At 65.1% G+C, this 54385-nt stretch carries 58 protein-coding genes, 2 tRNA genes and 1 riboswitch (1 of these 61 cut by a window edge); of the genes, 34 read left to right on the forward strand and 26 right to left on the reverse strand.

Annotation, left to right across the window (positions count from 1 at the left end):
- The 3 genes from ACIQ09_RS04400 to ACIQ09_RS04410 form a co-directional block, all read left to right on the forward strand.
- The coding region (locus ACIQ09_RS04400; RefSeq protein WP_398306595.1) for a hypothetical protein at window positions 1-214 on the forward strand (214 nt) is incomplete at its 5' end.
- Window positions 215-776: 562 nt separating this feature from the next.
- Window positions 777-1043, forward strand: a complete 267-nt coding sequence (locus ACIQ09_RS04405; protein WP_398306597.1) for a type II toxin-antitoxin system ParD family antitoxin — start codon at window positions 777-779, stop codon at window positions 1041-1043.
- Window positions 1044-1334, forward strand: coding sequence for a type II toxin-antitoxin system RelE/ParE family toxin (locus ACIQ09_RS04410; protein ID WP_398306599.1), 291 nt, complete (start codon window positions 1044-1046; stop codon window positions 1332-1334). It begins immediately after the preceding gene.
- A 111-nt stretch (window positions 1335-1445) separates the two neighbouring features.
- Here ACIQ09_RS04410 and ACIQ09_RS04415 read toward each other — a convergent pair whose 3' ends face one another.
- Together ACIQ09_RS04415 and ACIQ09_RS04420 are read right to left on the reverse strand one after the other, a co-directional pair.
- The gene (locus ACIQ09_RS04415) at window positions 1446-2543 is read right to left on the reverse strand and encodes an ABC transporter substrate-binding protein (protein WP_398306601.1); all 1098 of its coding nucleotides are present in this window, start codon (window positions 2541-2543) and stop codon (window positions 1446-1448) included.
- 592 nt (window positions 2544-3135) lie between these two features.
- Entirely contained in the window at window positions 3136-3606 is a 471-nt protein-coding gene (locus tag ACIQ09_RS04420) for a copper chaperone PCu(A)C (protein ID WP_398306603.1), read from the reverse strand.
- Between the two features lie 191 nt (window positions 3607-3797).
- On the opposite strand from ACIQ09_RS04420, the gene ACIQ09_RS04425 reads away from it, so the two are divergent.
- Complete coding sequence (locus ACIQ09_RS04425) at window positions 3798-4100, forward strand: YkvA family protein (RefSeq protein ID WP_398306605.1); 303 nt, start codon at window positions 3798-3800, stop codon at window positions 4098-4100.
- On the opposite strand, the gene ACIQ09_RS04430 is transcribed toward ACIQ09_RS04425, so the two are convergent.
- Window positions 4087-4806, reverse strand: a complete 720-nt coding sequence (locus ACIQ09_RS04430; protein WP_398306607.1) for a response regulator transcription factor — start codon at window positions 4804-4806, stop codon at window positions 4087-4089. The two genes, ACIQ09_RS04425 and ACIQ09_RS04430, sit on opposite strands and share 14 nt — an antisense overlap.
- A 16-nt stretch (window positions 4807-4822) precedes the next feature.
- Window positions 4823-6886, reverse strand: a complete 2064-nt coding sequence (locus tag ACIQ09_RS04435) for a PAS-domain containing protein (RefSeq protein WP_398306609.1) — start codon at window positions 6884-6886, stop codon at window positions 4823-4825.
- A 221-nt stretch (window positions 6887-7107) separates the two neighbouring features.
- On the opposite strand from ACIQ09_RS04435, the gene ACIQ09_RS04440 reads away from it, so the two are divergent.
- The 7 genes from ACIQ09_RS04440 to ACIQ09_RS04470 all read left to right on the forward strand — a co-directional run bounded on the left by ACIQ09_RS04440 (window position 7108) and on the right by ACIQ09_RS04470 (window position 16450).
- On the forward strand, window positions 7108-8748 hold the full coding sequence (locus ACIQ09_RS04440; protein ID WP_398306611.1) for an acyl-CoA synthetase: 1641 nt from the start codon (window positions 7108-7110) through the stop codon (window positions 8746-8748).
- An 18-nt stretch (window positions 8749-8766) separates the two neighbouring features.
- A complete protein-coding gene (locus ACIQ09_RS04445) occupies window positions 8767-9516 on the forward strand; it encodes an electron transfer flavoprotein subunit beta/FixA family protein (RefSeq protein WP_398306613.1) in 750 nt (249 codons plus the stop codon).
- Window positions 9517-9641: 125 nt separating this feature from the next.
- On the forward strand, window positions 9642-10577 hold the full coding sequence (locus ACIQ09_RS04450; protein ID WP_398306615.1) for an electron transfer flavoprotein subunit alpha/FixB family protein: 936 nt from the start codon (window positions 9642-9644) through the stop codon (window positions 10575-10577).
- Between the two features lie 191 nt (window positions 10578-10768).
- Window positions 10769-12559 (forward strand): acyl-CoA dehydrogenase, encoded by a 1791-nt coding sequence (locus ACIQ09_RS04455; protein ID WP_398306617.1) that lies wholly within the window; start codon window positions 10769-10771, stop codon window positions 12557-12559.
- 189 nt (window positions 12560-12748) lie between these two features.
- Entirely contained in the window at window positions 12749-14380 is a 1632-nt protein-coding gene (locus ACIQ09_RS04460) for an electron transfer flavoprotein-ubiquinone oxidoreductase (RefSeq protein ID WP_398306619.1), read from the forward strand.
- A 91-nt stretch (window positions 14381-14471) separates the two neighbouring features.
- Entirely contained in the window at window positions 14472-14783 is a 312-nt protein-coding gene (locus ACIQ09_RS04465; RefSeq protein WP_398306621.1) for a DUF485 domain-containing protein, read from the forward strand.
- Entirely contained in the window at window positions 14780-16450 is a 1671-nt protein-coding gene (locus ACIQ09_RS04470) for a cation acetate symporter (RefSeq protein WP_398306623.1), read from the forward strand. The genes ACIQ09_RS04465 and ACIQ09_RS04470 overlap by 4 nt, the downstream gene beginning before the upstream one ends.
- A 259-nt stretch (window positions 16451-16709) precedes the next feature.
- Here the strand turns inward: ACIQ09_RS04470 and ACIQ09_RS04475 are convergent, their stop codons facing one another.
- The 3 genes from ACIQ09_RS04475 to ACIQ09_RS04485 all read right to left on the reverse strand — a co-directional run bounded on the left by ACIQ09_RS04475 (window position 16710) and on the right by ACIQ09_RS04485 (window position 17986).
- Entirely contained in the window at window positions 16710-17366 is a 657-nt protein-coding gene (locus ACIQ09_RS04475) for a class I SAM-dependent methyltransferase (protein ID WP_398306625.1), read from the reverse strand.
- Between the two features lie 8 nt (window positions 17367-17374).
- Window positions 17375-17632, reverse strand: a complete 258-nt coding sequence (infA, locus tag ACIQ09_RS04480) for a translation initiation factor IF-1 (RefSeq protein WP_347250696.1) — start codon at window positions 17630-17632, stop codon at window positions 17375-17377.
- Between the two features lie 147 nt (window positions 17633-17779).
- On the reverse strand, window positions 17780-17986 hold the full coding sequence (locus ACIQ09_RS04485) for a cold-shock protein (protein WP_148578314.1): 207 nt from the start codon (window positions 17984-17986) through the stop codon (window positions 17780-17782).
- Between the two features lie 443 nt (window positions 17987-18429).
- Between ACIQ09_RS04485 and ACIQ09_RS04490 the strand changes: the two genes are divergently transcribed.
- Genes ACIQ09_RS04490 through ACIQ09_RS04500 form a run of 3 tightly spaced genes read left to right on the forward strand, consistent with a single transcriptional unit; the run spans window position 18430 to window position 20632 of the window.
- On the forward strand, window positions 18430-19692 hold the full coding sequence (locus ACIQ09_RS04490; protein WP_398306628.1) for an ATP-binding protein: 1263 nt from the start codon (window positions 18430-18432) through the stop codon (window positions 19690-19692).
- On the forward strand, window positions 19689-20234 hold the full coding sequence (locus ACIQ09_RS04495; protein ID WP_398306630.1) for a response regulator transcription factor: 546 nt from the start codon (window positions 19689-19691) through the stop codon (window positions 20232-20234). Before ACIQ09_RS04490 ends, ACIQ09_RS04495 begins: the two co-directional genes overlap by 4 nt.
- A complete protein-coding gene (locus ACIQ09_RS04500; protein WP_398306632.1) occupies window positions 20231-20632 on the forward strand; it encodes an RNA-binding S4 domain-containing protein in 402 nt (133 codons plus the stop codon). The genes ACIQ09_RS04495 and ACIQ09_RS04500 overlap by 4 nt, the downstream gene beginning before the upstream one ends.
- Before the next feature lie 18 nt (window positions 20633-20650).
- On the opposite strand, the gene ACIQ09_RS04505 is transcribed toward ACIQ09_RS04500, so the two are convergent.
- The 11 genes from ACIQ09_RS04505 to dksA form a co-directional block, all read right to left on the reverse strand.
- Entirely contained in the window at window positions 20651-21523 is an 873-nt protein-coding gene (locus ACIQ09_RS04505) for an AEC family transporter (RefSeq protein WP_398306634.1), read from the reverse strand.
- 93 nt (window positions 21524-21616) lie between these two features.
- Window positions 21617-22954, reverse strand: coding sequence for an ATP-dependent protease ATPase subunit HslU (hslU, locus tag ACIQ09_RS04510; protein ID WP_398306636.1), 1338 nt, complete (start codon window positions 22952-22954; stop codon window positions 21617-21619).
- Between the two features lie 72 nt (window positions 22955-23026).
- Window positions 23027-23566 carry an ATP-dependent protease subunit HslV gene (hslV, locus tag ACIQ09_RS04515; protein ID WP_296409027.1) on the reverse strand — a complete coding sequence of 180 codons (540 nt, stop codon included), beginning with the start codon at window positions 23564-23566 and terminating at the stop codon, window positions 23027-23029.
- Window positions 23567-23640: 74 nt separating this feature from the next.
- Window positions 23641-24882 carry an STAS domain-containing protein gene (locus ACIQ09_RS04520; RefSeq protein ID WP_398306639.1) on the reverse strand — a complete coding sequence of 414 codons (1242 nt, stop codon included), beginning with the start codon at window positions 24880-24882 and terminating at the stop codon, window positions 23641-23643.
- A gap of 69 nt (window positions 24883-24951) precedes the next feature.
- Window positions 24952-25743 (reverse strand): metal ABC transporter permease, encoded by a 792-nt coding sequence (locus tag ACIQ09_RS04525; protein ID WP_398306641.1) that lies wholly within the window; start codon window positions 25741-25743, stop codon window positions 24952-24954.
- A complete protein-coding gene (locus ACIQ09_RS04530; protein ID WP_398306643.1) occupies window positions 25740-26327 on the reverse strand; it encodes an ATP-binding cassette domain-containing protein in 588 nt (195 codons plus the stop codon). The genes ACIQ09_RS04525 and ACIQ09_RS04530 overlap by 4 nt, the downstream gene beginning before the upstream one ends.
- A gap of 9 nt (window positions 26328-26336) precedes the next feature.
- Entirely contained in the window at window positions 26337-27245 is a 909-nt protein-coding gene (locus ACIQ09_RS04535; protein WP_398306645.1) for a metal ABC transporter substrate-binding protein, read from the reverse strand.
- Between the two features lie 11 nt (window positions 27246-27256).
- Window positions 27257-28714 (reverse strand): TonB-dependent receptor, encoded by a 1458-nt coding sequence (locus ACIQ09_RS04540; RefSeq protein ID WP_398306647.1) that lies wholly within the window; start codon window positions 28712-28714, stop codon window positions 27257-27259.
- A gap of 84 nt (window positions 28715-28798) precedes the next feature.
- Window positions 28799-29158 (reverse strand): hypothetical protein, encoded by a 360-nt coding sequence (locus tag ACIQ09_RS04545; RefSeq protein ID WP_398306649.1) that lies wholly within the window; start codon window positions 29156-29158, stop codon window positions 28799-28801.
- Window positions 29155-30222: a CobW family GTP-binding protein gene (locus tag ACIQ09_RS04550; protein ID WP_398306651.1), complete on the reverse strand. Its 1068-nt coding sequence runs from the start codon at window positions 30220-30222 to the stop codon at window positions 29155-29157. Before ACIQ09_RS04550 ends, ACIQ09_RS04545 begins: the two co-directional genes overlap by 4 nt.
- A 37-nt stretch (window positions 30223-30259) precedes the next feature.
- Window positions 30260-30694, reverse strand: coding sequence for an RNA polymerase-binding protein DksA (gene dksA, locus ACIQ09_RS04555; protein WP_398306653.1), 435 nt, complete (start codon window positions 30692-30694; stop codon window positions 30260-30262).
- Between the two features lie 309 nt (window positions 30695-31003).
- Between dksA and ybgC the strand changes: the two genes are divergently transcribed.
- The 13 genes from ybgC to infA (ACIQ09_RS04620) all read left to right on the forward strand — a co-directional run bounded on the left by ybgC (window position 31004) and on the right by infA (ACIQ09_RS04620) (window position 39470).
- Window positions 31004-31444: a tol-pal system-associated acyl-CoA thioesterase gene (gene ybgC / locus ACIQ09_RS04560; RefSeq protein WP_398306655.1), complete on the forward strand. Its 441-nt coding sequence runs from the start codon at window positions 31004-31006 to the stop codon at window positions 31442-31444.
- A 4-nt stretch (window positions 31445-31448) separates the two neighbouring features.
- Window positions 31449-32123: a protein TolQ gene (gene tolQ, locus ACIQ09_RS04565; protein ID WP_398306657.1), complete on the forward strand. Its 675-nt coding sequence runs from the start codon at window positions 31449-31451 to the stop codon at window positions 32121-32123.
- Between the two features lie 16 nt (window positions 32124-32139).
- Complete coding sequence (gene tolR, locus ACIQ09_RS04570; protein WP_398306659.1) at window positions 32140-32553, forward strand: protein TolR; 414 nt, start codon at window positions 32140-32142, stop codon at window positions 32551-32553.
- Window positions 32554-32561: 8 nt separating this feature from the next.
- Entirely contained in the window at window positions 32562-33446 is an 885-nt protein-coding gene (locus tag ACIQ09_RS04575; RefSeq protein ID WP_398306661.1) for a TonB family protein, read from the forward strand.
- Between the two features lie 21 nt (window positions 33447-33467).
- Window positions 33468-34754: a Tol-Pal system beta propeller repeat protein TolB gene (gene tolB, locus ACIQ09_RS04580; protein ID WP_398306663.1), complete on the forward strand. Its 1287-nt coding sequence runs from the start codon at window positions 33468-33470 to the stop codon at window positions 34752-34754.
- 60 nt (window positions 34755-34814) lie between these two features.
- Window positions 34815-35372, forward strand: coding sequence for a peptidoglycan-associated lipoprotein Pal (pal, locus tag ACIQ09_RS04585; protein ID WP_398306665.1), 558 nt, complete (start codon window positions 34815-34817; stop codon window positions 35370-35372).
- Window positions 35372-36118 carry a tol-pal system protein YbgF gene (gene ybgF / locus ACIQ09_RS04590; RefSeq protein ID WP_398306667.1) on the forward strand — a complete coding sequence of 249 codons (747 nt, stop codon included), beginning with the start codon at window positions 35372-35374 and terminating at the stop codon, window positions 36116-36118. Before pal ends, ybgF begins: the two co-directional genes overlap by 1 nt.
- A gap of 53 nt (window positions 36119-36171) precedes the next feature.
- The gene (gene queE, locus ACIQ09_RS04595; protein WP_398306669.1) at window positions 36172-36831 is read left to right on the forward strand and encodes a 7-carboxy-7-deazaguanine synthase QueE; all 660 of its coding nucleotides are present in this window, start codon (window positions 36172-36174) and stop codon (window positions 36829-36831) included.
- A 69-nt stretch (window positions 36832-36900) separates the two neighbouring features.
- Complete coding sequence (gene queC, locus ACIQ09_RS04600; protein WP_398306671.1) at window positions 36901-37584, forward strand: 7-cyano-7-deazaguanine synthase QueC; 684 nt, start codon at window positions 36901-36903, stop codon at window positions 37582-37584.
- Window positions 37585-37599: 15 nt separating this feature from the next.
- Window positions 37600-38706, forward strand: coding sequence for a YeeE/YedE family protein (locus ACIQ09_RS04605; RefSeq protein ID WP_398306673.1), 1107 nt, complete (start codon window positions 37600-37602; stop codon window positions 38704-38706).
- 40 nt (window positions 38707-38746) lie between these two features.
- Window positions 38747-38822: transfer RNA gene (locus ACIQ09_RS04610), tRNA-Lys, on the forward strand.
- 39 nt (window positions 38823-38861) lie between these two features.
- Window positions 38862-38937: transfer RNA gene (locus tag ACIQ09_RS04615), tRNA-Lys, on the forward strand.
- Between the two features lie 269 nt (window positions 38938-39206).
- Window positions 39207-39470 carry a translation initiation factor IF-1 gene (gene infA, locus ACIQ09_RS04620; RefSeq protein WP_296409047.1) on the forward strand — a complete coding sequence of 88 codons (264 nt, stop codon included), beginning with the start codon at window positions 39207-39209 and terminating at the stop codon, window positions 39468-39470.
- A gap of 61 nt (window positions 39471-39531) precedes the next feature.
- On the opposite strand, the gene ACIQ09_RS04625 is transcribed toward infA (ACIQ09_RS04620), so the two are convergent.
- Window positions 39532-39894 carry a sensor histidine kinase gene (locus ACIQ09_RS04625; RefSeq protein ID WP_398306676.1) on the reverse strand — a complete coding sequence of 121 codons (363 nt, stop codon included), beginning with the start codon at window positions 39892-39894 and terminating at the stop codon, window positions 39532-39534.
- A 372-nt stretch (window positions 39895-40266) separates the two neighbouring features.
- On the opposite strand from ACIQ09_RS04625, the gene ACIQ09_RS04630 reads away from it, so the two are divergent.
- Window positions 40267-40764, forward strand: a complete 498-nt coding sequence (locus ACIQ09_RS04630; RefSeq protein ID WP_398306678.1) for a phasin family protein — start codon at window positions 40267-40269, stop codon at window positions 40762-40764.
- 23 nt (window positions 40765-40787) lie between these two features.
- Here ACIQ09_RS04630 and ACIQ09_RS04635 read toward each other — a convergent pair whose 3' ends face one another.
- From ACIQ09_RS04635 to ACIQ09_RS04645, 3 genes are all read right to left on the reverse strand, one after another.
- On the reverse strand, window positions 40788-41885 hold the full coding sequence (locus ACIQ09_RS04635) for a GGDEF domain-containing protein (RefSeq protein WP_398306680.1): 1098 nt from the start codon (window positions 41883-41885) through the stop codon (window positions 40788-40790).
- Window positions 41886-41982: 97 nt separating this feature from the next.
- Window positions 41983-42690 (reverse strand): uracil-DNA glycosylase family protein, encoded by a 708-nt coding sequence (locus tag ACIQ09_RS04640; protein WP_398306682.1) that lies wholly within the window; start codon window positions 42688-42690, stop codon window positions 41983-41985.
- A gap of 41 nt (window positions 42691-42731) precedes the next feature.
- Window positions 42732-43994 carry an AmpG family muropeptide MFS transporter gene (locus ACIQ09_RS04645; RefSeq protein ID WP_398306684.1) on the reverse strand — a complete coding sequence of 421 codons (1263 nt, stop codon included), beginning with the start codon at window positions 43992-43994 and terminating at the stop codon, window positions 42732-42734.
- A gap of 113 nt (window positions 43995-44107) precedes the next feature.
- Between ACIQ09_RS04645 and ACIQ09_RS04650 the strand changes: the two genes are divergently transcribed.
- Window positions 44108-44422 (forward strand): hypothetical protein, encoded by a 315-nt coding sequence (locus ACIQ09_RS04650; RefSeq protein ID WP_398306686.1) that lies wholly within the window; start codon window positions 44108-44110, stop codon window positions 44420-44422.
- Between the two features lie 21 nt (window positions 44423-44443).
- Window positions 44444-44932, forward strand: a complete 489-nt coding sequence (locus ACIQ09_RS04655; protein WP_398306688.1) for a methyltransferase family protein — start codon at window positions 44444-44446, stop codon at window positions 44930-44932.
- Window positions 44933-44941: 9 nt separating this feature from the next.
- Here ACIQ09_RS04655 and ACIQ09_RS04660 read toward each other — a convergent pair whose 3' ends face one another.
- Window positions 44942-45880: a diguanylate cyclase domain-containing protein gene (locus ACIQ09_RS04660; protein WP_398306690.1), complete on the reverse strand. Its 939-nt coding sequence runs from the start codon at window positions 45878-45880 to the stop codon at window positions 44942-44944.
- Between the two features lie 147 nt (window positions 45881-46027).
- Between ACIQ09_RS04660 and ACIQ09_RS04665 the strand changes: the two genes are divergently transcribed.
- From ACIQ09_RS04665 to ACIQ09_RS04675, 3 genes are read left to right on the forward strand one after another with little or no spacing between them, the layout of a single operon-like run.
- Complete coding sequence (locus tag ACIQ09_RS04665; RefSeq protein ID WP_398306724.1) at window positions 46028-46624, forward strand: cytochrome c oxidase subunit 3 family protein; 597 nt, start codon at window positions 46028-46030, stop codon at window positions 46622-46624.
- Entirely contained in the window at window positions 46621-46893 is a 273-nt protein-coding gene (locus tag ACIQ09_RS04670) for a cytochrome C oxidase subunit IV family protein (RefSeq protein ID WP_398306693.1), read from the forward strand. Before ACIQ09_RS04665 ends, ACIQ09_RS04670 begins: the two co-directional genes overlap by 4 nt.
- A complete protein-coding gene (locus ACIQ09_RS04675) occupies window positions 46890-47687 on the forward strand; it encodes a CbbQ/NirQ/NorQ/GpvN family protein (RefSeq protein WP_398306695.1) in 798 nt (265 codons plus the stop codon). The genes ACIQ09_RS04670 and ACIQ09_RS04675 overlap by 4 nt, the downstream gene beginning before the upstream one ends.
- Window positions 47688-47783: 96 nt before the next feature.
- On the opposite strand, the gene ACIQ09_RS04680 is transcribed toward ACIQ09_RS04675, so the two are convergent.
- The 3 genes from ACIQ09_RS04680 to ACIQ09_RS04690 form a co-directional block, all read right to left on the reverse strand.
- Window positions 47784-48446 carry a PEP-CTERM sorting domain-containing protein gene (locus ACIQ09_RS04680; protein WP_398306697.1) on the reverse strand — a complete coding sequence of 221 codons (663 nt, stop codon included), beginning with the start codon at window positions 48444-48446 and terminating at the stop codon, window positions 47784-47786.
- 513 nt (window positions 48447-48959) lie between these two features.
- Window positions 48960-52661 carry a methionine synthase gene (metH, locus tag ACIQ09_RS04685; protein WP_398306699.1) on the reverse strand — a complete coding sequence of 1234 codons (3702 nt, stop codon included), beginning with the start codon at window positions 52659-52661 and terminating at the stop codon, window positions 48960-48962.
- A 78-nt stretch (window positions 52662-52739) separates the two neighbouring features.
- A riboswitch (S-adenosyl-L-homocysteine riboswitch) is annotated at window positions 52740-52811 on the reverse strand.
- A 38-nt stretch (window positions 52812-52849) separates the two neighbouring features.
- On the reverse strand, window positions 52850-53098 hold the full coding sequence (locus ACIQ09_RS04690) for an oxidoreductase-like domain-containing protein (protein ID WP_398306701.1): 249 nt from the start codon (window positions 53096-53098) through the stop codon (window positions 52850-52852).
- 146 nt (window positions 53099-53244) lie between these two features.
- On the opposite strand from ACIQ09_RS04690, the gene ACIQ09_RS04695 reads away from it, so the two are divergent.
- Window positions 53245-54385: the 5' portion of a DUF805 domain-containing protein gene (locus ACIQ09_RS04695; protein ID WP_398306703.1), read on the forward strand. It continues 131 nt past the right edge of the window; 1141 of the gene's 1272 nt are visible here — the first part of the coding sequence; it begins with the start codon at window positions 53245-53247; its stop codon lies beyond the right edge, outside the window.

Raw genomic sequence — 54385 nt, forward strand, 5'->3', positions numbered from 1 at the left:
GTTCCGCGTATGCCACCTTGCAGCCTCTTTCCATGTATTAATATCTGTTGTCGCTATATGTTTAAACTATAGGCAAAAAAACACCGATGTCAATTTATATGTAGCGAAATTCAACGCCCGCTCTATTAGCCACAATCCAGTGACAAGCGTGTTGATGACCAACCATGTCCACCTGCTGCTCTCCGCCGACAGCACCGCGGCGCCGGGACATTGATGAAGTCGCCCGGCCAGCGCTACGTGCAGTATGCGAATCTCACCTATCAGCACAGCGGCACCTTATGGGACAGGCACTATCGCTCTTGCCCGGTCAATCAGGAGGCCTACCTGCTGGCCGGTCAGAGCTACATCGAGTTCAACCCAGTCCGAGCCGACATGGTGATGCATCCGGCGGACTACCCATGGTCTCAAGCCACCGTGCAAATGCCGAGGGTGAGGCCAGCCCGCTCATCCAAGTGCTCGGGCTCTATTCGGCATAGGTGCAGGATGCGGCACGGCGGCAAGCGGCGTATCGGGCGCTGTTCCGGCACGAAGTGGAGCCCGCACTGGTGGATCAGATTCGGCGAGCGACGAATGGCAACTTTGTGCTGGGTGACGAGCGCTTTGCCAGGGAGATTGAGGCGTTCATTGGCCGCAGGGCAGTGCCGGGAAAGTCGGGACGACCGCGCAAGCGCGCTGAACCAGAGCCCTGAGCCTTACCTGATGGGTGACACCAGGGTGAATGTCAATCTTTGACATAGCCTGATAGGATGGCAGCTCTTGATCAGGAGGCGCGAATCATGGGCATGAACGTCAACCTCACCCCTCAGCTTGAGGAGATGGTTCGAGCAAAAGTCAGCTCCGGCCTGTACACATCCGCGAGCGAGGTCGTTCGGGAGGCACTCCGCCTGATGGAGGAGCAGGACCGTATGCGGGAGGCAAAACTGGAGGAGCTGCGTCGCGAAGTCCGCAAGGGACTGGAGAGTGGGCCGAGTGAAGCCTGGGACGCCGCGGCACTGAAAAAGAAGGCGCGCGCTCAAAAAGCAGCCAAGTCGGACGCTGCGTGAATGGCGCGCGTCACGCGTCGCCCCCAGGCAGAAGCCGACATTCTCGATATCTGGAGCTACATCGCAGAGGACAGCGTTGTCGAAGCAGATCGCTGGGTCGATCACCTGGACGAGAGCCTGACCCTGTGGGCGACGCAACCCGAGATGGGACGGGCTCGTGATGAGCTGTCACCCGGGATCCACAGCCTTGCTTTCGGCCGGTACGTCGTTTTCTTCATGCCCCTGCCCGACGGGATTGATGTTGTTCGGGTTCTGCATGGTTCCAGGGATCTCGACGAGCAGTTTCGGTAATTGACAGGGAAAACTGCAGGCGGCCCCCAGTTTTGCCCCGAGTATCCCCTCGTCTGGCGCTGAAACCAGCCTGGCGCTCCTTGATCGGGGCACCTGAATCCGTTTGCCGCCTCAGACCGCCCAGCTTCCGTCCGCGCGCAGCATCGACAGATCAACGTACTTCGACCCGGCATGGTTGCCGGGTGAGAACTTCACCCGATAGCCGCCGACATCGACATTGGTGTTGTTGAGCGCTGTCAGCAGCCCGTCCGGACCGTTGGCGCGCTTGAGCACGTCCGTCATGACCTTGGCTGCGATGAAGCCCTCCAGCGCGACCGGAGTCACCGCGGTGCCGGCCGGGAGCATTCTGGCGAATTCGCTGAAGATGCCCACGCCCTTGAGCGGTACCACCTGGCTGACCATTACCCCGGTTTTGTCCTTGCCCAGCGCATTGGCCAACGAAGTCGGGCCGACAAAGCTGATGCTGGCAAAGCTGGCCGGGCTGCCCATGGCGCGCGCCTGTTTGATGAAGGCTGCAGCTGTGCCATAGGTGGAAACAATCACAACGAGATCCGGGCTGGCCGGCAGGATGGCCTTGAGCGCAGCCTCGACATTGGCCGAGTTGCGTTCGACCGTACCGGTCGCCACGACCTTCGCCCCCCGACTGCCGAGCGCCTTGACCACCCCGTTGAGACCCGCCTGGCCATAGGCGTCGTTCTGATAGACCACGGCAAACTTGCGTTGAAAGAGGTCCCAGAAATGCTGAACCAGATGCTCCGTCTCCTCGAAATACGAGGCGCGAATATTGAAGATCAGCGGATGATTCGGATTTCTCAGCGCTTCAGCCCCGGTGAAAGGGGCGATAAACGGCAGATTGGCCTGCTCGAAAATGGGTTTGGCTGCCAGCGAAGTCGGCGTGCCAACGTAGCCGAACAGCGCCGCGACGTTCTTCTTGACGAAGGCATCGGTATTGACCTTCGTCCGCTCAGGCTCATAGCCATCGTCGAGGGTCTCGAGGCGAATGTTGCGTCCGGCAATACCGCCCCGGGCGTTGACGTAGTTGAACCAGAGCAAGGCACCATCCCGCATTTCGACCCCGAGATCCTTGGCCGGCCCGGAGAGGGGCGCCGACTGACCGAGGACGATATCGCCCGGAACGGAAAAAGCCCTGCCGCTGGCCAGCGCGAGGGGAAACAATGCACCCGCATTCAGAAATTGACGACGATTCATGATTTACCCCGCGACCTGCAACAAAAACGATTTTCACGACAAAACCCGGATACTCCAGAGCAAAATTTGACAAGGGCAGCCAGAGGCTGCGCCCTGGCTCATGCCAGAAAGCTACCCAAGCGAGCAGCTACTGGCAGCTTAAAGCATGCCTCAAGGTCATGCTGATCCGATCGACTCTTGCTGAACCGGCAGCTCGCAGGCGGTTGATTTTGAATGACCCGATGGGTGAGGCTGAAGGGGTTCATGGGACGCGCAGAGGGCGGCTGGAGGGACAGTGGGGGCGACTTCAGTCGCCCGCGGACTTTGATAAACGGCATGCCGGTGATCGACGCGGGGGTGGGCGACTGAAGTCGCCCCTACGGAGAGACCGCATGACGGTCAGACGACGCGTCCAACGGAGAGAATTAGGTTCATTCGACCGCGGACGCCGATCAAAGGCAGGCCGATGATTGAGCGCGCGGAGATCACGTGAACTCGACCCCACGGGAGAGAGCCAGACGCCTTGAATGAAAAATCCCCCCGTTGAGCCACAGACAGAAAAAAGCGCCCTGAACGGGCGCCATCGGGAATAAGCACAGGCGGAACCGGGGCATCAATGGTGGTGCTTGTGGTCCATCGGCGCGGCGGCGGTCAGGTCGCGGACTTCGGCTTTCACCTCCACGTTCTCGACCTTCTTGTCCTTGCCTTCCACCTTGAGGGTGATGGGCACCACTTCGCCCTTGCTCAGGGGCTTGTTCAGGTCGATGAGCATGACGTGATAGCTGCCGGGCTTGAGTTCCAGGGTCTTGCCGGCCTGCACCTCGAGGCGCGGCAGGGCGCGCATCTTCATCACGTTGTTGTCCATGACCATCTCGTGCAGTTCAACAACCTTGGCGGCCGGGCTGGCGACGCCGACCAGGGTGACGCCGCTCTTGCTGTTGAGCTGCATGAAGGCGCCGGTGGCCTTCTGGGCGGGAACGGTGCCGCGCACCCATGGGTCCTTGATTTCCAGATCGGCAGCAGAGACGCCGACAGACAGCAGGCTGGTCAGCGCCAGGGCGGCGATTTTGTAGGCAATGCTCACGGCAGACTCCTTGAATTGAACGGACAGCAGCTTAACGCGGAGCGGGCATCGGATGGGCCCTGGCACGGCCGGCTGCGACCTTTTGCCGCGGCGACCGCCGTGCAACGCATGCTTACAAAGCCCGGGGGCACTTTTGGCGGGCATGGGCCCTCTGAGTCGCTGTCCTTTACCCACCCCGGGAGACCTGCGCCATGTTCAAGAAGATTGCCGCCCTCTATGCCCTGATCCGCAAGGATGCCGCCATCCTGTGGTTCGCCCTGCGTCACCCGGCCCGGCCGGCATGGCTGCGGCCGTCGGTGGCCATGCTTGCCCTGTACCTGCTGTCGCCCATCGACCTGATTCCCGACGTACTACCGGTGATCGGCCTGGTGGATGATCTGGTGCTGATTCCGCTGCTGGTGTCCTGGTTGGTGCGCATGCTGCCCGAGGCCCTGCGCCGCGGTTATGCCGACGCCGCCCGCACCGTGGATGTGGTGCCGGTCAGGACCAGGTGACCGTGGCCGCCAGCAGGTAACCGGCGCCGTACACCGTCTTGATGAGCTTGGCGTGCTGAGGGTTTTCCTCGAAGCGCCGGCGCAGGCGGGAGATGCGCAGGTCGATGCTGCGGTCCAGGGCGGAGACATCGCGCCCGCCGAGGAGTTGCTCGCGGGTGAGGATGTGGTTGGGATGGGCCAGCAGCACCGACAGCAGCTGGGCCTCGGCGGTGCTGAGGGTTTCCTGCTGGCCGGCGGGATTGATGAGGGTGTTGCTGCCCGGTTCGAAACGCCAGCCGGCAAATTCGGCCACCCGCTGGGCCGGGTCGGCGGGCAGCACCACCTGGCCCGGATAGCGGCGCAGGATGCTGCGCACCCGGGCGATCAGCTCGCGGGGCTCGAAGGGCTTGACCACGTAGTCGTCGGCTCCCAGCTCGAGGCCCATCACCCGGTCGTAGATGTCGCCGCGGCCGGTGACCACCAGCAGGCCGCAGGTGTGCTTGCCGCGCATCTGCTGCAGCACGGCCATGCCGTCCATGTCGGGCAGGCCCAGATCAAGGACGACGAGATCCGGCGCGCGCTGGCGCAGGCCATGGAAGAAGGCCTCGGCGGTGCGGAACAGCTCGGTGCGGTAGCCGAATTTTTCCAGGGTGTCGGCGATGAGGCGGGCAATGGCCGCCTCGTCTTCGACCACGTAGATGAGCTCGGGGCTGCGGGTGGTAGGCATGACGGGGGAGCTTGGCTCAAGCGCCCAGCGGACGCAAGGCCGCCAGCAGCTTGTCCCGGGAGAAAGGCTTGGCCAGCAGGGGCAGGTCGGGGTCCTGGTCGAGCCCGCCGGCGTGGGATTCGGCAAAACCGCTCATCAGCACCATCGGCAGATCGGGCCTGAAGCGCCGCACGAAGCGCGCCAGGGCACGGCCGTCCATCACGCCGGGCATCACCACGTCGGAGATGACCAGGGCGATGGCCGGGATGTTCTCGACCATGTCGGCGGCCTCGGCGCCGTTCTCCGCCTCGACCACGGCGCAGCCCAGCTCAGCCAGCTGCATGCGCACCACGCTACGCACGTCGGCGTCGTCCTCGGCCAGCAGCACCAGCTTGCCGGCCAGGTCGGCGGCATCCACATCCCGCCCCGCCGGCAGCAGGGCTTCGGGCGCGTCCTCCTCGACCCGCGGCAGCAGCAATGCCACTGTAGTGCCCCGGGCCTGGCGGCTGCGGATGCGCACCCCACCCCCCGACTGCTTGGTGAAGCCATACACCATGGACATGCCCAGGCCGCTGCCCAGGCCGAACTGCTTGGTGGTGAAGAAGGGCTCGAAGACTCGCGCCAGGGTGCTGCCGTCCATGCCCATACCGTTATCGGTGACAGCGATCTGAACGTAGTCGCCCGGGGGCACCTCCAGGTCGGCGGCGGCGTGGACGCCCAAGTGCTCGAGGGATGATTCTATGCGCAGCTCGCCGCCGTTGGGCATGGCATCGCGGGCGTTGAGGGCCAGGTTGAGCAGGGCGTTCTCGAGCTGGTGGGCATCCACCATGGCCACCAGGCAGGGCTCGCGGCTGGCCGTGCTGACGGCGATGGTGCTGGGCAGGGAGCGGCGGATGAGCTTGGACATACCGAGGATCAGCTCATTGACCTCCACCGGCTTGGGCTCGAGAGGCTGGCGCCGCGCAAAGCCGAGCAGACGGCGGATCAGCTCGGCGCCCCGGTTGGCGGCGTGCATGGCCGGCTCGACGAAGTTCTCGGTGAGGGGGTCGTCGGGGTGATTTTCCTTGAGGGCCACCAGATTGCCGATCACCACCGTGAGCATGTTGTTGAAGTCGTGGGCGAGGCCGCCGGTGAGCTGGCCGATGGCTTCCATCTTCTGGGCCTGGGCCAGGGCGGCCTGGGTGCGGCGCTGCTCGGTGACATCCACCGAATGCACGTAACCGCCCAGCACGGTGCCATCGGGGGCGATGTCGGGTACGAGGGTGCTGCGGGCGCGGGCGGGATTGCCGTCTCGTCCGGTGAGCTGGTATTCGTAAGTGACCCGCTCGCCCGCCAGGGCCCGGGCCACATAGGGCTGCACCACGTCGAAGACCTCCTGCCCGACCACGTCCTGGATCTTGCGCCCTTCCACCTGATCGGCCGACCAGCCGAACCACTCGGCATAGCCCTTGTTGGCGTAACGGTAGGCCCATTCCCGGTCGAAGTAAGCGACGGCGGCGGGGATGGCATCGGTGATCTCGCGCAGGCGCTGCTCGCTTCGGCGCAGGGCCTGGGTGATGGCCTTGTTGCTTTCGATGGCGGCCGTCAGCTCCTCGTTGGCCCGGGTCAGGGCCTCGGTGCGGGATTCGATGTGCTCCTCAAGCTCCGCCTGGTGGCGCGCGATCTGCTCGGCGGCGTGGCGCTGGTCGGTGATGTCGGTGTAAACGGTGATGAAGCCCTGGTGGGGCAGCGGAAAGCCACGGATGGACAGGATGCGACCGTTGGGGCGGACACGCTCGGTGACATGAGGCTGAAAGCTCCGGGCGCGGGCCACACGTTCGGCCACCTGTGCGGCCGGATCACCGGGGCCGTAGTCGCCCCGTTCGGCGTTGTAGCGGATGAAATCCTCAAAGGACACCCCCGGCCGGGCCAGGCTCTCGGGAAAGTCGAGCAGACGCAGGAAAGTGGTGTTCCAGGCCACCATGCGCAGGTCGGCATCGAACACGGTGACACCCTGATCCAGCAGGTCCAGCCCGGCCCCCAGCATCTCCTGGTAACGCCGTTCGAAGGACAGCTGAGCATCGTCGCCCATCCCGCTTGCCGTTTCCTGGTACCCGTTCATTGCCGCTCCGCAGACGCATTCTTGTGCATTGATTCTAGCCACAGGCCGGCCGCCCAAAGGGGGCCGACAACATTCAGTACATTTTCACGAAAGTTCCGACAACTTTCTTTGCGATTCTTCGCCCCGATCCCCGGCAGTCCGTCACGGACGCCACAAAGGGGAAGGCCCCAGAGCCACCGCCTCAACAAAGTAGTGGCGTCAAAAGTCAGGAGGAGAAGAAGGTGTCGAACAACCCGTATGACCGCGGGCTGGATAAGTGTGCAGCCAACCACGTCCCGCTCTCACCGCTGTCCTTTCTTGAGCGCACGGCACAGATCTACCCTGATCGCCCGTCGGTGATCCATGGCGCCCGCCGCTTCACCTGGCGCGAGACCTATGCCCGCTGCCGCCGTCTGGCCAGCGCCCTGACCAGCCGTGGGATCGGCCGCGGCGACACCGTGGCGGTGATGCTGCCCAACGTGCCGGCCATGGTCGAAGCCCACTTCGGCGTGCCCATGACCGGCGCCGTGCTGAACACCCTCAATACCCGCCTCGACCCGGAAGCCATCGCCTTCATGCTCAGCCATGGCGAGGCCAAAGTGCTGATCACCGACCCCGAGTTCGCTGCCATCATCGCCCCGGCGCTGGAACTGCTGGAAGGGCCCAAGCCTCTGGTCATCGACGCCCTGGACGCGGAGTACCCCGTCACCACCCGCCTCGGCGAAATCGAATACGAGGACTTCCTGGCCAAGGCCGACCCGGAGTTCAAGTGGTCCCTGCCCGCCGACGAGTGGGACGCGATCGCCCTCAATTACACCTCTGGCACCACCGGCAACCCCAAGGGCGTGGTCTTCCACCACCGCGGCGCCTACCTCAACTCGGCCTCCAACATCATCAGTTGGGGCATGCCGCAGCACGCGGTGTACCTCTGGACCCTGCCCCTCTTCCACTGCAACGGCTGGTGCTTTGCCTGGACCTTGGCCGCCAACGCCGGCGTCAATGTGTGCCTGCGCAAGGTGGACGTAGCCCTGATCTACGAGCTGATCCGCACCCACAAGGTGAGCCACTTCTGCGGCGCTCCCATCGTGCACGGCATGCTCATCAACGCTGCCGAGGGCCTGCGCGCCGGCATCGAACACAAGGTGTCGGCCCTGATCGCGGGCGCTGCGCCCCCCGCCGCCATCATCGAAGGCATGGAGCGCATCGGCTTCGACATCACCCACGTGTACGGCCTGACCGAGACCTACGGCCCGGCGTCCGTGTGCGCCAAGCACCCGGAATGGGATGACCTGCCCATCGCCCAGCGCGCCGAGCGCAACGGCCGCCAGGGCGTGCGTTACCACATGCAGGAAGCCATCACCGTGCTCGACCCGCAAACCATGGAGCCCGTACCCGCCGATGGCGAGACCATGGGCGAGATCATGTTCCGCGGCAATCTGGTGATGAAGGGCTACCTGAAGAACGAGAAGGCCACTGAGGAAGCCTTTGCCGGCGGCTGGTTCCACACGGGCGATCTGGCCGTGCTGCACCCGGACGGCTACGTGAAGATCAAGGACCGCTCCAAGGACGTGATCATTTCCGGCGGCGAAAACATCTCGTCCCTCGAAGTGGAAGACGTGCTCTACCGCCACCCCGCCGTGATGACTGCCGCCGTGGTCGCCAGGCCCGACGAGAAATGGGGCGAGGTGCCGGCCGCCTACATTGAGGTCAAGGAAGACGCCAAGGTCACAGTGGAGGACATCATCGCCCACTGCCGCGAACACCTGGCCCGCTACAAGGTGCCCAAGCACGTGGAGTTCTGCGTCCTGCCCAAGACGTCCACCGGAAAAATCCAGAAGTTCGTACTGCGCCAGCAGGCCAAGTCCAGCTCGGCCATTGAATAAGCCCACGGAGACAACAACATGAAGATTCTCGTACCGATCAAGCGGGTCGTTGATTACAACGTCAAGATCCGCGTCAAGGCCGACCAGAGCGGCGTCGAGCTGGCCAACGTGAAGATGGCCATGAACCCCTTCGACGAAATCGCCGTCGAGGAGGCCGTGCGCCTGAAGGAAGCCGGCAAGGCCACCGAGGTGGTGGCCGTCTCCGCCGGCACCACCCAGTGCCAGGAAACCCTGCGCACCGCCATGGCCATCGGCGCCGACCGGGGCATCCTGGTCGAGTCCGACGCCGACCTGCAGCCCCTGGCCGTGGCCAAGCTGCTCAAGGCCATCGTGGACAAGGAGCAGCCGAAGTTGGTGATCCTGGGCAAGCAGGCCATCGACGACGACTCCAACCAGACCGGCCAGATGCTCGCCGCCCTGCTCGGCTGGCCCCAGGCCACCTTCGCCTCCAAGGTCGAAGTGGGCGCTGAAAGCGTCCAGGTCACCCGCGAGATCGACGGCGGGCTTGAAACCCTCTCCCTCCCCCTGCCCGCCGTCGTGACCACCGACCTGCGCCTCAACGAGCCGCGCTACGCCACCCTGCCCAACATCATGAAGGCCAAGAAGAAGCCCCTCGATACGGTGCAGCCCATCGATCTGGGCGTGGACGTGAGCCCGCGCCTGACCACCCTAAAGGTGGTCGAGCCGGCCGCCCGCGGCGCCGGCATCAAGGTGGCCGACGTGGCCCAACTGGTTGAGAAGCTGAAGAACGAAGCCAAGGTGATCTGAGCGCTTGGCGTTACGACGCAAGCCGAGACTGCAAGCCCTGTAGGGGCGAATTCATTCGCCCGCGGACTTCGATCCGCCGACTGAGGGCGACTGAAGTCACCCCTACAAAACCGGAGACAAAGAACATGCCTATCCTCGTCATTGCCGAACATGACAACGCCGGCCTGAAGGCCGCCACCCTCAACACCGTCACCGCCGCCGCCAGGCTGGGCGCCGACATCCACGTGCTGGTGGCCGGCGCCGCCTGTGGCGGAGCTGCTGACGCCGCCGCCAAGCTGGCCGGCGTGGCCAAGGTGAAAGTGGCCGACGCCGCCGCCTACGCCAACCAGGGCGCCGAGAACATCGCCGCCCTGCTGGTGGGCGTCATCCAGGCCGGCGGCTACAGCCACGTGCTGGCCCCCGCCACCACCTTCGGCAAGAACATCCTGCCCCGCGTCGCCGCCCTGCTGGACGTGGCCCAGATCTCCGAGATCGTGGCCATCGAATCCGCCGACACCTTTGTGCGCCCCATCTACGCCGGCAACGCCCTGGCCACGGTCAAGTCGTCCGATGCCATCAAGGTGATCACCGTGCGCACCACCGCCTTCGACGCCGCCGCCGAGGGTGGCAGCGCCGCGGTGGAAGCCATCGCCGCCGGTACCGACCTGGGCCAGAGCACGCTGGTCGGCCGTGAGCTGACCGTCTCCGCCCGCCCCGAGCTGGGCGCCGCCAAGATCATCGTCTCCGGTGGCCGCGGCCTGGGCAGCGGTGACAACTACCGGGCCGTGCTGGAACCCCTGGCCGACAAGCTGTCGGCAGCCATGGGCGCCTCCCGCGCCGCGGTGGATGCGGGCTTCGTGCCCAACGACTACCAGGTGGGCCAGACCGGCAAGGTCGTGGCACCCCAGCTCTACATCGCCGTGGGCATCTCGGGTGCCATCCAGCACCTGGCCGGCATGAAGGACTCCAAGGTGATCGTGGCCATCAACAAGGACCCCGAAGCCCCGATCTTCCAGGTGGCCGACTACGGCCTGGTGGCGGATCTGTTCGAAGCCGTGCCCCAGCTGGTGTCCGCTCTCTGAACCCATAAGGGCATTGGAAGGGGAAACCCCTGTAGGGGCGACTTCAGTCGCCCTCGGACTCCGGTCAACGATCCGCGCTCGCTTTGCGCGCCGATGGGCGACTGAAGCAGCCCCTGCAGATCAGCCCCTGACTCTCCCCCGCAGTACCTGATAGCCCAACCCAATTCCACCGAATTCGCAAGGAGCATTCCATGAGCACCTACGTCGCCCCCGTAAAAGACATGCTGTTCAACATGAACGAGCTGGCCGGCCTGCAGGAGATCACCACCCTGCCCGGCAATGAAGACGTCTCGCTGGATCTGGTCGAGGCCATTCTCGACGAGGCCGGCAAGTTCGCCACCGAAGTCGTGGACCCGCTCAACCCGGTGGGCGACAAGCAGGGCAACAAGTGGGACAACGGCGTGGTGACCACTGCCGACGGCTTCAAGCAAGCCTATGCAACCTTCTGCGAGACCGGCTGGAACGGCATGCCCGCTTCCACCGAGTTCGGCGGCCAGGGCCTGCCGGTGACCGTGTCCACCGCTGTGCTGGAAATGTGGAAGTCGGCCAGCATCTCCTTCTCCCTGTGCCAGATGCTGACCCTCGGCGCCGTGGAAGCCATTGCCCACCACGCCACCGACGAGCTCAAGGCCACCTACCTGCCCAACATGGTCTCCGGCAAGTGGACCGGCACCATGAACCTCACCGAGCCCCAGGCCGGCTCCGACCTGGCCGCCATCCGCAGCAAGGCCGAACCCCGCGGCGACGGCAGCTATGCCATCACCGGCACCAAGATCTTCATCACCTGGGGTGAGCACGACATGGCGGAGAACATCATCCACCTCGTGCTGGCCCGCCTGCCGGACGCGCCCCCGGGCGTGAAGGGCATCTCCCTGTTCATCGCGCCGAAGTTCCTGGTCAATGCCGACGGCAGCCTGGGCGAGCGCAATGACCTGATCTGTGCCTCCATCGAACACAAGATGGGCATCCACGGCAGCGCCACCGCCGTCATGTCCTTCGGCGACAAGGGCGGCGCCATCGGCTACCTGGTGGGCGAGGCCAACCGCGGCCTCGAGTACATGTTCACCATGATGAACCACGCCCGCCTCAACGTCGGTCTGGAAGGCGTCGGCGTGTCCGAGCGCAGCTACCAGCATGCCCTGGCCTACGCCCGCGACCGCATCCAGGGCCGCATCGTGGGCGACAAGAGCGGCGAGAAGAAGCCCATCCTGCACCACCCGGATGTGCGCCGCATGCTGATGGACATGAAGACCCGCACCGAGGCCGGCCGTGCCATCGCCTACTACGTGGCCGGGTGCATGGACCGGGCCAAGAGCCATCCGGACGCCGATGTGCGCGCCGCCAACCAGCGCCGCCTGGAGCTGCTGACCCCGGTGGTCAAGGGCTGGTGTACCGAGAACGCCCAGGGCATCACCTGGAACGGCGTGCAGGTGCACGGCGGCATGGGCTTCATCGAGGAAACCGGCGCAGCCCTCTACATGCGCGACGCCCGCATCATCACCATCTACGAAGGCACCACGGCCATTCAGGCCAATGACCTGATCGGCCGCAAGACCGCCAAGGAAGGCGGCAAGAGCATGCAGCAACTGCTCGCCGACATCGCCGAGACCGGCGCGGCCCTGCGTGCCTCGAATGATCCGGCCCTGAAGTCCCTGGCCGACGCCCTGGGTGACGGCATTGCAGCCCTGGACGAAGCCACCAACTGGCTGCTCGCCAACTACGAAGCTACCCCCCAGGCCGCCCACGCCGGCTCGGTGCCCTTCCTCAAGCTCACCGGCATTGTTGTCGGCGGCTGGCTGATGGCCCGCTCCGCGCAGATCGCCGCCGGCCGCCTGAACGAAGCCGATGGCGACTTCTACAAGGCCAAGATGGCCACCGCCGCCTACTTCGCCAAGCACGTGATCCCCGAAGCCAACGCCTACCGGGACGCCATCGTGAATGGCGCAGACGCGGTGCTGGCCCTCGAGGAAGCGCTGTTCTAAGCCATCTGCCAAACCCCGGGGCGCCCCGGGGCGCGACGGTAGGGGCGACTTCAGTCGCCCATCCGCACGTAAATCAACGCTCTTCGTTGATCAAAGTCCGAGGGCGACGGAAGTCGCCCCTACAAGTCGCCCCAAATTCGGCCGCCCCAATACGTAACTGCAGCAACCCAGTTTCCGGAGAAAACAGCAATGACGCGTGAAGCGATGGAATACGACGTGGTGATCGTCGGCGCCGGCCCCTCGGGGCTGAGCGCGGCGATCCGCCTGAAGCAACTGGCCGAGAAGGCCGGCGCGGAGCTTTCGGTGTGCGTCGTGGAGAAGGGTTCCGAAGTGGGCGCCCACATCCTGTCCGGCGCCGTCATCGAGCCGCGCTCCCTGGAAGAGCTCTTCCCCGACTGGAAGGAACGGGGCGCGCCGCTCAACACCCCGGTCAAGGAAGACCGCTTCCTGTTCCTCACCACCGACAAGGCCTACAAGCTGCCCACCCCGCCCCAGATGCACAACGACGGCAACTACATCGTCAGCCTGGGCAATGTGGTGCGCTGGCTGGGTGAGCAGGCTGAGGCTCTGGGTGTCGAGATCTATCCTGGCTTCGCCGCCTCCGAGGTGCTGTACCACGCCGACGGCTCGGTGAAGGGCATCGCCACCGGCGACATGGGCGTTGAAAAAAACGGCGAACCCGGCCCCAACTACCAACCCGGCATCGAGCTGCACGCCCGCCAGACGGTGTTTTCCGAAGGCTGCCGCGGTTCCCTGACCAAGGGCCTGTTCAGCAAGTTCAATCTGCGTGAAGGCGTCGATCCGCAAACCTACGGCATCGGCATCAAGGAGCTGTGGGAGGTGCGCCCCGAAGTGCACCAGCAGGGCCTGACCATGCACACCGTGGGCTGGCCGGTGTCGTCCGACGTGTATGGCGGCTCCTTCCTCTATCACCTGGAAAACAACCAGGTGGCGGTGGGCTTCGTGGTGGGCCTGGATTACAGCAACCCGCATCTGTCGCCCTACGAGGAATTCCAGCGCTTCAAGACCCATCCGGAGATCCGCAAGTTCTTCGAGGGCGGCCGGCGCATTGCCTATGGCGCCCGGGCCCTCAATGAAGGCGGCTTCCAGTCGGTACCCAGGCTGAGCTTCCCGGGTGGCCTGCTGATCGGCGACACGGCGGGCTTTCTCAACGTGCCCAAGGTCAAGGGCACCCACATGGCCATGAAGTCCGGCATCGAGGCGGCCGAAGCGCTGTTTGCCCACCTCACGGCCGAAGGGCAGACCGGCCACGAGTGCCTCGGCTACCCGGAGCGCCTCAAGCAGAGCTGGCTGTGGGACGAGCTGCACGAGGTTCGCAACATCCGCCCGAGCTTCCGCTGGGGCCTGTGGGGCGGCATCGCCTACAGCGCCATCGACACCTACCTGCTGAAGGGCAAGGCGCCGTGGACCCTGCGCCACCACGCCGACCACACCCAGCTGAAAAAGGCCTCGGAGTGCACGCCCATCGTCTATCCCAAGCCCGACGGGAAGATCAGCTTCGACCGACTGTCTTCGGTGTTCATCTCGGCCACCAACCACGCCGAAGAGCAGCCCTGCCATCTGCGCCTGAAGGATGCGTCGGTGCCCATCAGCACCAACTTGGCCCTCTACAACGCCCCGGAAACCCGCTACTGCCCGGCCGGCGTGTATGAAATCGTCGAGGACCCGAGCGGCCCGCGCATGCAGATCAATGCCCAGAACTGCCTGCACTGCAAGACCTGCGACATCAAGGACCCGACCCAGAACATCGATTGGGCCGTGCCGGAAGGCGGCGGCGGCCCCAACTACCCAAACATGTAATCAGCATGTGGCAGCACCCGGGGGAGAACAGCACTCACCCCAAGACCATAACTACACGGAAAAACCTTCAACCACCTTCCCAGGAGGAATCATGTCAGCGGAGATCTACAAGAAAGTGCGGGCCAACCCCCGCTTTGCCGAGCTGGAGGGCAAGCGCAGCCGCTTCGCCTACCTGCTCACTGCCATCGTGATGGCGTCCTACTACGGAATGATGATGCTCGTGGCCTTCGCCCCCGAAGTCCTGCGCACCCCGATTTCCGAGGGCGGCATGCTCACCATCGGCGTGCCCATCGGCGCCGCCATCATCATCGGCTCCTGGCTGCTCACCGGCTGGTTCGTCAGCCGCTCCAACGGCGAGTTCGACCAGATGAACAACGAAATCATTCGGGAGGCCTCCAAGTGATCAAGCACAAGCACCTCCTCAGCGCTGCCCTGTTGGCCCTGGCCAGTGCCAGCACCCTGGCTGCCGACGCCGTCGGCGTGGCCCAGAAGCAACCCCTCAACCTGACCGCCATCGGCATGTTCTTCGTGTTCGTGGTGGCAACCATGGGCATCACCTACTGGGCGGCCAGCCGCACCAAATCCACTGCCGACTTCTACACCGCCGGCGGCGGCATCACCGGCTTCCAGAATGGCCTGGCCATCGCCGGTGACTACATGTCTGCCGCTACCCTGCTGGGCCTCTCGGCCATGGTCTTCGCCAAGGGCCTCGACGGTTTCATCTACGCTATCGGCTTCTTCGTCGGCTGGCCGGTGATCCTGTTCCTGATGGCCGAGCGTCTGCGCAATCTGGGCAAGTTCACCTTCGCCGACATCGCCTCCTACCGCCTCGACCAGGGCACCATCCGCACCTTCGCCGCCTTCGGCTCGCTGACGGTGGTGTGCTTCTACCTGATCGTGCAGATGGTCGGCGCCGGCCAGCTCATCAAGCTGCTGTTCGGCCTCGACTACGCCACCGCCGTGGTCGTGGTGGGCGTGCTGATGGTGATCTACGTGACCTTCGGCGGCATGATCGCCACCACCTGGGTGCAGATCATCAAGGCCTGCCTGATGCTCTTCGGTGGCACGGTGCTGCTCTTCCTGTCCCTGAGCCAGTTCGGCTTCAGCCTGGAAGCCGTGGCCAAGAAGGCGGTTGAAGTGCACAAGGAGGGTATCAAGATCATGGGCCCCGGCTCCCTGATGGCTGACCCGATCACCGCCGTGTCCCTGTCCCTGGGCCTGGTCTTCGGCACCGCCGGCCTGCCCCACATCATGATGCGCTTCTTCACCGTGCCGAATGCCAAGGAGGCCCGCAAGAGCGTCTTCGTGGCCAGCGGCTGCATCGGCTACTTCTTCATGGTCGTGTGCGCCCTGGGCCTGATCGCCATCACCATCGTCGGCACCAACCCCGAGTACTATGAAGGCGGCAACCTCGCCGGCAAGATGCTCGGCGGCGGCAACATGCCGGTGATGCACCTGTCCAAGGCGGTCGGCGGCAACCTGTTCCTGGGCTTCATGTCTGCCGTGGCCTTCGCCACCATCCTCGCCGTGGTGTCCGGCCTGGCCCTGGCCGGTGCATCGGCCATCGCCCACGACATCTATGCTCGGGTGATCTGCAAAGGCACGGCTACCGAAAGCCAGGAAATGCGCGTTTCCAAGATCGCCACCATCGGCCTGGGCGTCGTCGCCGTGCTGCTGGGCATCCTGTTCGAGAAGCAGAACATCGCCTTCCTCGTCGGCCTGACCTTCGGCATCGCCGCCTCCACCAACTTCCCGATCCTGATCCTGTCCATGTACTGGCGTGGTCTGACCACCCGCGGCGCCCTTCTGGGCGGCCTGGCCGGCCTGATCTCGGCGGTGACCTTCGTGGTGCTGTCCAAGGCTGTGTGGGTGGTGGTGCTGGGCAATGCGCAAGCCATCTTCCCGTACGAGCAACCCGCCCTGTTCTCGATGCCCCTGGCCTTCTTCTTCACCTGGCTGTTCTCGGTGACCGACAGCAGCGCCCGGGCCAAGATCGACAAGGCCGGCTTCGACGACCAGTACGTGCGTTCCCAGACCGGCATCGGCGCCGCCAGCGCCAGCGCCCACTGAGGCACTCCACAAGGCTTATCTTTCCTCCCCCTCGAGGAACTTTCGGGCGCCCACGGGCGCCCGCTTTTTTTGGGTGCGCGGATCAGGGGATGGGGAGAGTGCAAAGTGCGGGGGTCGAATGAATTCGACCCCACAGAAGCATCAGCGCACGCCAAAGCCATGTGAGGTCGAGGTCAATCAGCCTGGCGGTGCCAGGCGGAGGGCCAGCCGGTGAAAGACCGCGGGCGGATGAACTCCGCCCGGCAGGGATAGGCAAGGATCAGCCCCGGCAGTACCGGAGCAGACGCCCCCTGTAGGGGCTGCCGTCATCAAGCGGTGCGTCGATGATGGCTTCAGTGAGACTGAAGCCGGCCAGCACCATGGCCTTGTTGAAGGCCGAGCGGTTCCCCCGATTCGGGTCGACGATCAAGACCTCGGCCACAGGCGCTGCGTGGAACTGGATGAAGGTGGCGAGTTGCTCGGGGTGGCTGCGCTCATACAGCACATCGCTGCCGATAATGAGATCGAACTCACCAAGCAGGGGGTTGCTGCACGCCCAGTTGCCGGTCTGATACTTCAGTTCGGGCAGGTCGTTGAGCAGGAGATTGGCGCTGAGAAAGCCGGATGTGAGGGGATGGCAGTCACTGGCGGTGATGTTGCCACGACGCCGGTGGATCACCAGGCTGGCGAGTGCCAGACCACAGCCGATCTCCAGGATGCGCCGGCCACACAGTTCGCGGACCTGCATCAGGTCAGCAAGCTTGCGCGCCGAGGGCCAGACCTGCCCGAAGAGTGGCCAGGTAGCCGGGGAGATTCCCACGGCGGCGGCCTCACCCAGCGGGTCGGAATACTGCTGGCGGTCGAGCAGGGAGCGGATTTCCAGATCCGGACCACCCACCACGCCCACCTGCTGGAATTTCACTTCATAGCCGGGCATCAAGCAGATCAGCGGCGACGCTGGGGCGCCGGGCCACTGCCACGACCTTCGAGGTGCCGGAAGGTGATGCGGCCCTTGGAGAGATCGTAGGGCGAGAGTTCGAGGGATACCTTGTCGCCAGCCAGAATGCGGATATGGTGCTTGCGCATCTTGCCACCGGTGTAAGCCACTAGCATGTGACCGTTGTCCAGCGTGACGCGGAAGCGAGCATCAGGCAGCACCTCCATGACAACGCCTTGCATTTCAATGAGATCTTCCTTGGCCATGGCCATGTCTCCTTATAGATGAAAAAGAAAAAGCCCGGCATGAACCGGGCTCATTCATGAGGAGGCGGGCCTGACAACATCTCAGAAGCTCGTCACCTATCAGTGCTCCTGACCGACACGGATGCCGGACAGGCTTCACGCGGCGGATTACTCGGCCGGGCGGATGTTCGAAGCTTGCTGACCCTTCGGGCCGGTGGTGACGTCAAACGTCACGCGCTGACCTTCGGTCAGGGTCTTGAAGCCGGAGCCTTGAATAGCGGAGAAGTGAGCGAAGAGATCTTCGCCGCCAGCTTCCGGGGTGATGAAACCGAAGCCCTTGGAATCATTGAACCACTTCACGGTGCCAGTTGCCATTTTGAATATCCTTTAAAAGAAAAAGCAGGGACGTGCCCTGAGGGTAGGGCGAAGCTCAAGACGGCGGGGTGATGAAGGGGGACTGCCGCAGGACTGCGGGTACTGAACCACACAACAACAACACTACTTGAAGATCGCGAGCCGTACTTTGCACTGTATCCGCCGCTAAAGCAAACACTATTTTCATTGCGACATCCGGGATAGCCAGTACAGAAGCGCCTTGCACACCCCACCCGGGCCTCACCCCGCCCGCAGCATGACGACTGGAGCACTACCACCCTCGGCCTGGCAAAGGCGCGGATCTGCGACAATCCACCACATTCCACCCGCAAAAGAGAGGCGCTACATTTTCCCTCTGACTGGCAGATGCCACCCCCCGGGCGCATGCACACACCTCGACACCTGCCGGTCCTTTCGACCTTCTCTCCGGGGATAATCGCCTGATGCCCCTCCCCCTTGCCGCCCACGCCCCCTCCAGCCCCGCGGACGCCCTGCGGCGCCTGCTCAATCTGCGCTGGCTGTCGATCACCGCCATGCTGCTGGTGGTGGTGTCCGTGCCCTGGTTGCTTGACATCCCCCTGCCTGCGCGCGCCCTCCTGCAAGTGGTGGCCACCCTGATCACCATCAACCTGATTTCCCTGGTGCGCGCCAGGCGCCTGAGCGACCTGCGCCCGGCCGAGCTGTTCTTCCAGCTGAGCATCGACCTGGGTGCGTGGAGCGTCTTCCTGTACTTCACCGGGGGCGCTACCAACCCCCTGATCTCCCTGCTTCTGCCCCTGGTGGCCATCGGTGCGGCAACCCTCACCGCGCCCTACGCCTGGGCCGTAGCGGCCGAAGCCGTGGCGGCCTACTCGATCCTGTGGGACTTCAACGAACAACTCGACATCTACGACTCCGGCCTGGCCGTGCATTGGCACCTGGCCGGCATGTGGCTCACCTTCGCCCTCTCTGCCGGGGTGATCGTGTGGTATGTGGTGCGTATGACAGCGGCCATTCGCAGCCGCGACCAGGCCCTGGCAGAAGCCCGCGAGGCCCGCCTGCGCAACGAGCGCATCGTGGCCCTCGGCAACCTGGCCGCTGGCGCTGCCCACGAACTGGGCACGCCCCTGGGGACCATGGCCATCCTGGCCGGCGAACTGGCCCGCAACCCGGCCCTGGATGACGAAGTGCGTGCGGATGCCGAGCTCCTGCGCGAACAGGTCGGGCACTGCAAGGCCATCCTCGGCAACCTCACCCTGCGCGCCGGGAGTCTGCGTGCCGAGGGCGGCGAAGTGCTGGCCACCGACCTGTGGCTACGCGGCATCATCGAACGCTGGCGCAGCCTGCGCCCCCATGTGCCACTGACCACCACCTGCCAGTGCGGTGACCCCGCGCCGCGCCTGGTGGCCGACGCGACGCTTGAGCAGGCCATCCACAACATCATCAACAATGCTGCCGACGTGAGCCCCGACGGCGTGGAATGTGAAGTCGGCGTCGAGGAGGCACAGATCATTGTTCGTGTACTCGACCGCGGCCCTGGCGTCCCGGCCGGCTTTCGCCCAGGCGCGAACCGACACCAGGAAGGCAACGGCGACGGTCTGGGCATCGGCCTGCTGCTGGCCTTCGATGCGGTCGAGCGCTGCAGCGGCAGCATCACATTTTCGCCTCGCCCCGGCGGCGGAACCATCGCCACCCTCACCCTCCCCCTCTCAGCCCTTCGCCCATGACCCCGCAGGACGCCCCCCACATACTCGTCATCGACGACGACCCCGCCTTTAACCGCGTGCTCACCCGCGCCCTCGCCCAGCGCGGCTTCACCGTCTTTGGTGCCCAGGAGGCGGAGACGGCCCTGGCCCTGGCCCGGGAGCACGAGCCGGAATACGTGGTCCTCGACCTCAACATCGCCGGCAGCTCCGGCCTGCGCCTGATCGAGCCCCTGCTGGCGGTCAATCCGGACTGCCGGATCCTCGTGCTGACCGGCTACGCCAGCATCGCCACCACCGTGGACGCCATCAAGCTGGGCGCCACCCAGTATCTCGCCAAGCCCGCCGACGTGGACGCCATCCTGAAGGCGCTCAATGCCACCGACGTGATCATCTCCGAAGAGGAAATGGCATCCGGCCCGATGTCGGTGGACCGCCTCGAATGGGAGCACATCCAGCGGGTTCTCACCGAGAACGACGGAAACATCTCGGCCACCGCCCGTGCGCTTAAAATGCACCGTCGCACATTGCAACGGAAGCTGGCCAAACGGCCGGTCAAGGAATGAAACCAACGGAAGACCACGACGCACGTGTCCGCCTCGACAAATGGCTGTGGGCGGCACGCTTCTTCAAGCATCGCACCCAGGCCACCGAGGCGGTCGATGGGGGCAAGATCCAGCTCAACGGGATCCGCGTTAAGCCAGCGCGGGACGTGAAGATCGGCGACCGGATCGACATCCAGATCGGCGAGACGCATTTCTGCGTGAGCGTGAAAGGCATTGCCGACAAACGCGGCAGCGCCCCCATGGCCCAGGCGCTCTACGAAGAAACGGCGGAAAGCAGTGCCGCCCGCGAAGCCGCGCGGGAACAGCGCAAGCTCGCCGCCACACCGGGCTCCGATCTGCACGGCCGCCCCACCAAGCGCGACCGGCGCCAGATCGGGCGTTTCAGCGGCGAGTTTTAAGGAGCGTCCGAGCGGCCCCTACAGGCCCATGGCCAGCGCCAGGGGCAGAAAGGCCAGCGCCGCCACGTTGCCGATCAGGACGATGGACGCCACCTTCTCCGGCTCCTGGTGGTAGCGCTCGGCAAAGATGTAGTTGAGCACCGCCGGCGGCAGGGCGCCAAAGACCAACAGCAGGGCACGCTCCCGTTCGGGCAGGGGCACCACCAGCATGACGGCAGCGGCCAGCAGCATGCCGATCACCGGCCGTGCCACCGCGCCGATCAGACCCAGGCGGATCTCGCCGATACGGGACTCGGTGAGGCGTACGCCCAGAGCGAAGAGCATCAGGGGAATGGAGATCTCGCCGAGCATGCGGATGGCGATCATCGCCGGCTCCCACACCTCAAAGCCACTCAAGCCCACCGCCAACCCCGCCATGGTGGCCAGCACGGAGGGCACTTTCCAGATTCCGCCGAGCTTGATCTGGTGATCCAGCAGCCAGGCGCCGAAGGAGAAGTGCAGCAGATTGGAGACCATGAACATCACCACCGCCGGCGCCAGGGCCTGCTCGCCGAAGGCCAGCACGGCCAGGGGAAGCCCCAGGTTGCCGCAGTTGTTGAACATGATCGGTGGCACCAGGGTCTTCGGGGCGATGCCGAGGACCCGGGCCGTCAGCAGGCCGAGCAGGCCGGAACCGATCACCACCGCCAGAGTGGCCCCCAGCAGGGGCAGAAACTCGGTGATGTGAAAGGATTTGTTGGCCAGCGCCCCGAACACCAGGGCCGGCACGAACACGTCCATGTTCAGCTTGTTGGCGTGGGACAGGTCGGGCTTGGCCCGTCGACCGACCATGAAGCCGATGGCGGTGATGGCAAACAGCGGAAAGAGGATGGAGACAATGCGCAGCAACATGACCGGAAACCGTTGAGTCCGGACAGATGCCGGTAGAGACCCGATTGTAGAGCCGGCCCCTGGGGGCCGGCGTCGGGGTTTTCCCCCAGGGACTTACAGCACGTAGCGGGCCAGGTCTTCGCGCTGGGCCAGCATCTCGAGGCGGCCATCGACGAAGGCGGCGTCGATACGTACCGTCTGCGGGCCGGCCTTGCCGGCTTCGAAGGCCAGCTCTTCGAGAAGCTTCTCCATCACGGTGTACAAACGCCGGGCGCCGATATTTTCGGTCTTCTCGTTCACCTGGAAGGCGATCTCGGCCAGACGGCGGATGCCCTCCGGCGCGAATTCGAGGCTCACCCCGTCGGTAGCCAGCAGGGCTTCGTACTGACGGGTCAGGCAGGCATCGGTCTGGGTCAGGATGCACTCGAAATCCTCCACCGACAGGGAGTCCAACTCCACGCGGATGGGGAAGCGGCCCTGCAGCTCGGGAATCAGGTCGCTCGGGCGGGACAGATGGAAGGCTCCGCTGGCGATGAACAGGATGTGATCGGTCTTCACCATTCCGTACTTGGTACTGATGGTCGTGCCTTCGACCAGCGGCAGCAGGTCGCGCTGCACGCCCTGGCGTGACACGTCGGCGCCGTGGCTGTCGGAACGGGTGGCGATCTTGTCGATCTCGTCGAGGAAGACAATGCCGTTCTGCTCCACCATGCGCAGGGCTTCGGCTTTCATCTCCTCTTCATTGACCAGCTTGGCTGCTTCCTCGTCGGTGAGGAGCTTCATGGCTTCGCTGATCTTCAGCTTGCGGGATTTTTTCTTCCCGCCACCGATGTTCTGGAACATGCTCTGCAGCTGGCCGGTGAGCTCCTCCATGCCCGGGGGCGCGAGGATCTCGGCGCTCATGCCGGGCACCGCCACCTCGATGTCCACTTCCTTGTCGTCCAGCTCACCTTCGCGCAGCTTCTTGCGGAATTTCTGGCGGGTGGCGTTATCTTCCGGCGCGGCCGCTTCGGTACCAAAACCCACCGTAGGCCGGGCCGGCGGCAGCAGGATGTCGAGCACCCTGTCTTCGGCGGCGTCCTGGGCCCGGTCGCGGACCTTCTTCATGGCCTGCTCGCGGTGGGACTTGATGGCGATTTCCACCAGATCGCGGATGATCGTATCCACATCCCGGCCAACATAGCCAACTTCAGTGAACTTGGTCGCCTCTATCTTGATGAAGGGCGCGTTGGCCAGGCGGGCCAGGCGGCGAGCAATCTCGGTCTTGCCGACGCCGGTCGGTCCGATCATCAGGATGTTCTTGGGAGTGATCTCACTCTTCAGCGGTTCGGCCACCTGGGCGCGCCGCCAGCGGTTGCGCAGGGCCACGGCCACGGCCTTCTTGGCTTTGCCCTGGCCGACGATGTGCTTGTCGAGTTCGGAGACAATTTCCGGGGGGGTCATCTGGGTCATGGGAACATCCTGGGTGCAGAGCGGGTCTTTCCACCGGTCACGCAGCGCCGCCCTCGGCGAGGGCGGCTGGCGTCACGGCTTCAGCACCTCGATGGTGTGGCAATGATTGGTGTAGATGCACAGGTCGCCGGCGATGGTCAGGGACTTCTTGACCACCTCTTCGGGCGTAAGCTCGGTGTTCTCGATCAGCCCCCGGGCCGCTGCCTGGGCGTAGGCGCCGCCGCTGCCGATGGCCACGATGCCCTGCTCGGGCTCGAGCACGTCGCCATTGCCGGTGATGATCAGGGAGTTGTCCAGGTCGGCCACCGCCAGCATGGCCTCCAGGCGGCGCAGCGCCCGGTCGGTGCGCCAGTCCTTGGCGAGCTCTACCGCGCTGCGCACCAGGTTGCCCTGATGCTTCTCGAGCTTGGCCTCGAAGCGCTCAAAGAGGGTAAAGGCATCCGCCGTGCCGCCGGCGAAGCCCGCCAGGATGCGGTCCTGGTAGAGCTTGCGCACCTTGCGGGCACTGGCCTTGATGACGATATTGCCGAGGGTGACCTGGCCGTCGCCCCCCAGGGCGACGTGCCGGCCGCGCCGGACCGAGAGAATGGTAGTGCCGTGATATTGTTCCATCAGGCGGATATGGGGATCGAAAAAGCAATTACAAGCCCCACCCGGCACGCCATCAGGCGGCCCCCACAGCCCCCTCAGCCGCGCAGTTCGATGCGCGCCACCTGATGGAGACTCATCACCTGCATCAGGGCGGCAACCATGGAGTTGACGCCTTTCAGCACCACTAGGCGCCCCTGGGCATGGAGCTGGGAAACGATGTTGAAGAGGGTACCGGCCGAGACGAAATCCATGCGCCGTAGCTGACTGCAGTCCACCTCCACCTTGGTGCGCCCACTGGCAAAGGCCGTGATCTTGCGCAGCACCTCAGTATTCGGGCCGACGATCTCGCCGTCCAGGCGATAGACGTCACTGAGTTGCACGGCAAGAACCTCTGCACCAGCCTGGCTGGCGGTAAGCTCTGGAGGGGGCTCCCACGAGGGTGGCGACTCCTCGAAGGTCATGGCGTAATCAACCGCCAGTTCTTCGAAGCGATCATTCTGTTCGGTGTATTGCAGCACTTCCAGCAGCAGCAGCCAGACTGGCTTTTGTTCGGCCTTGCCAGGCGTAACCACACCGCCCAGGACCGCGGCGAGATGCCCGGCCCCTGCCAGGGACAGCTTGATCTTGGCCTTTCGCAGCCCGCGCACGGCACGTAGCAACAGTTCGGCACCGGCATTGTCCACGCCACGCAGGCGGCTCAGGTCGATGCGCAAGGCTCCGGTTCGCATGCCGATCTGGATGAGCTGGGCGAACTGCGCTGCTGCCTGGCCGTTAAGGATGCCGGAAAGATTGACGGTCTGAACCTTGGCTTCGGTGCCCTTGGCCCCCTGGGGAGAAAGGTCCAGCCAGGCGGGCGGGGAACGTTCGAACTCGGTGGCGTAGCTCAGGCTGAGCGCCTCGAAGCGCTCCCGGTGTCCGGTCAGGCGCAGCAGGTCGAGGAGCATGCCCCACAGGGTGAGCCGTGCATCGGCACCCCTGATAGTGTTCAAAGCGTGCTCAAGAACCGTCCGGGCGTCATCGTAGCCACCATTGGCGTACAGGATGGCAGCCTCTTCGGCAGAGGGAGACATTTCGTCGACCCCCTCTTCCACGTGAACCTTGTCGGCACACTGGGCCATGACGCGCTTCAGGTCGCCGCCGGCGATGGTGAAATCGAGGGACGAGGTTTCACTGTGGGACTTGCCCGGCAGCCGTGACAGGGGCGCTTGGGACAGTGGTGGCGGCGGAGGCGGTGCAGACGGGCGGGAACTGCCCTGGGCGGGATCGGTACCGACCCGGGGACGCGGTGCTGGACTTCCGGCAGCTGCAGGCTTCTTGCCGAAAAACGGTAGCGCCACTCCACACCCTCCAGTTTGATTTGTTCAGATTAAACAGGATAACACTCAACAAAGCATGAGCTGGCTGATTTACAAGCGGTCAGATTTCACACCCAGAGCAAGGATGATGACAACCAGAAGTAGCGCACAGACCGGACCAAAGGGCTGGTCAAATGCCAGGGACAGGGCAAATGCCAGGCTGTATCCGGCCATCCCGACAGCGGCCGCAAGACCCAGCCCGAAGCGCCAGCTGCGCCCGAAGCGATAAGCCACCAGAGGGGGGACGAAAACCAGTGCAAAAGCAGCCATTACCCCGATGCTGACCGTGGCAAGGGCGATCACCACTCCGGCCAGAAGATCGAAGAGCATCAGCCGGGGCCGCGCATCCAGCCCCCGAGCCTGGTGAAACTCGGGAAAGAAACGCGCCAACAGCAAGGGGCGATTGAGGCGCAGCAGCACCGGTACAGCCCCGGCGCAGACGAGAGCAACTGCCAGCAGATGCCCCTCACCCGTAAAGTACAGCTGGCCGTCGAACAGGGCATGGCCAGCCTGCTCGGCAAGGGGATGGTTGGCCACCAGGAGCACACCGCCCCCCCAGGCAAGCAGCATCATCAGAGCGTAGGCATTGGCGCCCGCCGCCGCGGCAAAACCCTTAGCGAGGGCGGCCAGCAGGGCCGCCAGGGCGCCACCGGCCAGCATCGGCCAGCCCAGCACCATGGCCAGCAGGGCCCCGGCCGAGGCCATCTGGGCAAAGGCCAGAGCGGCCAGCCACTCACCACGCAGACGCAGGTACATGCCGATCAGCGGCAGCAGGCCGGCCAGCAGCAGGCCGGTCAGAAACGGCACCCGGAAAAGCGGGTCGAAAAGCAGTTCGAGATTCATTGCCGCGGCGCCTCCACGGCCACACCCACCTCGATCACCCGGGTGCATACCCGGTCGATCAGGGCCGGATCGTGGGAGACGATGACGATGCCCTGGTCCGAATGCGCCCGGCCTAGCCAGTCGGCCAGGTAGTCCACGCCTGCCCGGTCGAGATTGTTGCTGGGCTCATCAAGCAGCACGATGTCGGCATGAGTGGCCAGGCAAGCCCACAGGCGCAGGAACTGGAGCTGCCCGCCAGACAGGCGGTCGAGCCGCCAGTCAAGCCGCTCGGCCAGCCACGGGGGCAGCCCGACCGGTGTAGCGCCGGTCAGGGCCAGCAGCTCCCGGCCGGTCAGGGGCACGCCGCGCAGGTCATCAAAGCCCTGGGCCTGATGGGAGATGGTCAGGCCCGGGGCCTTCTCGACACGCCCGCCAAACACTTTCACCCCTCCCCACAAGGCCTTCAACAGTGTGGACTTGCCAGCGCCGTTGGGGCCGGCAAGTCCAAGGATCTCGCCCCGGCGTAACTCAAAGCCCAGGGGGCCGGCCACCGGCGCGGCGTAGCCCGCCACCAGCCCAGTCACGCGAAGCAGGATCCCGTCCATCACCTCTCCTTACTTGAGACCGCCGAGCAGGCGCTGCACGGTATCGTCGAACAGGGCGGTCAGATCACCCGCGGCGGGGTTGCCGCCCACGGTGAAAGGCAGCACCACCACCGGGATGCCGGCCCGCTCACCAAGCCACTCAGATGCCGTCGGGCGGGAGTAGGCCGCACGCAGGATCATCCGGGCCGGGGTCTCCTTCTGGCGCGCCAGCAGGCCCGCCAGATGGGCGCTACCCGGCTCGACCCCGGGTTTGGGCTCCAGGGCACCCAGCTCCTTCAGCCCGAGCCAATCAGCCATGTAAGCAAAGGAACGGTGCTGCACCCACACCGGCACCCCCCGCAATGGTGCAGCCGCCTGCTCCCAGCGCCCCATGGCGGCCCTCCAGCGCTCGCTGAAGCGGGCCAGATTGGCCCCATATGCGCTAGCGCCAGCCGGATCAATGCGGCTCAGACGCGCGGCCAGGGCTTCGGCAACTTTGAGGATGTTGCGCGGATCTGTCTGAACATGGGGATTGCCACCAGGGTGTACGTCTCCATCGGCTCGGTCGAGTCGCGCCGGCACTTCGATCAGGCGCACCGCACTGGCGGCTTCGAAATAACCCGGCAGCCCCGGATGGATGCCCGCGTTGCCGGATTCCCGCAACACCACCGGCAACCAACCTATTTCCAGATCGGCGCCGGTGGCCACCACCAGCTGGCTACCCCGTGCCCGGGCGATGAGAGAGGGTTTCGCCTCAATGCGGTGGGGGTCCTGCAGGGCATTGGTGGCAGCAAAGACCTGGACTCGCTCTCCGCCGATTTCCTTCGCCAGCGCAGCCCATTCGGGCACCGTGGCAAAGACGTTGAGAGCAGCCGCGGCGGGCAGGGCCAGCAAAGTGAGAAGCACTGCGGCAAGACGCAGCATCAGCTTGGGAAACATGCTTGGACTCCTCAGAACTTGTGAGCGCCGTGGGCGCCGAGACTCATGATGTACTGCAGCCAGATCTGGTTGTCGGACTCGTCCCTGCGGGACTTGTCGCGGGCCAGTTGCAGACGCAGACGGGAGAACTCGGATGGGGACCAGTCCAGCATTGCCGACTGGCGGCTCGCGTTGTAGCCGGCCAGCAGGGGCAGGCCTGCCGGATCGAGGCTGCCCAGATTGGCCGTACCGCTGTCAAGCCAGTCGCCGCGCACACCCACGCGCCAGCGTGGCATGAACTGATACACCGCCTGGAGATAGCTGCCCGACTGGCGGAATCGAGCCGCCGAGCTGGCCTCGGTGAGGCCACCGATGTCGTAGTTCAGGTCACCGGTCTCACGCCGCTGGAAGTACTCTCCCTGCACCTTGAGGTTGGTGACGCTACTGTTGCCATTGGGCGCCCACTTGTACACGAAGTCGGCAATCCAGGTCTGGCTGCGGCCGGAAAAGCTGTGGGCGAGGGCCGTGCCGGTGGCGTCAGCGCCGTCCTCGAAGCCTCGCTCCCGCGGATTGGTGCGCACGTGGGACAGGCCCACCTGCCACGCCGATGAGGTGCCGATGTCGCCCCCGAGGTGCGCGAAGGCCGTCCACAGGCCGGCGCCATTGCGGTTGCGCTCGGCACCGGGGAATTTCTGCCCGCTGGCCACTTCCGTCCCGAGCTCGAGGAATAGATCGGTCGGTGCAACCCAGCGCAACTGCACGCCGTCGTTCTGCAGGCGGTAGCCGAAGAAGGCCTTGTAGGCCAGCGGCGCGTCGGCAAAGTCCCATTCGTGGGGGTGCTGCTGGTTGAGGTAGCCGACGCCGGACAGGAAGCGCCCGGCCTTTACCTTGAGCCCCGAAGACAGGCCCAGGGTTTCCACGTTGACTTCCTCAACCTCGACCACGCCTGCCCCATCGTCCTCGGCCAGTGCAAAACGGGCGTTGGCGCGGAACAGGTGATCCACATTGGCCGAGAAGGCCAGCTCAGACTCCCCGAGAGAGAAGCCCTTGCGGGGAGGGCCGACCTCACCGCCGGAGGGGATGAAACCATCGATGCGGTAGCCCCCCGGGTCGCGCTGGAAGCGGGTGAACTTGCTATCGATGATCAAGGACACGGACGGGTTGAAAGCACTCGCCGACACGGGGCGGCTGGCCACGCTGGCCGCTACAGCCTGGGCCTCGGCCGCCTGGGCCTCGACCTTGGCCACCGACTGGACAGCCGTGGTGGCGGTGGACCCGGCCGCAGCCGCGGCCGTGGCCGCGCCTGCCGCGCGCTGTTCGGTTTCGGCCAGCCGGCGCTCGAGGGCTTCGATGCGCTGCTGGTAGGAATCACGCAGCTCACGGAGCTGCTGACGAAGTTGTTTCAGATCGGCATCGGATGCCGCGGAGGCGACGGCCGGAAAGGCCGCAGCGAGGGCAACGCAAAGCGCGCCGGGACGAAGAAAAGACATGGCTCGGATCTCCTGGGATCGGTCCGTAAATGGGGTCTGCCGGCGCGGGCAGAGCCGGCACCGGTCATCACGAAAGGGACGGGATCAGGACGAAACGGGCGGGCCCCGGGCATGGGGCCGGGGCAGGCGCAAGGCACCGGGAACAAGATCGGAATCGGCCGGAAGGGCCAGCGCCGGAACATCGACGGCCAGCACCGGCACAGTCGGCGGCAGCACTGCAGCCAGATCGGCAGCGGCCAGACACAGCAGGCATGCGTCGTGGCGATCAGCAGCAGGCACGCCCCCATCCGGCGAGATCTGGAGGACGGTGTTTTCGGCCCGCGCCAGCGCCGCCAGATCGCCCATGTGACCAACGGCGTGGGCGGCGGCAAAGATCTGAGCACATACCAGCAGCAGCGCCAGTGCGCTGCGCAACAGGGCCGGGGAGCGGGTCGACGACTTCATGCGGCGCACGCCGGCTGCGCCGGGCAGAAGCAGGCGAAGGCTTGATCAACGATCTCCCGCGGGAGGTCGCGGACGATGAACACCAGGCGGGTGCTGCGTGCCTCGTCCGGCCAGGCGGGCAGGGCCGCCTCCGGATAGCGCAGGTGATGCACGCACTGGATTACGCGGGGCAGCGCCTCACCCCGGACATGGACGATGCCCTTCACGCGCAGCAACTGGTCGCCCTTGAGGCCTTGCAGCATGTCCAGCGCCGTGGAGAAATCGCCCCAGGCCACCGGAGTGTCGATGCGCACCACGAAGGCATGAACCGACGCGTCATGACGGCTGTCATCCGTCGCCGCTGCACGCCCCCGCGGGGTGTAGGGATGGGCGGCCGCCTGCGCCGCCACGGCCTCGTCGGCCAGCCAACGGGCCACATCGGCGTTCTTGCGGGCAGGGTTCCACAGACCGCAGTCGAGGATGGCTTCCGGGGCGACGACGCCCCTTTCGACGCGCAGCTGCGGCGCCCCGGGATTGAGCCCTGACAGGCACGCCGCCAGGCTCTCAAGCGCCGGACGGTCGGCCTGGTCGCACTTGGTAATAAGCAGACGATCAGCCATCGCCACCTGCTTGACGGCTTCGGGCTGGCGCGCCAGCTGTCCGATGCCGAACACCGCGTCCACCACCGTAATCACCCCGTCCAGGCGGAAACGCTCAGCAATGAAAAAATCCTGCATGAGCGTGAACAGCACCGGGGCCGGGTCGGCCAGGCCGGTAGTTTCGATGACGATGCGCTCCAGGGCCGGCAGTTCGCGACGCAGGCGCCGCATGAAGAGCGCCCGCAGGGTCCGCGTCAGGTCACCGCGGACCGTGCAGCACAGACAACCAGACTCGAGGAGGACAAGATTCTCGTCGATGTGTTCGACGAGGAGATGATCGATCGGCACTGCACCGAACTCGTTCATCAGCACCACCGTGCCCGCCAGTTCGGGCTGGCGCAGCAGGTGATTGAGGACAGTCGTCTTGCCTGCCCCGAGAAAACCAGTAAGCAGGGAAACGGGAATGCGAGGCACCGGGGCGGTCATGACATGCGTTGCCGTCCCGGCAGAGCCAGGCCGGGGATTACTCCCCGTACAGCTTCTGGGTGCGTTCGCGACGCTCCTGGGCGTCGATGGAGAGGGTGGCCGTGGGGCGGGCCAGCAGGCGACCGATACCGATCGGATCACCGGTTTCCTCACACCAGCCATACTCGCCTTCGGAAATGCGCCCCAACGCCTCGTCGATCTTCTTGAGCAGCTTGCGCTCCCGATCACGCACGCGCAGTTCGAGTGCGTGCTCTTCTTCCACCGTGGCACGGTCGGCCGGATCGGCGACGAGTTCGTTCTCGCGCAGATTGGCACCGGTGCTGGCGGCGTTCTCGAGCAGCTCGTCACGCATCCTGGAGAGACGGACCCGGAAGAACTCCAGCTGGGCCGGGTTCATGTAGTCGTCTTCCGGCATGGCCAGAATTTCGGCCTCGGTCAGCAGCTTGTCATTGCTTGTCGTAGTTGCAACCATGTCTCATTCCTCCCATGAATCGAATGTCGGGCACTGAGGCCCGGGCCGGCCCGGATTTCGGCCAGTTTCTCGACTCTTACAAGTCCTGCGGGGCATTCTGCCGCAAACAGCTTCGCGACACCTGTGCATCTGTTGTTCGGAACAATGCACAAAACGCACCAGTTCGCGCTCAAGGCCGCGATTCTATGCACAGGATTGCTGCAATTACAACGTCCGTTCGGCAAACCTGGACATCACGACCAACATTCTGAAACATTGAATGAAGCCCTGTGCTTCGGAACAGGGGGGGTCATACTGTAAAATGTTGCGATGCACGCATCGAAACATCCCTCACCAGACCAGCACAAACCCCGCTTCACGCTGCCGGTGCGGGTTTACTACGAAGACACCGACGCTGCCGGCGTCGTGTACTACCCCAATTATCTCAAATTCTGCGAACGGGCCCGTACGGAATGGCTGCGGGAAACCGGCTTCGGGCAGAAAGCCCTGGCCGCTGAACAGCATATCGTATTTGTCGTCCGTACCGTACAGGCCGAATACCTTCAAGCCGCCGTGCTCGACGACCAACTCGAGGTCGTCACCAGCATCGAGCGTCTTGGGCAAGCCAGCCTCGTTTTCGCCCAGAAGATCGTCCGCGACAGCCGGGTCATCTTTGAAGCCCTGATCACCATCGCCTGCATTTCGCTCGAATCCCGCAAGGCCGCCCCGATCCCCCCCGCTGTGCGCGCACAGTTCGCCACCTTGGTTTAATCCGATGAACGTCACTGAAGATCTCTCAATCCTGTCCCTGATCGCCAATGCCAGCCTGCTGGTCAAGTTGGTAATGGCCTTGCTGGGCACAGTGTCCTTCATGTCCTGGTACTGGATCTTTCGCAAGTGGTTTTCCATCCGCGACGCCAAGAAGAAGACCGATCTGTTCGAGCGCGACTTCTGGAGTGGTGGCGACCTCAACGCCCTGTACCAGAGCGCGGCCACCAGCCGTCACGAAGCCGCCGGCATGGAGCGCATCTTCGAGGCCGGCTACCGGGAGTTCGCCAAGCTGCGCGGCAAGAGCCTGGACCACGGTGCCGTGATGGATGGCGCCCGCCGTGCCATGCGCGCCACCTACCAGCGCGAGGTGGACGACCTGGAAGCCCACCTGGCTTTCCTCGCCTCCGTCGGTTCGGTCTCCCCCTATGTGGGCCTGTTCGGCACCGTGTGGGGCATCATGAACGCCTTCCGCGGCCTCTCCAACGTGGGCTCCGCCACCCTCGCCCACGTCGCCCCCGGCATTGCCGAGGCCCTGGTGGCCACGGCAATCGGCCTGTTCGCGGCAATTCCGGCGGTGGTGGCCTACAACCGCTTCGCCCACGACATCGACCGCATCGCGATCCGCTTCGAAAGCTTCACAGAGGAGTTCCTGAACATCCTCCAGCGCCAGCTGCGCTGACCGGAGCCCCGCCGCCATGCGTCAACGCCGCCTGATGAACCAGATCAACGTCGTGCCCTACATCGACGTGATGCTGGTGCTCCTCGTGATCTTCATGGTCACCGCACCGATGATCCAGTCCGGTTCGGTCAACCTGCCCAGCGTGGATAAAGTCCCCGCCCCGCCCACCGATGCCATGGTCGTGCAGGTCAAGCCCGATGGCGAGCTGGCCCTGCGACTGACCAGCGGCTCGCCCGAAAAGGCCCTAAACCGCAAGGATCTGATCAGTGAGGTGCAGGCCGCCGTGTCCGCCAACCCGGGCCAGTCGGTCATCATCGCTGCCGACAAGAACGTCAAGTACGAACTGGTGATGAACACCCTCAACGACCTGCGCAATGCAGGTGTAAACAAGGTCGGCCTGCAGACGCAGGTCGGCAAGTCGTCCCGATGAACCCAGCAATGCCCGCCAACGAGCGGGGCAAATGGTCGTCCCTGGCACTGGCTGCGGGGGTACACATCGCCCTCGGCATGTTCCTGTTCTACGGCGTACGCTGGCAGAACCGCCTGCCCGACGCCGTCGAGGTGGAGCTGGTGAGTGCGCCCCCGCCTGCCGCCGTGGTGGCACCGCCGCCCCCCGCGCCGGCCCCGCCTCGCCCTGCCCCCCGGCCAGCGCCCCCCGAGCCCGAGGACGAACCCGAGCCCGCCCCGCCGCCGCGCAAGCACCCGGATATCGCCATCAAGGCCCCCGAGCCCAAGAAGACACCACCCAAGCCGGTCAAGGAGGTCGAAAAGCCCCCAAAGCCGGAGCCCAAACCTGAACCGAAGCCCAAACCCGAGCCCAAGGCAAAACCTGAACCGGTGAAGGTCGAGAAGCCGGTCAAGCCGGTGGAAAAGCCCGTCAAGACCGACAAGAATGCCAAGGCCGACGCCGAGAAGGCCAGGGAGCTGGAAGACCGCCGCATGCGCGAGCTGATGGCGCGGGACTCGGAGAACATCAGCCAGTCCAAGCAGCTTCAGGAGGAACTTGCCCGCGTTGCCGGGGCCAAAGCCAGCGCAGCACGCAGCAAGGCCCAGGAAGCCTATGTGGAGAAGATCCGCGCCAAGGTGAAGGGCAACATCGTGCTGCCACCGGGTGTCAGCGGGGATCCGTTCGCGATCTTCTACGTGGACCAGCTTCCCGATGGCTCAGTGATCGAGGTGCGCCTCAAACGCTCGACCGGCAATGCCCAGCTTGATGCAGCCATTGAACGCGCGATCCAGAAATCCAGTCCGCTGCCCAAACCGGACAAACCGGAGCTCTTCAACCGCACGCTGGAGCTGAAGTTCTATCCGCTCCGCGACTAAACCCACGGTGAACCCACACCCATGACTCAACGCATCCTGACCTTCCTGCGCGGCACCGCCACCGTCTGCGCGCTGGCCCTTGCGTCCTCCCTGGCCCAGGCCCAGCTCTCCATTGAGATCACCGGCGCCGGCACCAACCGCATGCCGGTGGCCGTCGCCAGCTTCGAGGGCGAGCAGGCGCTCCCCAGAGCCGTCACCGACGTGGTGCGCGCCGACCTGGAGCGCAGCGGCCTGTTCAAGATGGTCGAACTCGGCCCCTCCCCAATGGGCGCCGACGCCCCGCCAGACTTCGGCCGCGTCCGCTCGCGGGGCGCCGATGCCTTCGCCGTGGGCACCGTTGCCCCGTCCGGCAGCGGCCGCTACCAGGTGCAGTTCCGCCTCTTCGATGCCGCCAAGCAGGTCAGCCTGGGCAGTCAGGCCATGGTGATGGCACCCAACCAGTACCGCACCACCGGTCACCGCATCGCCGACTTCATCTACGAGAAACTCACGGGCGAGCCCGGCGTGTTCTCGACCCGCATCGCCTACGTGCTCAAATCCGGCCCGCGCTACGAACTGCAGATCGCCGACGCCGACGGCAGCAACGCCCAGACCGCGCTGGCCTCCAAGGAGCCGATCATCTCGCCGGCCTGGTCGCCGGACGGCAGTCGCCTCGCTTATGTGTCCTTCGAAGCCAAGAAGCCGGTGGTCTACGTGCACTCCCTGGCCACCGGTCAGCGTAACGTGGCGGCCAACTTCAAGGGCTCCAACTCGGCCCCGGCCTGGTCGCCGGATGGCCGCCGCCTGGCGGTGGTGCTGACCAAGGACGGCCAGTCCCAGCTCTATTCGGTGAACGCCGATGGTTCCGGCGTGCAGCGTCTGGCCTCGTCGTCAGGGATCGACACGGAACCCGCCTGGTCCACTGACGGCTGGATCTATTTCACCTCTGATCGGGGCGGCAGCCCGCAGATCTACCGCGTACCGGCCGGTGGTGGTGACGCCCAGCGAGTCAGCTTCGAAGGCACCTACAACGTGAGCCCACGCCCGTCGCCCGACGGCAAGAGTCTTGTGTACGTCTCCCGCAACGGTGGCCGCTTCCAGGTCACCCTGCTCGACCTGAATTCCCGTCAGACCCAGATCCTCACCGACTCGGCCAAGGATGAATCCCCCAGCTTCGCCCCCAACGGGCGCATGGTGCTCTACGCCACCGAAGTGGGCGGACGCGGCGTACTCGCTGCCGTGTCGTCCGACGGTCGTGTCAAGCAGCGTCTGTCGGTACAATCCGGCGACGTGCGCGAACCCGCCTGGGGTCCGCAGCCGCGTAACTGACACTTATAAGAACCACACTCCTTCCCACCCCGCCCCTTGCTTGCTCCCGGAGCCCACACCATGAAGTGCACCCGCATCACCCTGTCCCTGATCGCCGTCGGCCTGCTGGCCGCCTGCTCATCATCCCCCTCCACCGAAGGCCAGACCGGCGCGGCCGTTGAAGACCGCTCCAGCGGTGCTGCCAGCTCCGGCGTTGACAGCAGCCGTGTCGTGCCGGTCGACGCCGGCGGCGCCAACGGCAAGAGCGCCTACCCCGAGCTCAAGGACCCCAAGAGCATCCTGTCCAAGCGGAGCGTGCTGTTCGACTACAACAGCTACGTGATCAAGGATGAGTACCGCTCGCTGGTTGAAGCCCACGCCAAATTCCTGACCAGCCACCCGTCCGTGAAGATGCTGATCCAGGGCAACACCGACGAACGTGGCAGCCGCGAGTACAACCTGGCCCTCGGTCAGAAGCGCTCTGACGCCGTCAAGAAGGCGCTGACCCTGCTGGGCGTGTCCGAATCCCAACTCGAATCGGTCAGCCTCGGCGAGGAAAAGCCCAGTTGCGGTGATGCCAGCGAATCCTGCTGGTCCGCCAACCGTCGCGGCGACATGCTCTATTCGGGTGAGTTCTGATGTTTCTCCGCCTTCTGCCCCGCGTGATGGCGGCCCTGCTGGCCGGGCTGTGCACCGCCCAGGCCCAGGCCGGCCTGTTTGACGACGAGGAAGCCCGGGCACGCATCAATGCGATGCGCGCCGAGCTGAGCGTCCGTCTCGACAAGCTGGAAGCGAGCTCCCGGGCCCAGCTCGAGCTCGCCAACCAGATTGATCTGCTGAAAGCCGAGATCGCCCGCCTGCGTGGCGAGAATGAGGTGCTCAGTAACGATCTGGCCAACGCCATTAAGCGACAGAAGGATTTCTACGTCGATCTCGACAACCGCCTGCGCAAGATCGAGACCCCCGCTACCAGCGCTGAGGCCCCCCAGGCTGCGCCAGTAGCGGCGGTCGACCCCGCCGCAGAGAGCCGCGACTACGAAGCGGCCCTGACCCAATTGCGCGGCGGCAAGTACAAGGAAGCAGCAGGCAGCTTCATCGCCTTCACCAAGGCCTACCCAAGCAGCAGCTTCCTGCCCAGTGCCCACTTCTGGGCCGCCAGCGCCCTGTATCAGCAGAAGGACAACGTCGGCGCAGCCGAGCACTACGGCAAGGTAGCCAGTCAATGGCCCGACGACAACCGTGCACCGGACGCCCTGCTCGGCCTGGCCAGTACCCAGCAGGCCCGCAACGATAATGTCGGTGCCACCCGCAGCCTGGAAAAACTGGTGTCCCGCTATCCAAGCAGTTCGGCCGCGCAGATTGCCAAACAACGCCTGAAGAAGTGACAAACCCGCCAGCCCCGCGCCCATCGGCCGGGGCTGTCAACGCAAGTCCCGCCATGCCTTCTACCGGTCGCCCCATCACCCTCCGCATCACCGAGATCTTCCACTCACTCCAGGGTGAAACGTCCCGGGCCGGCCTGCCCACGGTCTTCGTGCGCCTTACCGGCTGCCCCCTGCGCTGCAGCTGGTGCGACACCGAGTATTCCTTCACCGGCGGCACCACGCGCAGCCTCGACGACATCCTGGCCGAAGTGGCCTCACACCACTGCCAGACCGTCTGCGTGACCGGCGGCGAGCCGCTATCCCAGAAGAACTGCCTACCCCTGCTGAGCGCCCTGTGCGACACCGGCTACTCGGTCTCCCTGGAAACCAGCGGCGCCATCGACATCTCCGGTGTCGATCCGCGTGTATCGCGAATCATGGACCTCAAGGCGCCCGGCTCTGGCGAGGAAGCCCGCAACCTGCTGGCCAATATTCCGCTTCTGACCCTGCGCGACGAGCTCAAGCTGGTGCTGGCCAGCGAGGCCGACTACGAGTGGGCCAAGGCCCGGATCGCAGAATACAGCCTCACCCAGCGCTGCCCGGTGCTGCTGGCCCCGGTTCAGGGACAACTACGGCCCGCCGACCTGGCCGCCTGGATTCTCCGTGACCACCTGCCCGTGCGCATGCAGGTCCAGCTCCACAAGATCATCTGGGGCAACGAGCCCGGCCGCTGATTCCGGCCCGCTACGGTGCCCCGTCGACCGCCGGTCGACGTTACTATTTTCCGAAATCCCGGAGAGATCATGACTACCCCACGCCCCCGCGCCCTCGTCCTGCTCTCGGGCGGGCTTGATTCCGCCACCTGCCTGGCAATTGCCCGCGCCGAAGGCTTCGACGCCTATGCCCTGTCGGTCGAGTATGGCCAGCGCCATACCGCCGAGCTCGCCGCCGCCCAGCGCGTGGCCAAGGCCCTTGGCGCCACCGCCCACCGGGTCGCCCACGTGGACCTGGGCCAGTTCGGCGGATCGGCCCTCACCGACCCAAGCCTGGCCGTGCCAGTGGAAGGCCTGGAAGGTGGCATCCCCATCACCTACGTGCCGGCCCGCAACACCATCATGCTGTCGATTGCCCTGGCCTGGGCCGAGGTGCTGGAGGCCGACCATATCTACGTGGGGGTCAACGCCGTGGATTACTCCGGCTACCCGGATTGCCGCCCCGCCTTCATCAACGCCTTCGAAAGCATGGCTAATCTGGCCACCAAGGCCGGCGTGGAAGGGCACAAGCTGCACATCCACGCCCCGCTGATCGACCTGTCAAAGGCCGACATCATCCGCCGCGGAACGGCCCTGGGCGTGGATTACGGCCTCACCGTATCCTGCTATCAGGCCGATGACGACGGCCGGGCCTGCGGCCTGTGCGATGCCTGCCGCCTACGCCGGGCCGGCTTCGACGCCGCCGGCGTGGCCGACCCGACCCCCTACCGCTGAACCCGCAGCCCGGCCATGGACGCCAGCACGCCCCTGCCTCTCGACCCCGCCACCCTTACCTGGCTGGCCTTCGCCATCGGCGGCGTGTTCGGCTTTGCCGCTCAGCGCAGCAACTTCTGCACCATGGGGGCCATTGCCGACATCCTCATCATGGAGGACTGGACCCGCCTGCGCATGTGGGCCTTGGCCGCCGCCGCCGCCATCGCCGGCACTACAGCGTTGCAGATGGGCGGGCTGATCGACGTGCATGCTTCCATCTACACTGGCGCCCGCCTGCCCTGGCTGTCCCACCTCGTCGGCGGCGCCCTGTTCGGCATCGGCATGACCCTGGCCTCCGGCTGCGGTGCCAAGACCCTGGTACGGCTCGGCAGCGGCAACCTCAAGTCACTGGTGGTTTTCGTCTTCCTCGGCCTGTCCGCCTACATGACCCTGCGCGGCCTGTTCGGCGGCTGGCGCAGCGCCTGGCTGGACCCCGTCGTCGTTCAATTCGACACCCACCAGGATGTCCCCACCCTCATCGCCGCCCGCTTCGCCCTGGACATCCGCAGCGCCTGGCTGGCCTGCGCCGCGGTCGCGGCCGGTGGCCTCGGCCTGTTCGCCCTGTCGAGCCGGGAAATGTGGCGCCCCGCCCCCCTCCTCGGCAGCCTGGTCATCGGCGCCACCATCGTGGCCGGCTGGTATCTGAGTGGTCGCTTGGGCTACCTGCCCGAAGATCCGGAAACGCTTGAGCCCGCCTTCCTGCTCACCAACAGCGGGCGCATGGAATCCCTCAGCTTCGTCGCCCCCCTGGCCTACTCCCTAGACCTGTTGATGCTGTGGACCGACAAGAGCCGCAGCGTCACTCTGGGCATTGCCCTGACCCTGGGCGTCATTGCCGGTTCCCTGCTGGCGGCCCTGGCCACCCGCAGCTTCCGCATCGAGAGTTTTCGCGACGCCCCCGACCTCGCCCGCCACCTCGTCGGCGCCATGCTGATGGGCTTTGGCGGCGTCACCGCCCTCGGCTGCACCATCGGCCAAGGGCTGAGCGGACTGTCCACGCTGTCTCTCGGGGCGGCCCTCACCGTGGCCGCCATTCTGGCGGGAGCCAGCCTGTCGATAAAAATTCAGTTACGAAACGCTTGACGTAATCTTTGGTAGGGCTATAATGCGCGTCTCTTCCGGGGGGTCGGTAGCTCAGTCGGTAGAGCAGCGGACTTTTAATCCGTTGGTCGCGAGTTCGAATCTCGCCCGACCCACCAGTAAAACGGTGGGGCTAAAATACCGGCTCCAGTAAGAATGGGTTGTTAGCTCAGTTGGTAGAGCAGCGGACTCTTAATCCGTAGGTCGAGTGTTCGAGCCACTCACAACCCACCAGATTGCAGAGACAAGGCCACCCAACGCGGTGGCCTTGTTTTTTGGTGCGTCAGGAGGAAACTCCACGCATCAGACAATACAACGTCGTTCATCTTCGCCTGCGATCCTGTTCGCGGGCACCCGTCGCCGGCCCGCCGAACCAAGAGCCGACATTCGATCGCCTTCGCCCCTTGCGGCCTCGGCGCAAACTGGCCCACCAAGGCGGTGGCGGGCCGCGGCCGACACGCCCCGCGAAGGGACGCCGCCCGGCCACCTACAAGGAGCCCGACATGGCCAAGGAAGAACTGATTGAAATGCATGGCAGCGTCACCGAAGTGCTGCCCGATGGTCGTTACCGCGTCACCCTCGACAACGGTCACACCCTCATCGCCTACTCCGGCGGCAAGCTGAAGAAGAACCACATCCGCATCATCGCCGGTGACGAGGTGACCCTCGAGATGTCGCCCTACGACCTCTCCAAGGGCCGCATCACCTTCCGTCACCTGCCGGCGCGCCCCGGCGGCGCTCCGTCGCCGGCCCCGCGCCGCTACTGAGCAGCGATACGCCATACAGCCCCTGCCGGCAACGCCAGGGGCTTTTTTGTGCCTGCAACGCTCAGGCTGGCGCCACTCGGGGCAGTGACACCCGGAAGGTGCAGCCACACCCCGGCTCGCTACGTACATCAATGCGACCGCGGTGCTTGCTGACGATGTCGTAGGAGATCGAAAGCCCGAGCCGGGTCCCCTTACCGACCGGCTTGGTGGTGTAGAAGGGGTCGAAGATGCGTGCCAGCACCTCGATGGCCTGGGCCGCATTGACCAGCAGGTTCATCACCACCTGGTTGACCTGGGCAGGCAGGCAAGGCACCCGCGGCAGCATGGCGTCGTACTGGCGCACCACTTCGGCCTTGTACTTGATCTCGTGCAAGGGGGCCATGTAACGCAGCATCGTGCCCCGTGGCCCGGTCTCAGTACCCATGGTTTCCGGCGCCCCCCGCTCAAAGGCCCCCAAGGCAGGTCGCCACCACCGCGCCCCACACCACGAGGGGCAGCAGCCACCAGGCCCTCGAACGGATGGCCTTGGGAATCGAACGGAGCCTGACCGGGCCAATCGGTGAAGAAGCGGACATGGGCGGGTGAGCATTGCGGAATCCATACTCATAACAGCGCTGGCGCCAGCAAACTGACCCGGACAGGATGATTGCGCCACACATCCGATCATGCAGACTCTTGACGGTACGCAACTACGCCCGGGGGTAGAGCGTTTAAGGTACGTGCCTGGGCCGGATATGGCCGCCATCCGGGCCGGACAGCACGCCGGCTCGTGGCTCACCGAACAGGAGAGATACCCATGCTCACGCTCCAGCAACTGCTCGACTCATCGGGCAAGGACAACGTCGATGCCTTGCGGACGCTATACGAAGGCACCTTCGTGTGCGCCCAACGCCTGATCTCCCTGAACCTCAGGGCCACCCAGTCGATCATGGAGAGCAACGTCTCGAGCATCAAGGCCATGATGACGACCCAGGGCGTACCGGGCTTCTGCGAGACCCAGTCTGAGATTGCCCACAAGCTGATTCAGCAGACCGTGGGTTACGCCGTGGATTTCAACGAGGTCATCGCCGAGAACCAGAACGAACTGTCTGGTCTGCTCAAGGCTCGCTCCGGCGCGCTGGCGCAAGCCATCACTAGCCAGGCCACGCCCGAGGCCTATGCCGCCGCGGGCGGGACGATGATGGTTGATGTGGTACGGACCATGCTCGACGCCGCCACCGATTCACGCAACTACATGCTGGAAATGGCCCGGCAGGTGGATGCCTCCGTCACGGGAAGCATCGGGAAGAAATGATCCATGGGGCATCGGCCCCGTGATCACACTTCGGGAAACCGCATCACCCGGTTGCGCCCGGCGCTCTTGGCCTTGTACATGGCCCCGTCGGCACGCATCTGGATGTCACCCAGGCCTTGGTCGGAGGGCCGACTGGTCGCCACGCCAATGGACGCCGTCACCTGCACAGGCTGCCCGGGGATGTGCGAGAAATCGAGGCTCTCGACGGCGGCGCGCAGGGTTTCCGCGAGCCTCACCGCCCCCTCGACCTCGGTGTCGGGCAGGCATACCACGAACTCCTCGCCACCGATCCGTCCGAGCACGTCGCTCTGCCGAAGCTGGGCCGCCAGGCAGCCGGCCACCGCCATCAGGACCGCATCGCCCACCTCGTGGCCATACTGGTCGTTGATGCGCTTGAAGTGGTCGAGGTCGATGAAGAGCACGGACAGGCTGCTCTCCCGGCGGCGTGCAAGGCGCAACATGCGGTCCCCCATCTCGCAGTACGCCCTCGGATTGAGCAGCCCGGTAAGCGGATCCTTGCTGGCCAGATCGCGCAGCGTGGCAAGAGTTGCCGTCATGCGTTCGAAATAGGAAGCAGCCCTGCGCGTGTAGACATGCGAAAAGGCACTCACCACACCGAGACTGATCAGCAGGGTAGCCATGGCATTACGGGAAAAAGGCAGCGGCAGGATCTGGTTGGCCGCCACGATCACCGTGACGCTCAGCCCGGTCACCACCAGGCCGGCGCGAGACCCGATCAGCACATAACTGAAGAATACCGCCAGGTAGAACCACACCACCCGCAACTCGTCGTTAATGACGAAGACCAGGGCCGAGGCAAAAGTCAGAAAATTGACTGCCACCACCAGCACGGCCACCCGCTGGTAATGCTGCTTGCGGCCACGCAGCAGGAACAACAGGCCAAGGGTGGCGATCCAGTTGAGCTTGGTGGCCAGCAACTGCCGTGGCCCCAGTTCGTTCATCCCTAGCCAGTCCACCAGAATGAACAGGCCACTGAACACCAGCCCGGTCAGCATCACGGCGTTGAGCAGCCGGAAGCGGAAGGCGAGATAGTCCTCGCTCTCGTTGAACTCGGCACCACTGCTCAACAGGGAATGAAAGGCGGCACGCAGTCTGGACATGGAACAAAGGAAGTGCGTTGAGTCCCGGGCCTGCCGGAGACGCTTGCAAGGATAGCAAGATGCCCGGGCCAGGGCCTGTAGCCCGCAGTCGGGAGTCTTACCAGACCCCCTGTTCGACCAACTGACGCGTCGCAGCCTCGCTCCAGCCCCGGTTGGCCGCCGGGCTTGCCGGGCTGGGGTGAAGGACCCGCCCGAAACGCAAAGGCATATCGGCCAGGGCCTGACGGGCCCGCTGCTCTGCCCACGCACCCACACCGACCACCCACTCGGGCTGCAGGATCTCGACCACCTGGCGAAGATGTCCATCGCAGGCTGCCAGCAAGGGCCCCTGCTCGGCCGCCGGCAGCTTGTCAGGGGTAAGGTTGCGTCCACCCTCGAAAAAGGCCAGGGGACAGTAGTTGGCCACAAAATGCTCGGCGAAGAAGGCCTCTGCCGTTCCGAAGCGCTCGGCGAACAAGCCCCACAGACGCCGACCGCTGACCTCCGAACGGACACATGCAAACCCTTCAATGGGACGCTTGGGGTTCTCGGCACCGGGCTTCAGCACCTCCGCCTCGATGCCCATCCAGTCGCGCACGGCGGCGATCTCACCAAAGGGCACCCCCGTCTGGACCATCCCGAAAGGGCCCGGATTCATGCCCACGAACACCACACGCTTGCGCCCCTGCCCATAGCGCCGGAGATAGGCCGCATTGGGCGTCCAGGCATAGGTCAGCGGGTTATAGACATGGGACACCGGCGGCGCGAAGCGCATGCTGTCGAGGGTGTCGGAAAGAGTGCGGGCAGCGATCTCGAGAGAAGTCATGGACACAGGATGCAGAACGGAGAAGGGTCAAGCGCGGGGGATCAGGCACTGCCTTCCGGGCGCTCGTGCCAGGGTGCCACCTTGACCAGCAGGAGCATGCCCGGGATGGCCAGTACGCCGCACAACAGGAAGAAGTTGTACCAGCCCATGGCCTCCACCAGCCAGCCGGCCGAGGCGTTGATGAAGGTGCGCGGCACCGCCATCAGACTGGTGAATAGCGCCAGCTGTGTGGCCGTGTAGGCCGGATGGGTGGTGCGGGCCATATAGGCCACAAAGGCCGTAGTCCCGAGCCCGACCCCCAGCGCCTCCAGGCCGATGACCACCGCCAGCACGCCCAGGCGGGCCGCGTCAGACTCGGCGGGCCCCAGCCATGCCAGCCAGGCAAAACCATAGATGGCCACCCACTGCACCACCCCGAACACCCACAGGGCCCGGTTGATGCCCAGCTTGACCATCCACAGCCCCCCCAGCAGGCCGCCGATCACGCTCGGCCACAGGCCGGCGTTCTTCGCGATCAGCCCGATCTCGGTCTTGGAGAAACCCATGTCCAGGTAGAAGGGCGTAGCCAGGGCCGTGCACAGGGAGTCACCGAGCTTGTAGAGGAAGATGAAGGCCAGCACCACCAGAGCCGACCGTACCCCGTGACGTCCGAAGAACTCACGGAAGGGCTCGACCACCGCATCCCGCAGCGTGCGCGGGGCGCCGGAAGCGGTGACCGGCTCCTTGACCATCAGGGTCATGGCCAGGCCTGGGGCCATGAACAGGGCCGTCACCAGGAAGACTTGCTGCCAGGGCAGATGGTCTGCCAGCACCAGGGACAGGGAGCCCGGCACCAGCCCGGCCAGCTTGTAGGCGTTCACGTGGATGGCGTTGCCGATGCCCAGCTCGATCTCCGGCAGCAACTCGCGCCGATAGGCATCCAGCACGATGTCCTGGGTGGCCGACAGGAAAGCGATCAGCGCCGTCAGGCCAATGACCATGCCCAACTCCGAGGTGGGCGACAGGGTGCCGAGCCAGGCGATGGCCCCCAGCAGCAGCACCTGGGTAGCCCCCATCCAGCCCCGCCGCCGCCCCAGCAGGGGCAGCGCATAGCGATCGAGGAAAGGCGACCAGACGAACTTCCAGGTGTAGGGAAACTGGATCAGCGCAAAGGCACCGATGGCCTTCAGGGACAGCCCCTCCGTTTTCAGCCAGGCGGGCACCAGGTTGAGCAGCAGGTAGAGGGGCAGGCCCGAGGAGAAGCCGGTCAGCACGCAGATGAGCATGCGGCGGTTGGCGAGGGCGCGCCAGGGAGAGGCTGTCATGGGGAGGCATCATTGGAACAAGCGCCCGATGATAACAATCGGTTACTTGATTCCGGCCGCCGGGCACCGAAAAATGCGGGAATCAGGGTAAAAAATATAAGGAGGAGACACGCATGCACCACCTCACCGTCGTATTCCGGGCCGACCGGGAATACGAATTCAACGTCCACGCCGCCGACATCGCCAAGCTGTCCAATGAGGCCGCCAGGGAATGGCTGCAGGAGGAGTTCGACGAGCTCGAATGCACGCCCAGCAACCCGGTCGGCAAGGTGCTCATCCTCGATGTGATCCTCAACGTCGCCAAATATGGTGGGGAGCAGCGCTTTGCCCAGGGTAGTCAGTGGGCCACGCAGTTTGCTGCCTGTGTGGCGGTGGTGCTGGACCGGCCGGCGGTGCGCATCGACATCCCCGGCTTCGTGGTGGGCTGAAGCACCGCCATCCCACCCGGCATGAAGCACGCTCCCTGGTGGCATGGCCAGCGCGGCGAGGCCTATGTCGCCGTGCAGGCGGTGCTGCTCGGCCTGATCCTTTTCGGCCCGACCGGCAAGGAGACGCTACCGCCATGGCCAGCCGCCCTCAGCGGTCCGGCCACGATCTGCGGACTGGTGCTCCTGGTGGCCGGGGGGCTGATATCGGTGGCCGCCGCCGTCGGGCTCGGCCGCAACCTGACGCCCCTGCCCCACCCCCGCAACGACTGCCAGCTGGTGGAAACAGGGCTCTACGGGTGGGTGCGCCACCCGATCTATTGCGGTTTGATCCTTGCCGGTCTTGGCTGGGCGCTGTTTGTGCAGGGCTGGCTGACGCTGGCCTGGGCCGGCCTCTTGCTGGTGTTCTTCGACATCAAGTCACGGCGCGAGGAAGCCTGGCTGATGGCCCGCTTTCCCACTTATGCAGCCTACCGCAAGCGGGTGCGCAAGCTGATTCCCTACCTGTATTGAAGCCGCGACTCAGCCCAGCTCGGCACGATTGCGGCCATTGCGCTTGGCCTGATAGAGATTGGCATCAGCCGTGCGGAACAGGGGTACCAGGGAACCCTCTGCACAGGTAACACGGACGCCACCGGCCGACAGGGTAACCACGCCCCATTCAGCATTCTGGACGTGGGGAATGGTGGCGGCATGCACCGCCGTTACCACCGCGCCGGCGATCTTTGCATAGCCTTCGGGGGTGACCGCTGGCAGGACCAGCGAGAACTCCTCCCCGCCATAACGGGCCGCAAAGGCACCGCGGGCCAGGCCCGCCGCATTGGCCTTGTCGCCCACGTCAGCGAGGATGCGGGCAATCGCTCGCAGGCAGTCGTCGCCGGCCTGGTGACCGTAGTGATCGTTGTAGCGCTTGAAATGGTCCACATCGAGCATCAGCAAGCCGAACGACGCCTCTACGCGCATCGCCTCGGCCCACTGATTGTCCAGGCGAAGATCCATGTGCCGCCGGTTGTAGAGGCCCGTCAGGCCATCATGGCTGGCCAGCGCCTCCAGCTTACGGTTGGCGCGGGACAACTCGGCCCGCAGGGCCGCGATGCGCGCCATAGCCTTCATCTTGGCCTCGAGCACGGCCTCGGGCATCGATTTGGCGATGAAATCATCTCCCCCCGCCTCAATGGCCGTAACCAGGTTTTCGTGGGTGTCGGAGGCGGTCAGGAAGATGATCGGAGTCCATGCCCAGTCTTCGTTGGCCTCCAGGGCCCGGATCCGCTGGACTGCCTCGAAACCGTTCATCACCGGCATCTCGATGTCCATGAGCACCAGATCCGGCTGAGCATCCCGAAAACGGGACAGCGCCACTTCGCCGTTCTCGGCAAAGATCACCTCGTGACCGATGGTCGTCAAGCGCGCCCCGATGACCGTTGCCACGGCCCGGGAGTCATCCACCAGCAGAATCCGCATTACCCAGCCTGCCTGTCGTTATATATCTAAAGGGATAGTAACGCAGCAAACCCGCAAAACTTGAGGGGACGTCCCCTCGCCAGCGGACAGGGCCGGAACTTGGGACAGATCAAGGTCTCCCGGCGCCACCCCGGCGACACTCCGGGCATGGACGCTGCCCCTGCCCCCTCCCACCCGGGCCATGGCCCGGCCGCCGCCCCCCCGGGTGACCTGGCGATCTGGTTCTTCATCCTGGCCGAACTGCTGGCCTTCGGGGTGTTCTTTGCTGCCTACGCCTTTGCACGGGCCCACGACGTCGAACTCTTCGACAGCATGCAGCAGACCCTCGACCGGCAGGCAGGGGCCCTCAACACGGTGCTGCTGATCAGTGGCAGCGCCTGCGTGGCACGGGCGGTGGAGGCCGTCGGCCGGAGCCGCTCGGCCACCGGCGCCCGCTGGCTGCTGGCGGGCATCGCCTGCGGTGGCGGCTTCCTGGTGGTGAAGGGCTTCGAGTACGCCGACAAGTTCGGAGCGGGCATCAACCTGTCCACCAATACCTTCTACATGTTCTACCTGTCCCTCACCTTCTTTCACTTCATGCACGTCATCCTCGGCATGGTGATCCTGGTGGCCCTATGGGTGAAGACCCGCCAGGGCGCCTACGGACCAGCCGACATGAATGGCATCGAAAGCGGCGCCGCCTACTGGCACATGGTGGATCTGGTCTGGATCGTCCTCTTCCCGCTGGTCTACGTGATGCGATGAACACCCGTCACCTCAACACCGTGTGGGTTGTGCTTCTGCTGGCCACCCTCGCCACCTGGGCCATCGGCGAGATCGGCGACCAGCTGGGCATCGCCGGCCCCCTGGCCATGTTTCTGCTGCTGACCATCAGCTTCGTCAAGGGTCGCCTCGTAGTGCTCGATTTCATGGGCCTGCGCGGGGTCAAATTCTTCTGGCGCGGCCTGCTGATAGGCTGGCTGCTCCTCGTTTCGGCCCTGATTGCCATCGCTTACTGGATTGCCCTCAAATGAACGCCCCCATGGAAACCAACATTCCCTTCTACGAAGCGTCCGGCAACGAAGTGGAGGTCTTCGAGCAGGCGTGGAAGAACCGCCTGCCACTGCTCATCAAGGGCCCCACCGGCGTTGGCAAGACCCGCTTCGTCGCCCACATGGCGGCCCGCCTCGGCCTTCCCCTGTTCACCGTAGCCTGCCACGACGACCTCACCGCCGCCGACCTGGTCGGCCGTCACCTGCTTGGCGACGGACAGACGGTATGGAGCGACGGCCCCTTGACCCGCGCCGTACGCACCGGAGGCATCTGCTACCTGGACGAAGTGGTCGAGGCCCGCCGGGACACCACTGTGGTGATCCACCCCCTGGCCGACGACCGCCGCGTGCTGCCCATCGAGCGCACCGGCGAACTGCTCCACGCCCCCGACAGCTTCATGCTGGTGATGTCCTACAACCCGGGCTACCAGAACTTCCTGAAGGGCCTCAAGCCCTCCACGCGCCAACGCTTCATCAGCCTGCGCTTCGACTTCCCCGCCGCCTCCCGGGAAGAGTCCATCCTGCTGGGTGAAGCCGGCTGCGACCCGATGCTGGCCAGGCAGCTTGTATCCATCGCCGGGCGCCTGCGCAGCCTGAAGGACGTGGACCTGGAAGAGGTGGTGTCCACCCGCCTGCTGGTCTATGCAGCCAAGCTGGTGAAGGTCGGGCTGGACCCGGTGGAGGCCTGCCGCTCGGCGCTGGTGGAGAGCCTGACGGACGACGCGGATGTAGCCGACGCCCTGCTGGAGGTGGTGCGGGCGACGTTCGGGCGGTGAAAGGAAGAAAGGCTTCAAACAACACAAAGCCCGGGCGGAGAATCCCCGCCCGGGCCAGTGAAGCAATACCGGTCAAGCCGGCAACCAGACCTGCAATCAGGCCTGAGTCTTGCGGCGCATGATGCCCAGGCCGGCCAGGCCAAGGGCAGCCAGGGCCATGCTGGCGGGTTCCGGCACCTGTTGGCTGGCACGCAGCTCGATGGCGTCGATGGCCAGCGCGTTGTGGGTGCCGTCATGCAGGGACCGGCCGGCAACGCCGTCGCGCAGCAGGATGGTGTCAAAGCCACCACCTTCGAAACCGAGGTAATGGAAGCCGGTCATGTGGGCCACCGAACCGGCCAGCACCAGCGCACCGTCATCCCACAGTTCAAAGTAGGCCTGGTTATGCGTCGAATTGCCACTGCCGATCGCGAAGCCCACATCACCAAAATCCAGACCGCTGCTCAGGCTGAGGGAGGTGTAGCCAAAGTCACCACCGTTGGGATACCAGGCCCGGCTGCCGTCCCGACCACCCGGATTGTGGGTCACCCAGATGCCCATTTGGGACGGGTTGATCTGCTGCACCGTGATGCCACCTTCCGTGTAAGCACCGCTTCCGGTGTACATCGTTCCACCGCTGGGGATGCTCTCGAAGCTGTTGAACTGAGTACGCTCGGTGTTGTTGATGAAGTCGGTGGTGTGCACCACGGGCGCGGCCTGAACGGCGCCGACAGCGAGAACAGCACACAGGCTGAGAAGAGAATGGCCAAGCAGTTTCATGAAGGTCCCCGGCAGCATCCGGCACGATCACCGATGCGCAGCAAATGTCAAAAAGTGTAATTAAACCCAACGCTGCGCATTGTAGAGACCACGCCCGGGCGTTCGAAGAGGCCGACAGAAGGCCTCGCGACTTCCGTCACGGGGTTTTGGTGACGTTCTTATCGGACAGCCTGAAATCCAGTCAGAAGGGGGCAGAGCCGGCCCTCAGGGCTTGCCAGGAACAATGGGAATCACTCCTGGCATCGGCATCGTGCCTGTCGGTCGCGCCCCCCCGGGAACAGGAAAGTTGAGGGCGGATGAATGAACAAGGGCGTCGAGATTTCTTACACGAGCGCAAGAATCCCGCCTCCCAAGTTTGCAATGCGCTGACCTTTAGAGGATTGCAGGTTTGCTTGCCGCCCTCTGCTTGCGCCAGCGCCGCTCGGAGAGCTGAATCCGCTACTGTGAATATCCGGACGCGCCACGACAAACGCGTCCGGGTGATCGGAGGGATCGCCGGCGTGCGTTCTTCGCTCAGATCAGCGGCGCCAGCCACTTCTCGGCTTCGGCCACGCTCATGCCGCTGCGGGCGGCCCAGTCTTCCAGCTGATCGCGGCCGATCTTGCTGACCGCAAAGTAGTGGCTGTCCGGATGGGCAAGGTAGAAGCCGCTCACCGCGGCCGCCGGAGTCATGGCGAAACTCTCGGTGAGGTGCATGTCGGCCCGGGCAGGGGCGTCGAGTACCTTGAAAAGATCGCCCTTGACCGTGTGATCCGGGCAGGCCGGGTAGCCCGGGGCCGGGCGGATGCCCTGGTAGGCCTCCTTGATCAGCTCGTCGCAGCTCAGGGTCTCGGCCGGGGTATAGGCCCAGAACTCCTTGCGCACCCGGGCGTGCAGCCATTCGGCGGCGGCCTCGGCGAAACGGTCGGCCAGGGCCTTGAGCATGATCGAATGGTAGTCGTCGTGGGTCCGCTCATAGGCGGCCAGGCGGCCTTCGATGCCCAGGCCGCCAGTGACGGCGAAGGCGCCCACGTAGTCGGCCACACCGCTGTCCTTGCTGGCGACGAAGTCGGCCAGGCAATAGTTGGGCTTGCCCTCGGGGCGCTCATGCTGCTGACGCAGGCCGTGCCAACTCATCAGCACCTGCTGGCGCGATTCGTCGGCGTAGATCTCGATGTCGTCACCCACGGCGTTGGCCGGGAACAGGCCGAACACCGCCCTGGCCTTGATCCACGGGTTGGTGTCCTGCTCGGCAACCATGCGGGCCAGCATCACTTCGGCGTCGGACTTCAGCTCCCGGGCGGTCTCGCCGACGATCTCGTCGTGAAGGATCTTCGGATAGCTGCCGGCCAGGTCCCAGGTCTGGAAGAAGGGGCCCCAGTCGATGTAATCCACCAGCTCGGCCAGGTCGATGTCGAAGGCCTGGATGCCCAGCTGGGCGGGCACCGGCGGCACATAGGCCGGATCGGCGTTCCACTTGAAGGCATTGGCGCGGGCCTCGGCCAGCTTCACCAGGGTCACGCCCTTCTTCTGGGCGTGCTGGGCGCGCAGCTTGGCGTAGTCGGCCGCCACCTCGGCGGCGTAGCTGGCGCTCTGCCCTTCGGACAGCAGGCTGGTGACCACGCCCACGGCGCGGGACGCATCCGGCACGTAGATCACCGGCTTGTCGTAATGGGGTGCGATCTTGATCGCCGTATGGGCGCGGCTGGTGGTGGCGCCGCCGATCAGCAGCGGCACATCGAAACCCTGGCGCTGCATCTCGGACGCCACATGGCTCATCTCCTCCAGGGACGGGGTGATCAGGCCGGACAGGCCGATGGCCTGGGCACCGTGTTCGCGGGCGGCGTTGAGGATCCGGTCGCAGGGCACCATCACGCCCAGGTCCACCACGTCATAGCCGTTGCAGCCCAGCACCACGCCGACGATGTTCTTGCCGATGTCGTGCACGTCGCCCTTCACCGTGGCGATGACGATCTTGCCCTTGCTGGTGGCGCCGGTGCGCAACTTCTCGGCTTCGATATACGGGATCAGGTGGGCCACGGCCTGCTTCATCACCCGGGCCGACTTGACCACCTGGGGCAGGAACATCTTGCCGGCACCGAAGAGGTCGCCCACCACGTTCATGCCGGCCATCAGCGGGCCTTCGATCACGGCCAGGGGCGGCTTGCCCTCGGCCTCAAGCCGGGCACGGACTTCCTCGGTGTCGGCCACCACGAAATCGGTGATGCCCTTGACCAGCGCATGGCTGAGGCGGGCCTCGACGGGCTGCTCGCGCCAGGACAGGTCGGGGCCGGCATCCTTGGCCTTGCCCTCCTTCACGGTCTGGGCAAAGTCCACCAGGGCCTCGCCCGCCCCCGGGTGGGCGTTGAGCACAACGTCCTCGACCTTGGCGCGCAGTTCGGGCTCCAGGTCGTCGTACACACCGAGCATGCCGGCATTGACGATGCCCATGCTCATGCCAGCCTTGATGGCGTGGAACAGGAAGACGGTGTGGATGGACTCGCGCACCGCGTCGTTGCCGCGGAAGCTGAAGCTCACATTGGAGACGCCGCCGCTGATCTTGGCGTAGGGCAGGTTCTGCCGGATCCAGGCCACCGCGTTGATGAAGTCCACGGCGTAGTTGTCGTGTTCCTCGATGCCGGTGGCGATGGCGAAGATGTTCGGGTCGAAGATGATGTCTTCCGGCGGAAAGCCCATGCCCACCAGCAGATCGTAGGCACGCTTGCAGATCTCGGTCTTGCGGGCAAAGGTGTCGGCCTGGCCCTTCTCGTCGAAGGCCATCACGATCACCGCCGCGCCGTACTGGCGGCACAGGCGCGCCTGGCGCAGGAACTCGGCCTCGCCCTCCTTCATGGAGATGGAGTTCACCACGCCCTTGCCCTGGATGCACTTCAGGCCGGCCTCGATGACGCTCCACTTGGACGAGTCGAGCATGATGGGCACGCGGGAGATGTCCGGCTCGGAGGCGATCAGTTTGAGGAACTTCTCCATGGCCGCCATGGAGTCGAGCATGGCCTCGTCCATGTTGATGTCGATGATCTGGGCACCGTTTTCCACCTGCTGGCGGGCCACCGCCAGGGCGTCGTCGAAGCGGCCTTCCAGGATCATCTTGGCGAAGGCGCGCGAACCGGTGACGTTGGTGCGCTCACCCACGTTCACGAACAGCGATTCCGGGCCGACGTTGAAGGGTTCCAGGCCAGACAGGCGCAGCTTCTTGTCCACATGGGGCACGCTGCGCGGCGTCACCAGGCTCACCGCCTCGGCGATGGCCTTGATGTGCGCCGGCGAGGTGCCACAGCAACCGCCGACGATGTTCACCAGGCCACTGCGGGCCCATTCGACGATCTCCGCCGCCAGCTCCTCGGGCGTTTCATCGTAGCCGGTGGGCGACAGGGGGTTGGGCAGGCCGGCATTGGGGTGGGCCGACACGAAGGTGTCACAGACATTCGACAGCTCGTCCACGTACTGGCGCAGTTCCCTGGCGCCCAGCGCGCAGTTGAGGCCGAAGCTGATCGGCTGCGAGTGGGACAGGGAGTTCCAGAAAGCCTCAGCGGTCTGGCCCGACAGGGTGCGGCCGGAGGCGTCGGTGATGGTGCCGGAGATCATCACCGGCAGGCGACGATTGAGGTCGGCAAACAGCTTCTCGACGGCAAACACCGCGGCCTTGGCATTCAGGGTGTCGAAGATGGTCTCGATCAGGATGATGTCGGCGCCGCCCTCCATCAGACCCTTGGCGGAATCGTAGTAATCGTCCACCAGGGCATCGAAGCTGACATTGCGGAAGCCCGGGTCATTCACATCCGGCGAGATGGACAAGGTGCGCGAGGTCGGTCCGAGCACGCCGGCGCAGAAGCGCGGCTTGGCCGGGTTGGCGGCGGTGAACTCGTCGCACAGCTGGCGCACCAGGCGGGCCCCCTCCACGTTGAGCTCGTAGGCCAGATCGGAGAGCTGGTAGTCGGCCTGGGAGACGCGGGTGGCGTTGAAGGTGCAGGTCTCGATGATGTCCGCACCGGCCTCCAGGTAGGCCCGGTGGATGCCACCAACCACGTCGGGGCGGGTCAGCACCAGCAGATCGTTGTTGCCCTTGAGGTCCTTGGGGTGATCGGCAAAGCGGGCGCCGCGGTAGTCGGCCTCACCCAGCTTGTGCTGCTGGATCATGGTGCCCATGGCGCCATCCAGGATCAGGATGCGGTGGGTCAGGAGGGACTGGAGTTCGGGCGTGCGGTCGGCTTGCATGGATCTACCTCGGAGTGCGTAAAACACAGCCGGAGGCGACAGATGCAAAAGCAAACGGCGCGGCAAACCCGGCTGGAAGGTTTGCGAGCGCCGTTGTGGATTGCCGAGCCTGGCCCGCTGGATCAGCAGGTCGCAACGCTCCTCGGCAAGGGCCGGATTTTACGGGGTTTTCGGGTTTTTTGCCAAGCTCAGGCGGCGGCCTGCAGGGTGCCGCGGGCCAGGGATTCCCGGGCGTCATCCTTCCACCAGCCCAGGGCCGCGTAGTAGCCCTCCCACACGCAGCCGTTGCAGCCCCGGCCGCAGCAGGTGGTGGGCGGCGGCGGCGGGTTGCGATGCGTCGCCCCGACTGTCGCCAGGAGGCTGCGAATTGCGGCAATCTGGGCCTCTGCCTCGTGCAGGTCGGCAGGGCGGCGATCGAAGGGGCTGACAGGGGTCATGGACAGTTCTCCGGCGGGGCTCGCGACGATAGCACTCCACCCGCCTTCCGCAAAGCCAGTCTGTCACATCCGGAAGCCCCCCCTTGTCACTGCCTGAGCATGACGACGCGCATAGAATCGGCCCGCCCCCTCCACCGGAGTTCGCAGTGCCCCAAGTCCATTCGATCCTCTTCTTCGGCGACATTCTCCCGGGGTACGACGCCGTCACCTGTCGGCGTCAGATCCAGGCCCTGCTGAAGTGTTCGCCGGAAACCCTGGACAGCGTCTTCTCGGGCGAAAGGGTCAGTCTGCGCAAGGGTCTGGATGCCACCGATGCCCGGCGCTACCAGGAGCACCTGGAGGCCATCGGGTTGCGCATCGTGATCGAACCGCCACTCGCCCCTGCCCCTGCGCTCGCGGAACCCGCACCCGAACTCACCCTCGCACCCAAGCCGGCGCCTGAACAATCGCCGGCCGCAAGCCCGCTGGCACAGCCCGGCGAACTCATGACCTGCCCGGCCTGCGGGGAAGAACAGCCACGCCGCACCCTGTGCCGGGCCTGCTCCATCGACATGCCCCGTTTCGCAACCTCCCGGGCCGCCGCACACGCGGCTCGAGCCGACCAGCCCGCCGTTACCCACCTACTGCACCCCAGCGACACCCCACCTACATTGGCCGACAGCAGCATTGTCGGCCTGGACTTCCGCGGTCGCTTCGGGCGTCGCAACTTCCTGCTCACCGGCCTGCTGACCCTCGGCGGAAGTGTGATGCTGGCGCTGCTCGCCACCACCCTCGGCCTCCCGGGCATGCTGATCGGCGGGCTGGGCTTGTTCGTCATGTTCATCTACGGCGTCCGCAGCACGGTATTCCGTCTCCACGACCTGGGCCTCAGCGGGTGGTGGACACTGCTCACTTGGATCCCCTACCTGGGTGCGGTGGTGGCACTGCTGCTGCTCGTGGTGCCTGGCGAAAAAGGCAGCAATGCCTGGGGTGAGCCCGCCCGCCCGGTATCAGCCGTCGGGCTGCTGGGCGGAATGGCGCTGATCGGGGCCGCCATCTTCTTCGCCATCAGCGTCATCGGCACCCAGCTGCCGTCCCTGCCGGGGCTCCCCGCCGTACCGGGCAACGAGACGGGCAAGGCCGCCTTTACCCAGCGTTACGACGCCAGCCGCGACCGGATCGTCATGTACTCCCTGAGCACCTGCGGCTTCTGCGCCGAAAAACGCCGGCAGTTCGACAGCATGGGCGTGCGCTATGTCGAGCACATCATCGATGAAGACCCCGCCGCCGAAGCCCGCCTCAACACCC

This window comes from Zoogloea sp. (genome assembly GCF_044344315.1).
Lineage (GTDB): Bacteria > Pseudomonadota > Gammaproteobacteria > Burkholderiales > Rhodocyclaceae > Zoogloea.

What these genes read in the sequence shown, in the direction of transcription:
- ACIQ09_RS04490 (WP_398306628.1), top strand. Translation starts at nt 18,430, where the DNA reads ATGCCCCTCCCCCTTGCCGCCCACGCCCCCTCCAGCCCCGCGGACGCC.
- infA (WP_296409047.1), top strand. Translation starts at nt 39,207, where the DNA reads ATGGCCAAGGAAGAACTGATTGAAATGCATGGCAGCGTCACCGAAGTG.
- ACIQ09_RS04535 (WP_398306645.1), bottom strand. Translation starts at nt 27,245, where the DNA reads ATGTTTCCCAAGCTGATGCTGCGTCTTGCCGCAGTGCTTCTCACTTTG.
- hslU (WP_398306636.1), bottom strand. Translation starts at nt 22,954, where the DNA reads ATGACCCAGATGACCCCCCCGGAAATTGTCTCCGAACTCGACAAGCAC.
- ACIQ09_RS04410 (WP_398306599.1), top strand. Translation starts at nt 1,044, where the DNA reads ATGGCGCGCGTCACGCGTCGCCCCCAGGCAGAAGCCGACATTCTCGAT.
- ACIQ09_RS04635 (WP_398306680.1), bottom strand. Translation starts at nt 41,885, where the DNA reads ATGTCCAGACTGCGTGCCGCCTTTCATTCCCTGTTGAGCAGTGGTGCC.
- ACIQ09_RS04650 (WP_398306686.1), top strand. Translation starts at nt 44,108, where the DNA reads ATGCACCACCTCACCGTCGTATTCCGGGCCGACCGGGAATACGAATTC.
- ACIQ09_RS04625 (WP_398306676.1), bottom strand. Translation starts at nt 39,894, where the DNA reads ATGGGTACTGAGACCGGGCCACGGGGCACGATGCTGCGTTACATGGCC.
- ACIQ09_RS04575 (WP_398306661.1), top strand. Translation starts at nt 32,562, where the DNA reads ATGCCCGCCAACGAGCGGGGCAAATGGTCGTCCCTGGCACTGGCTGCG.
- ACIQ09_RS04545 (WP_398306649.1), bottom strand. Translation starts at nt 29,158, where the DNA reads ATGAAGTCGTCGACCCGCTCCCCGGCCCTGTTGCGCAGCGCACTGGCG.
- ACIQ09_RS04475 (WP_398306625.1), bottom strand. Translation starts at nt 17,366, where the DNA reads ATGCCCGGCTATGAAGTGAAATTCCAGCAGGTGGGCGTGGTGGGTGGT.
- ACIQ09_RS04605 (WP_398306673.1), top strand. Translation starts at nt 37,600, where the DNA reads ATGGACGCCAGCACGCCCCTGCCTCTCGACCCCGCCACCCTTACCTGG.
- ACIQ09_RS04505 (WP_398306634.1), bottom strand. Translation starts at nt 21,523, where the DNA reads ATGTTGCTGCGCATTGTCTCCATCCTCTTTCCGCTGTTTGCCATCACC.
- pal (WP_398306665.1), top strand. Translation starts at nt 34,815, where the DNA reads ATGAAGTGCACCCGCATCACCCTGTCCCTGATCGCCGTCGGCCTGCTG.
- ACIQ09_RS04450 (WP_398306615.1), top strand. Translation starts at nt 9,642, where the DNA reads ATGCCTATCCTCGTCATTGCCGAACATGACAACGCCGGCCTGAAGGCC.
- ACIQ09_RS04690 (WP_398306701.1), bottom strand. Translation starts at nt 53,098, where the DNA reads ATGACCCCTGTCAGCCCCTTCGATCGCCGCCCTGCCGACCTGCACGAG.
- ybgF (WP_398306667.1), top strand. Translation starts at nt 35,372, where the DNA reads ATGTTTCTCCGCCTTCTGCCCCGCGTGATGGCGGCCCTGCTGGCCGGG.
- ACIQ09_RS04530 (WP_398306643.1), bottom strand. Translation starts at nt 26,327, where the DNA reads ATGGACGGGATCCTGCTTCGCGTGACTGGGCTGGTGGCGGGCTACGCC.
- ACIQ09_RS04430 (WP_398306607.1), bottom strand. Translation starts at nt 4,806, where the DNA reads ATGCCTACCACCCGCAGCCCCGAGCTCATCTACGTGGTCGAAGACGAG.
- ACIQ09_RS04465 (WP_398306621.1), top strand. Translation starts at nt 14,472, where the DNA reads ATGTCAGCGGAGATCTACAAGAAAGTGCGGGCCAACCCCCGCTTTGCC.
- ACIQ09_RS04525 (WP_398306641.1), bottom strand. Translation starts at nt 25,743, where the DNA reads ATGAATCTCGAACTGCTTTTCGACCCGCTTTTCCGGGTGCCGTTTCTG.
- dksA (WP_398306653.1), bottom strand. Translation starts at nt 30,694, where the DNA reads ATGGTTGCAACTACGACAAGCAATGACAAGCTGCTGACCGAGGCCGAA.
- ACIQ09_RS04680 (WP_398306697.1), bottom strand. Translation starts at nt 48,446, where the DNA reads ATGAAACTGCTTGGCCATTCTCTTCTCAGCCTGTGTGCTGTTCTCGCT.
- tolR (WP_398306659.1), top strand. Translation starts at nt 32,140, where the DNA reads ATGCGTCAACGCCGCCTGATGAACCAGATCAACGTCGTGCCCTACATC.
- ACIQ09_RS04455 (WP_398306617.1), top strand. Translation starts at nt 10,769, where the DNA reads ATGAGCACCTACGTCGCCCCCGTAAAAGACATGCTGTTCAACATGAAC.
- ACIQ09_RS04425 (WP_398306605.1), top strand. Translation starts at nt 3,798, where the DNA reads ATGTTCAAGAAGATTGCCGCCCTCTATGCCCTGATCCGCAAGGATGCC.
- ACIQ09_RS04630 (WP_398306678.1), top strand. Translation starts at nt 40,267, where the DNA reads ATGCTCACGCTCCAGCAACTGCTCGACTCATCGGGCAAGGACAACGTC.
- ACIQ09_RS04460 (WP_398306619.1), top strand. Translation starts at nt 12,749, where the DNA reads ATGACGCGTGAAGCGATGGAATACGACGTGGTGATCGTCGGCGCCGGC.
- ACIQ09_RS04660 (WP_398306690.1), bottom strand. Translation starts at nt 45,880, where the DNA reads ATGCGGATTCTGCTGGTGGATGACTCCCGGGCCGTGGCAACGGTCATC.
- ACIQ09_RS04500 (WP_398306632.1), top strand. Translation starts at nt 20,231, where the DNA reads ATGAAACCAACGGAAGACCACGACGCACGTGTCCGCCTCGACAAATGG.
- ACIQ09_RS04485 (WP_148578314.1), bottom strand. Translation starts at nt 17,986, where the DNA reads ATGGCAACTGGCACCGTGAAGTGGTTCAATGATTCCAAGGGCTTCGGT.
- ACIQ09_RS04540 (WP_398306647.1), bottom strand. Translation starts at nt 28,714, where the DNA reads ATGTCTTTTCTTCGTCCCGGCGCGCTTTGCGTTGCCCTCGCTGCGGCC.
- ACIQ09_RS04670 (WP_398306693.1), top strand. Translation starts at nt 46,621, where the DNA reads ATGAACACCCGTCACCTCAACACCGTGTGGGTTGTGCTTCTGCTGGCC.
- queE (WP_398306669.1), top strand. Translation starts at nt 36,172, where the DNA reads ATGCCTTCTACCGGTCGCCCCATCACCCTCCGCATCACCGAGATCTTC.
- ACIQ09_RS04405 (WP_398306597.1), top strand. Translation starts at nt 777, where the DNA reads ATGGGCATGAACGTCAACCTCACCCCTCAGCTTGAGGAGATGGTTCGA.
- tolQ (WP_398306657.1), top strand. Translation starts at nt 31,449, where the DNA reads ATGAACGTCACTGAAGATCTCTCAATCCTGTCCCTGATCGCCAATGCC.
- ACIQ09_RS04435 (WP_398306609.1), bottom strand. Translation starts at nt 6,886, where the DNA reads ATGAACGGGTACCAGGAAACGGCAAGCGGGATGGGCGACGATGCTCAG.
- ACIQ09_RS04645 (WP_398306684.1), bottom strand. Translation starts at nt 43,994, where the DNA reads ATGACAGCCTCTCCCTGGCGCGCCCTCGCCAACCGCCGCATGCTCATC.
- ACIQ09_RS04550 (WP_398306651.1), bottom strand. Translation starts at nt 30,222, where the DNA reads ATGACCGCCCCGGTGCCTCGCATTCCCGTTTCCCTGCTTACTGGTTTT.
- ACIQ09_RS04495 (WP_398306630.1), top strand. Translation starts at nt 19,689, where the DNA reads ATGACCCCGCAGGACGCCCCCCACATACTCGTCATCGACGACGACCCC.
- hslV (WP_296409027.1), bottom strand. Translation starts at nt 23,566, where the DNA reads ATGGAACAATATCACGGCACTACCATTCTCTCGGTCCGGCGCGGCCGG.
- ACIQ09_RS04640 (WP_398306682.1), bottom strand. Translation starts at nt 42,690, where the DNA reads ATGACTTCTCTCGAGATCGCTGCCCGCACTCTTTCCGACACCCTCGAC.
- infA (WP_347250696.1), bottom strand. Translation starts at nt 17,632, where the DNA reads ATGGCCAAGGAAGATCTCATTGAAATGCAAGGCGTTGTCATGGAGGTG.
- ACIQ09_RS04665 (WP_398306724.1), top strand. Translation starts at nt 46,028, where the DNA reads ATGGACGCTGCCCCTGCCCCCTCCCACCCGGGCCATGGCCCGGCCGCC.
- ybgC (WP_398306655.1), top strand. Translation starts at nt 31,004, where the DNA reads ATGCACGCATCGAAACATCCCTCACCAGACCAGCACAAACCCCGCTTC.
- ACIQ09_RS04655 (WP_398306688.1), top strand. Translation starts at nt 44,444, where the DNA reads ATGAAGCACGCTCCCTGGTGGCATGGCCAGCGCGGCGAGGCCTATGTC.
- ACIQ09_RS04675 (WP_398306695.1), top strand. Translation starts at nt 46,890, where the DNA reads ATGAACGCCCCCATGGAAACCAACATTCCCTTCTACGAAGCGTCCGGC.
- metH (WP_398306699.1), bottom strand. Translation starts at nt 52,661, where the DNA reads ATGCAAGCCGACCGCACGCCCGAACTCCAGTCCCTCCTGACCCACCGC.
- ACIQ09_RS04415 (WP_398306601.1), bottom strand. Translation starts at nt 2,543, where the DNA reads ATGAATCGTCGTCAATTTCTGAATGCGGGTGCATTGTTTCCCCTCGCG.
- queC (WP_398306671.1), top strand. Translation starts at nt 36,901, where the DNA reads ATGACTACCCCACGCCCCCGCGCCCTCGTCCTGCTCTCGGGCGGGCTT.
- ACIQ09_RS04445 (WP_398306613.1), top strand. Translation starts at nt 8,767, where the DNA reads ATGAAGATTCTCGTACCGATCAAGCGGGTCGTTGATTACAACGTCAAG.
- tolB (WP_398306663.1), top strand. Translation starts at nt 33,468, where the DNA reads ATGACTCAACGCATCCTGACCTTCCTGCGCGGCACCGCCACCGTCTGC.